Source organism: Geodermatophilus sp. CPCC 205506 (assembly GCF_051383635.1).
GTDB lineage: Bacteria > Actinomycetota > Actinomycetes > Mycobacteriales > Geodermatophilaceae > Geodermatophilus.
Map to the genome: position 1 here is coordinate 1 of NZ_JALPKP010000047.1, position 43,638 is coordinate 43,638.

The following is a 43,638-nucleotide window of genomic DNA, read 5'->3' on the forward strand; positions in this document are numbered from 1 at the left end:
CCCCGACCAGCCCCTGTTCCCCGGCCACAGCAGCGACGACCCCGCCGGCATCGGCGCGACCGCCGCCGCCTGAGCCGGACGGTGGACCCGGGCCGGGCCGGGGTCCACCTGGTCAGCGACGCCGGTCGTAGGGCAGGAAGTCCGGCCCGTACCGCTCCCGGGCGATGATGATCTTCTGGATCTGCGCGGTGCCGTCGGCGATCTCCACCGCCATCACGTCACGCAGCCGCTGCTCGAGCGAGTACTCCTCGGAGTAGCCATAGTTCCCGTGCAGCAGGAGGCAGTCCTTGACCGCACGGCTGGCCATCGCGGGGCCGTACCACTTGGTCATCGCGGCCTCGGCGGTGTGCCGCTCCCCCACGGTGCGCCTCCAGAGCGCCGAGTAGCACAGCAGCCGGGCGGCCTCGAGCGTGGTCAGGTGCTCGGCGAGGGGGAACGACACGCCCTCGAAGCGGGACAGCGGTGACCCGAACGCCTCGCGCTGCCGCACGTAGTCGGCGGTGAGGTCGAGGGTCGCCTGCGCGCACCCGATGCCGGTGAGGGCCAGCAGCGGCCGGGTGAAGTCGAAGCCGCCGAGCACGTTGCGGAACGCCGACCCCTCCGGCCCGAGCCGCGCGTCGGCCGGGAGCCGGACGCCGTCCAGGTGCAGCACTCCGCGGCCCATCGGCTTCCACCCGGTGTCGGGGATGTCGGACTTCCCCAGACCGGCGGCGTCGAGGGGCAGGAGGAAGGTGGACACCCCGACCGGGGCGCCGTCCCGCACCGTCCGTGCAGCGATGATCATCGCCTGCGCGTGTGCGAGCATCGTGACCGACGTCTTCTCGCCGGTCAGCACGTAGCCGTCGCCGTCGGCGACCGCCGTGGTGGTGACGGCCGTCGCGTCGGACCCGGTGGCCGGCTCGGTGAGCCCGAACGCGACGTACACCTCCCCTCGCACCAGGGGGTCCAGCCACTCGCCGCGAACCCGCGGCGAACCGTGGGCCGCGATGAGCGAGCTCATGAGCATCACCGGGATCGCCGCGTTGCCGAGGTTGAAGTCGGCGTAGGCGAGCTCCTCCACCGCCAGTCCGGCGGCGACGAAGTCCTCGCGGTCGAGCGGGTTGTGCCCGGGGCCGGCGAGCAGGCCGAAGACGCCGAGGTCGGCGATCCGCCGGTGCTCCTCCCACGGGAAGGCGTTCTGCTTGGCGCGCGCCAGGTAGCCGTCCGCCAGCTCGGCTCGGGCGAACCTCCGGACGGTGTCCCGGATCGCCCGCTGGTCCTCGTCGAGGCCGAAGTCCATCTCTCGTCTCCGTCCCGCTCAGGCGGCCGGCCGGTGGACGACCTGGAGCTGGGTGAACTCCTCCAGCCCCCACGGGCCGTTCTCCACACCCAGGCCGCTGTCCTTCGAGCCACCGAAGGGCAGCGCGGGGTCCAGGGCGAGGTGGTCGTTCACGAAGGCCGTGCCGCAGTCGAGCCGCGCCGCGACGTCCGTCGCCCGGTCGAGGTCGGTGCCCCACACCGAACCGGACAGACCGAAGCGGGTGGCGTTGGCCCGCTCGACCGCCTCGTCCACCGTCCGGTAGGTCAGCACCGGCAGCACCGGGCCGAACTGCTCCTCGTCGACCACGCGCATGCCCTCGCGCACGCCGGTGAGGATGGTGGGGGCGAAGAAGTAGCCGGGCCCCTCCAGTGGAGCTCCGCCGGTCGCCGCGGAGGCGCCGTCGGCCAGCGCGTCGGCGACGAGCCCGCGGACCCGGTCGTACTGCACGCGGTTCTGGATCGGCCCGAGGTGCACGCCCGGCAGCGTCCCGGGGCCGACCCGCACCCGGCGGGCGCGCTCGGCGAGGACGTCGACGACGGCGTCGCGCAGCGACTCGGGCACGAAGACCCGCTTCACCCCGGCGCAGATCTGCCCGTTGTTGATGAAGGCCCCCCAGAAGAGACCCTTGCCGATCGCCGCCGGGTCGGCGTCGTCGAGCACGATCGCCGCGTCGTTGCCGCCCAGTTCGAGGGTGACGCGCTTGAGGTCCGGCGCGGCGGCGGCCATGACGGCCTTGCCGGTGGCCACGGACCCGGTGAAGCTGATCTTGCCGACCGCCGGGTGGCCGGTCATCCACGCGCCGAGGGCGTCCCCGCCGCTGACCACGCTCACCACGCCCGGGGGCAGCACCTCGTTGACGACCTCGCCGAGTCGCAAGGTGGCCAGCGGCGTGTAGGGCGAGGGCTTGAGCACGACGGTGTTGCCCGCCCGGAGCGCCGGGCCGAGCTTCCAGCCGGCCAGCAGCAGCGGGTAGTTCCACGGCGTGATGGCCGCGACGACGCCGATCGCCCGGCGGCGCAGCCGCGCCGTCCTCCGGCCGTCGTCGAGGATCGTCTCCTCGCCCAGCTCGAGGGCGGCCGCCGCGCGCAGCCAGCGGGACGTCTCGCTGACCTCGATGCCCGCCGCGGAGAGGGGTTTCCCCTGCTCGGCGGTGAGCAGCGCGGCCAGCTCGCCGGCGTGCGCGTCGATCGCCTCGGCCATCGCGTAGAGGGCGGAGACCAGGGCGGCCTCGTCGGCCCGCCAGGCGCGGCCGGCGGCCGTCGCCGCTGCGAGCGCGGTGTCGAGCTGCTCGCGGGTGCAGTCGGGGGCGTCGGCGAAGACCGCGCCCGTGGCGGGATCGACCACCCCGAACGTGGCGGGCGCCTCCGTGGCCCGACCGCCGATCGTCGTGCTCGGACCACTCATCGATTCCTCCTGCAGGCCACCGGTTCGCAAAATCACTCGACAGACTATGGCATTCAGTTTCCTTCGTTGTATAGAGTGAGGACACCACGACCGGAGGCGTCACAGCGGGTGACGCGCGGTCGGCGAGGAGGTGCGGTGGACCTCAAGGTCACCCGGTACGAGGTCGACCCCCACGGCGTCGCCACGCTCACGCTGGACCGGCCCGGGCGGGGCAACTCGTGGACCGGGCGGATGCACGACGAGTACCGCTGGATCTGCCAGCGGCTGGACGACGACCCCGCCGTCCGGGTCATCGTGCTGACCGGTGCCGGCGACGTGTTCTGCGCCGGGGCTGACTTCAAGGCGCTGGACTCCTACGTCGGCGCGACGGAGTACGACCCTGCGCTCTCCGCCGACGCGGCGCGCCCCGGGTACGGCGTCCGTCGGGAGTTCGACGCCGACATGGTCTGGCAGCTCGGTCTGCGCACGCCCCTGATCGCGGCGGTCAACGGCGCCTGCGCCGGGATCGCTGTCGCCCTGGCCGCGTTCTGCGACCTGCGCTTCGCCGTCGAGGACGCCAAGGTCACCACCGTGGCACCGCGCATCGGTCTGCCCGCCGAGTACGGACTGGCCTGGATCCTCCCCCGCCTGATCGGCGTCACCCACGCCGCCGACGTCCTCTACACCGGCCGGGTCATCCGCGCCGCGGAGATGCGGGACTGGGGGTTCTTCAACCGGGTGCTCCCCCGAGGGGAGTTCGCGGCAGTCGTCACCGAGTACGCCCGCACCCTCGCCGCGGCCTCTCCCGCCGCGGTGACCACGACCAAGCGCCAGCTGTGGGGCGACCTGCTGCACGCCGACCCGGCGGCCGCCATCGAGACCAGCAAGCGGCTGATCGGCGAGCACATGCGCACCCCCGACTACGCCGAGGGCGTCGCCGCCCTGAAGGAGAAGCGCCCCGCGCGTTTCGCGCCGCCGTCCACCGAACCCGAGGAGACGTCGTGAAGGTCCGCGTCGACCCGGCCCTGTGCCAGGGCCACAACCGGTGCTACGCGCTGGCACCGGACCTCTTCCAGCTCGACGACTCCGGCTTCGCCAGCGCGGTCGGCGACGGCACCGTGCCGCCCGGCCGGGAGGAGGCCGCCGAACTGGCCGCCGAGAACTGTCCCGAGACGGCGGTGCTCCTCGATGACTGAGTCCCCCGTCCGGACCGCCCCGCCGTGGGGCCGGGAGGTCGTCGACGGCGAGGTCGACGGCCACCCGGTCCGCGTGTACGCCCGGCGCCCACGCTCCATGGCGGAGTTCCTGCTCACCGCTCGACGCTGGGCCGACCGCGAGCTGCTGGTGCAGGGCGAGCGCCGGCTGACCTCGGCTCGGACGGAGCAGGCGGTGGCCCGGGTGGCCGCGCTGCTCCGCGAGCGCGGCGTGCGGCCCGGCGACCGGGTGGCCGTCGTCGGGTTCAACTCCATCGAGTGGATGGTCGGGTTCTGGGCGCTGCAGACCCTCGGGGCCACCGCCGTCCTCGGCAACGCCTGGTGGAGCGACGAGGAGCTCGCCGGCGCCCTGGAGCTGGCCGACCCGGTGCTCGTGCTCACCGATCGGGCGGTACGGCAGCAGGCGCTGACCTTCCCGGAGCTGCGGGCCGTCGTCGACCGGGTGGACGAACCCGCCGAGCTGGTCCTCGCGCCGGCCGACGAGGACGCGCCGGCGCTCATCATGTTCAGCTCCGGAACGACCGGTGCACCCAAGGGCGTGCTGATGTCGCACCGCGCCGTCGTCGCGAACATCCAGAACCTGCTGCTGCTCACCGGCCGACTGCCCGACGAGCTGCCGGACGCCCACCCCGGCACGGTGAGCATGCTGTCGGTCCCGCTGTTCCACCTTGCCGGGATCCAGGTCAGCTGCACCACGCTGCTCTCCGGCGGTTCTCTGGTCTTCCTGGAGGGGAGGTACGACCCGGCCGAGGTGCTCCGGCTGATCGAGGCTGAGCGGGTTCGGGTGTGGGGGTCGATCCCGACCATGGTCAGCCGGGTGCTGGACCACCCCGACCTCGCCGTCCGCGACGTCTCCAGCGTCACTTCGGTGCCCATGGGCGGCTCCGCCGTCTCCCCCGAGCTGCGCGAGCGCGTCGCCGCGGCCTTCCCCGGCATGCGGGCGAGGAACCGGGTGGGCAGCCTCTACGGGCTCACCGAGGCCGGGGGCGTGCTCGCCGCCGGCTCGGGCCGGGACGTCGCCGACCGCCCGGGGTGCGTCGGCCGCGCCCTGCCCGTGGTCGAGCTGCGGATCGCCGACCCCGACGCCGAGGGAGTCGGGGAGATCCAGGCCCGGACGCCGACGTCCACCGGCGGCTATCTCGGCGAACCGGGCGGCATCGCCGACGCGGACGGCTGGATCCCCACCGGCGACCGGGGCCGGCTCGACGACGAGGGCTGGCTCTACGTCACGGGCCGGTCCAAGGACATCGTCATCCGGGGCGGGGAGAACGTCGCCTGCGTGCACGTCGAGGAAGTCCTGCTCACCCACCCCGACGTGCTCGAGGTGGCAGTCGTCGCGCTGCCGCACGCCGACCTCGGCGAGGACGTCGGCGCCGCGGTCGTCCTCCGCCCGGGTTCCGCCGTGAGCACCGACGAACTGGCCACCCACGCCCGTACCCGGCTGGCCCGCTTCGAGGTGCCCGGCGCCTGGTGGGTCCGCCGCGATCCGCTGCCGCTCAACGCCAGCGGCAAGGTGCTGCGCCGGGAGGTCCGCCGGGAGTGGCTGGACCGCGGCGGGGCGACCACCGACGAGCGCGCGACCACTCCGGCCGGGTGAGCCCGCCCCGGACCTCGGGAGGCTCCCGCCGGGTCCGGGTTAGGGTGCCGCGGGGTACGCGGGAGCCGGACGCGGCCGGACCAGGAACGGGGTGGGGCGTGAGCGCCGTCGAGACGGATGTCCCGGCCGGTGCCGGCGGCGAGCTGGGCCTCGGCAGCGCCCGATCGGTGCTGCTGACCGTGCTGGGCGAGCTCGTGTGGCCCGAGGACCGGCCGGTGTGGACCTCGGCCCTGCTCTACGTGCTCAAGGGCCTGGGCATCGAGGAGCAGACCGCCCGCCAGGCGATCGCCCGGGGGGCGGCCGCCGGCTGGATCAGCGGCGAGCGGCACGGCCGCGAGGTGCGCTGGTCGCTGACCGACCAGGGCAAGCAGCTGATCGCCGAGGGCGCCACCCGGGTGACGGGCATGAGCGCCCGCGACTCCGGCTGGGACGGGCGCTGGCTGGTCCTCCTCGTGACCATCCCGCACACCCACCGGACGGCGCGCAAGCGGCTCTACGCCGGCCTGACGTGGGCCGGCTTCGGCAACCCGACACCGGGCGTCTGGGTCAGTCCGCACCCGGAGCGCCAGGAGGAGGCGGCCCGGCTGATCGACGAGCTGGACCTCGCCGGGCAGACCCTGTCCTTCGTCGGCCCGTCGGGGTCGATCGGCCTCGACGACGCCGACATCGTGGCGCGCGCCTGGGACCTCGACGAGCTCGCGGCCCGGTACGAGGGGGTGCTCGAGGCGGTGGACGCCCTCGACCCCGAACCGGGTGACCCGATGCTCTTCACGCACATCCGCGTGGTCGGCGAGTGGCAGCGGGCGCCGTTCAGCGACCCCCAGCTCCCCGCCGAGCTGCTCCCGGACTGGATCGGCCGCCGCGTCGCCGACCGGCTCGCGGCCCTGCGCGCACAGTGGTCGGAGGCCGTGCACGCACGGTGGCAGGAGATCAACACCGCGGACGGTGTCATCGCCGGCTGACCCGGGTCAGCTCTCCGCGGCCGTCAGCTCGGCGATGGCCGCCTCGTCGAGACCGAGCTCGGCGAGCACCTCGGCCGTGTGCTGGCCCGCGCGCGGCGGTCCCGGGACCACGTCGCGGCTCGTGCTCCCGAAGCGCACGGGCGCGTCGACGCTCTCCACCGGGCGGCCCTCGATCTCGGCGCCTTCGATGCGGATCCAGGCGCCCATCGCGCGGGCCTGCGGGTCCACCACCACCTCGGCGGGGGTCTGCACCGGCGCCCACCACACGTCGTGCTCGTCGAAGACCTCGGCCCAGTGCGCGAGCGGGTGCCCGGCGAAGGCCGCGTCGAGGACGGGGATGAACTCCCGCCGGTTCTTCGAGATCGCCCGCGCCGTGGCGAACCGCTCGTCCTCCAGCAGGTCGGTGCGACCGATCGCCGCGAGGACGCGGGGCAGGTGGCGTCCGGCCTGGACGCCGACCAGGTAGAACCACCGGTCGTCCGCCGTCCGGTAGGAGTTGTACAGCGGCGTCGGGCAGACCTCGCGCGGGTAGGGCGGCCGGGGCCGTCCGCCCATCGCCTGCACCCCGAGCTCCCCGGCCAGGGCCCACATTCCGGTGCGCAGCAGCGAGGCCTCGACGAACCGGCCGCGGCCGGTCCGCTCCCGCTCGTGCAACGCGGCGAGGACGCCGGCCACCGACGTCATGGCGGCGAAGGTGTCCCCCAGCCCCTGCATGAGCGGGGCCGGCGGCTGACCCTGGGTGGTGATCTCGTGCGCGATGCCGGTGCGACCGAAGAACGAGGCGAGGTCGTAGCCGGCCCGCTCCTCGTCGGGACCGCCCCAGCCGTAGGCGGTGAGCGAGCAGTACACGAGGCGCGGGAAGCGCTCGGCGACGACGTCGGGCGCCAGCCCGAGCCGGCGCAGCGCGGCCGGACGGAGGTTGGTGACCAGGACGTCGGCCTTCTCCAGGAGGGCTTCGAGCGCGGCCCGGCCGGCGTCGGAGCGGACGTCCAGTTCGATCGAGCGCTTGCCCCGGTTGGCCGAGGTGAAGGCGCCGTTCGGTGCGTCGGGGTTGGCCCCCATGGCCCCCCAGATGTGCCGCATGGGCTCACCGCCGCGCGGCTCGACCTTGACCACGTCGGCACCCCAGTCGGCGAGCACTCCGCAGGCGGCGGGCCCCGCCATCCAGTGCGCGAGCTCGACCACCCGGAGGCCGGCCAGCGGCGTGGGCGCCTCGCTCATCGGGCCGCCGTCGCCACGGCCCCGGCCGGCTGCTGCGCGCGCTCGACCACGACGGGCACGTGCTCGGGCCCGCGGGTCTGTCCACCACTCCAGGTCACCTCGGCACCCTCGGCCAGCCGGAAGGCGGGCATGACGCGCAGCCACTCCTCGAGGGTGACCTTGACCTCCAGCCGGGCCAGGTTGGAGCCCAGGCAGCGGTGCGGGCCGGAACCGAACGTCAGGTGCCGGTTGCGGCGCCGGTCGACCTGCACCTCGTCGGGCTCGGTGAAGACGGCGGGGTCGCGGTTGGCCGCGGCGAAGGGCAGCACCACCCGCTCACCGGCGTGGATGCAGCGGCCGTGCAGCTCGACGTCCTCCGTGGCCAGCCGGCCCACGGTCACCGGCGCGTAGTAGCGGAGGAACTCCTCGACCGCGGTGTCGATCAGCGACGGGTCGGCGACCAGCCGCTCGCGGTCGGCCGGGTTGCCCGCGAGGTGCCACAGCGTCGAGCCGATGGCACTCCAGGTGGTGTCGGCGCCGGCGATGAGGACGAGGAACGCCGCCCCGATGCGGTGCTTGCGGCTGAGCGGCTCGCCGTCCATCTCCGCCGTCGTCAGGTAGCTGAGCAGATCGGTGCCGCCGGTCGGGGCGGCCGCGCGCTGCTCGAGCAGGCCGGCGAGGTAGTCGATGATCTCGCGGACCGCCTGGGCGCGGACGGCCTGGTCTGTGGGGCCCACCCGGATCATCCGGATCATCCAGTCGTGGAACTGTCCCCCCGGGGGTACGCCCAGGATGGAGGTCAGCACCGTGAGGGTGAGCGGCTGCGCGTAGTCCTCGATCACGTCGCCGGAGCCGCGCTCGGCCAGCGCCGCCACCAGCCGGCGCGCCTCGGCGCGGATCATCGGCTCCATCTCGGCGACCCGCGCGGGCATGAAGTAGGGCATGAGCACGTCGCGGTGCGCCTTGTGCTCCGGCGGGTCGGAGGTCAGCGGCGGGAGGTACAGACCGCCCGCCGACTCCAACGGCCCGGCCACCTCGATGGCCCGGGAGGTGAAGCGCTCGGCGTCGCGCGCGGTGTCCCGGACGTCGTCGTAGCCCGCCAGCATGTAGGAGCCGCCCCACTTGTCGGTGTGGGCGACCGGGCAGCCGGCACGCATGGCCGCGTACTGGGTCTCCGGATCGGCGCGGAACTCCTCGGAGTAGAGGTCGTAGCCGTCGGCCGGGTACACCACCTCGTTGGTCATACGGGAGAATCTACGCCCTAGGTAACTGACTGTCGATAGCTGTAAAGTGTCCTCGTCTGCTCGTCCGATCCCCTGAGAGGTGCCCGGTGCCGGAGAACGTCCGCCTGGAGAAACACGGCCCCGTGGCCCACCTGGTCCTCGACCGTCCGGAGAAGCACAACGCGCTGCGGTTCGACGACCTCGACGACCTGGTCGACCTGCTACACGCCGCCGAGGACGACGACGACGTCCGGGTCGTCGTCCTGCGCGGCGAGGGGCCGAGCTTCTGCGCCGGTCACGACTACGACGACGCCGTCCGCTCCTACGGGCTGGAGCCCGGCCCCGAGGGCGAGAAGCCGCGCCGCCCCAGTCAGCGCAGCCGGCTGCTCCGCGACCGCCGGCTCGGCGCCGGCTACATGGCCTTCCACTACGCGCTGAAGCCGGTCATCGCACAGGTACAGGGCGCGTGCACCGGCGCGGGCCTGTACCTGGTGGAGCTGGTCGACCTCGCGATCGCCACCGAGACCGCCCGGTTCAGCCACGCCGAGCAGCGGCTGGGGTTGGCCGGCAACACCTGGCACCTCAACACCCAGATCCTCAAGTACGGGCCGAAGCGGGCCCGCGAGCTGCTGCTGCTCGGGGACACGTTCGACGGCGTCCAGGCCGCGGAGTGGGGGCTGGTGAACCGGGCCGTGCCCGAGGAGGCCCTCGCCGCGACCGTCGAGGAGTGGGCCGGGCGGATCGCCGCGCACCCGCGCGACGCCCTGGTCACGGGCAAGGCGATGTGGCAGATGGCGCTGGACAGCCTGGGGGGCTCCCAGCAGTTCGCCCGCGGCTACGTCGGCCACACCCTCGGCACGAACCTGCGCCTGGAGCCCGACGAGTTCAACTTCCTCAAGGAGCGCGCGCGCCGCGGCACCCGGGAGTCCTTCGGCGACCGCGACGAGCACTACTCGGGCTGACCGCCGGCTGACGCCCAGGGGGCCCGGGAGCCACTCGGCTCCCGGGCCCCGGAGGTCGACCGCTCGGGTCGATCAGGCGTGCTCCACGGCGGACAGCGGGGTCAGCACACCGGCGTTCACCTGGTCCCGGAGGACGAACTTCTGCACCTTGCCCGACGGGGTCATCGGGTAGGCCTGGGTGACGAACCAGTGCACCGGGACCTTGTGTGCGGCGATCCGCTCCCGGCACCAGGCGCGCAGGTCCTCGGCGAGCAACGGGGAGGACGGGTCGGCCGGGCGCACCACCGCGGCGATCTGCTCACCCCACCGCTCGTCCGGGACCCCGATGACGGCGACCTCCGCGACCTGCGGGTGGGTGAACAGCAGGTCCTCGATCTCCCGCGGGTAGATGTTGATGCCACCCCGGATGATCATGTCCTTCAGCCGGCCGGTGACCCGGAGGAACCCCCGGGCGTCCATCGTGCCGAGGTCCCCCATGTGCAGCCAGCCGTCGGCGTCGATCGTCGCGGCAGTCTCCTCGGGGAGCTCGTAGTAGGCCAGCATGGTCTGGTAGCCGCGGCAGCAGATCTCCCCCTGCTCGCCGATGGGCAGTGTCTCCCCCGTCGCCGGGTCGACGATGCGCACCTCGAGCTCGGGCAGCGGCTGCCCGACCGTGCCGGCCTGGTCGGCCGGGGAGTCCGTGAGCCGGGTCTGGCTGATCACGCCGTGCATCTCGGTCTGCCCGAACAGGATGCTGAACCGGCAGCCCAGCCGCTCCATGACGCGGTGCACGAGCGTCTCGGGGACCGCGGACGCGCCGGACATCATGGTCTGGATGCTCGACAGGTCGCGGGTGGCGCAGTCGGGGTGCTCGAGGACCGCGATGAGCATCGTCGGGACCATGAGCGAGTGCGTCCCCCGGTAGGTCTCGAACAGCTCGAGGGTCAGGCCCGGGTCGAAGCCGGGCATCACCACATAGGTGCCGTGCACGGCCAGCGTGCCGAACTCCGTCACCGCTCCGCCCCCGATGTGGTACATCGGCATGGCGTTGACGCAGACGCCGCCGTCCTCCATCCCGGCGCGGAGCGCGACGAAGTGCGCCTCGTTCACCAGGCCCTTGTGGTGCAGCAGCGCACCCTTGGGGAACCCGGTCGTTCCGGACGTGTACTGGATCTGCACCGGGTCCAGCGGTGCCACGGCCGGCAGTTCCCGCCCCGGGTCGCCGGAGTCCAGGAACGTCGACCAGTCGGTGAAGGAGACGGTCTCGCGCAGCGCGGGGGTGTGCGGACGGACCTCGGCGGTGATCGCCCCCAGGTCGGCACCGCGGTACTCGTCCACATGGAACATCCCCACGGCCCCGGACTGGGCGAGCACGTACTGCAGCTCGTGTGACCGGTAGGCCGGGTTGATGGCCACCAGGACCATCCCGGCCATGGCGATCCCCTGCTGCAACACCACCCACTCGGCCGCGTTCGGCGCCCAGATCGCGATCCGGTCCCCGGGCTCGAAGCGGGCGAGCAGGGCGCGTGCCACGCGCTCGACGTCGGTCAGCAGCCCGGAGTAGGTCCACTCGCGGCGGGCAGCGGGATCGGGGACGGCGTCGACCAGGGCCAGCCGGTCGGGGGCGGCCGCCGCCGCCTCGCGGAGGAGGTCCCCCACGGTGATGTCGCGGACACCCGAGCTGGGCTCCGCCGGCCAGTAGGACTGCTCGAGGTGTACGGGGATGGCGGTCATCTGCTTCTCCTGCTCGCACCGGGGCCGTCAGGGCGCGGCGTTCGGGACTGGCCGCATGACGTCGAGCGAGGCGCCGTCCCCGCATGGTGAACGGGTGTTGCGGCCATCACATCGACGGGTAACGTTATACACGTCGGGAGACCGATTGCATATAGTCGTCAAATGAGGAGGCGGTCCCACTGACCGGACCCGAGGGCGGCCCGCTGGCCGGGACGCGCGTGCTCGAACTGCCCGCACTGGGCCCCGTCCCCTTCGCCGCCATGCTCCTGGCCGATCTGGGCGCCGACGTCGTCCGGGTCGACCGGTGCGAGACGGTCGACGTCCCGACGGACAGCGCGCTCGACGCCGTCCTCACCGGTCGCGACGACCTCGGTCGCAGCCGCCGCCGGATCGCCGTGGACCTGCGCCGGCCCGAGGGCGCCGAGGTCGTCCTCGCCCTGGCGGAGCGCAGCGACGTGCTGCTCGAGGGCTTCCGGCCGGGGGTCGCCGAGCGGCTCGGAGTCGGGCCGACGACGGTCGGCGAGCGCAACGCCAGGCTGGTCTACGCGCGACTCACCGGGTGGGGGCAGGACGGACCGCTCGCCGGAGAGGTGGGCCACGACATCGGCTACCTCGCCGTGTCGGGCGCCCTGGACGGCATCGGCACGCAGGACACCGGGCCGGTCGCCCCGCTCGGCACGGTCGGCGACTACCCCGGCGGCGCGATGCTCGCCGTCATCGGGGTGCTGGCCGCTCTCGCCGAACGGTCCCGCTCCGGCCGCGGCCAGGTCGTCGACGCCGCGATCGTCGACGGCGTGCTGCTCACCGCGAGCGTCGACCGGTTCCTGCGCCTGCGCGACGGATGGGGTCCGCGCGGCACCAACGCCCTCGACGGCGGCAGCCACTTCTACCGCTGCTACCGGACCGCCGACGACCGCTGGGTCGCCTTCGGCGCCGTCGAGCCACGCTTCCACGACGAGATGCTGCGCTGCCTCGGGATCGACCCCGAACCGGTCGACCAGTACGACCGCGGCCGGTGGCCGGAGATGGCGTCGCGCGTGCAGGCCGTGGTGGGCACCGCGACCCGGGACGAGTGGGTGGACCGGCTCGCCGGCCGCGACGTCTGCTTCGCACCGGTGCTGACGCACGAGGAGGCCGCCGTCCACCCGCACCTGGTGGCCCGCGGGTCACTGCCGGCCGCCAGCGGGTCGCCGCAGGCGGCACCGGCACCGCGGCTGAGCCGCACCCCCGCACCTGCGCCGAGGCCGACACCTCCACCGGGGGCCCACACACGGGCTCTGCTGACCGAACTGGGGATGACCGCCGACCGGATCGCCGAGCTCGCCGGCGCCGGCGTGGTCCGCCAGGCGGCGGTGGCGGCGTGACGGCGCTCGCGACGCGGGGCAACTGGTCCGAGCCCCTGGTGGAGGAGGTGGCGGAGGGGGTCCACCGCATCCCGCTCCCCCTGCCCCTGGACGGGCTGCACGCGGTCAACGTGTACGCACTGGTGCAGGACGACGGGCTCACGCTCGTCGACGGAGGCTGGGCGCTGGAGGCGTCCCGCTCGCGGCTGGATCGGGCACTGGCCGCGCTCGGGGCCGGCGTCGGGGACGTCCGGCGGATGCTGGTCACCCACGCCCACCGCGACCACTACACGCAGGCGGTGGCCCTGCGCCGGGAGACCGGCGCACCGATCTCCCTGGGTGCCGGCGAGCGGGCCGTGCTCGACCTGCTGGCCGACCCGACACGACCCAACACGGGTCGCTGGCAGGTCCAGCTCGACGGGAACGGCGCCCCGGACCTCGCCGCGCGAGTGGCCGACCTGCTCGAGGAGACCGCCACCCAGGCCCAGTGGTGGGAGCAGCCCGACGTCTGGCTGGACGGCGAGGAGCTGCACGGGGTGGGCGACCGGACGCTGCGCGCGGTGGCCACGCCGGGACACGACCGGACACATGGTCTTCGTCGACGACGCCGCGGGGCTGCTGTTCGCCGGGGACCACGTGCTGCCGCACATCACGCCGTCCATCGGCTTCGAGGCCGCCGGCGGATCCCTGCCGCTCGGCGCCTACCTGCAGAGCCTCGCCGCGGTGCGGGCGATGCCGGACGCGCGGCTGCTACCGGCCCACGGTCCGGTGAGCGACAGCGTGCACGCGCGGGTGGACGAGCTCCTCGACCACCACCGCACCCGGCTGGACGACGTCGCGGCCGCGGTCTCGGCCGGCGCGTCGACGGGGGCGGAGGTCGCCGCCCGGCTGCGCTGGACCGGCCGGGGCCGGGCCCTGGACACGCTGGACCCGGTCAACCAGGTCCTCGCCGTCCTGGAGACGATCGCCCACCTCGACCTGCTCGAGGTCCGCGGCCGGCTGCGCGCCGAGACCGTCGACGGGGTGCGCCGCTTCAGCTGCGGCTGACGCGGCGCGTCCCGCCCGGGGGCTCAGCGGTTGGTGTTGCCGGCGTCGACCTTGAGTTCGGTGCCGGTGACGTAACGGGACTCGTCGGAAGCGAGGTACACGACCGCGTTGCTGACGTCGTCCGGCTCGACCCACTGCGTGGGCAGCGCGTTCATGAACACCGGACCCAGGCTCGGGTCGGTGCCGATCAGTTCGTCCAGCCGCTTGAGCCCGCCGGTCAGCGCCGTCCTCACCCCCGCCGGGTGGACCGTGTTCACCCGGATCGAGTGGCGCGCCAGTTCGTTGGCCATCGCCTTGGCGAGGCCGACGACGCCGTGCTTGGCCGCCGTGTAGGGCGCGAAGAACGGCGTGCCCTTGAGTGCCGACGTCGAGCCGACGGCGACGATCGACCCACCGCCCACGGCGATGAGGTGCGGAGCGGTCGCGGCGATCGTGTTCCAGGTGCCGGTCAGGGTCGTGTCGACGACCTCGGACCACACCTGCGGGGTGACCTCGTGCCAGGCGTGCAGCTTGCACACCGCGGCGTTGGCGACGACGACGTCGAGCCGGCCGAACTGCCCCACGGCCTCGTCGACGGCGGCGCGCAGCGCGTCCGCGTTCCGGATGTCGGCGGTCACCGGGAGCACCCGCCGGTCCTCGGCCTCGACCAGCCGGGCGGTCTCGGCCAGGTCCTCGACCGTCGCCATCGGGTAGTCGATCTCGGCATAGGCCCCCGGGACGTCGACGGCGATGACGTCGGCGCCCTCGCGGGCCAGGCGCACGGCGTGGTTGCGGCCCTGGCCGCGGCCGGCGCCGGTGATGAGCGCGACCTTGCCGGCCACTCGTCCACTCACGCTGGGGTCCTCTCTCCGATCGTCAGGTCGGCTGCGTCGCGAGCTCGCGCCGCTCGGAGACCACCGACCGGGCAGCCGCGGCGTCCCGGGGGCGGTCGACGGTCAGGACGGCGGTGACCGCACCGGCCGGGTCCAGCCACGTGACGGTGCGCCCGGGGCGACCGTCCTCGGGAGCCTCGACGGGCCGGTCGGCGGCACCGTGCGCGCCGACGTACTGCAGCTTGGCGCCGAACTGGTCGCTCCAGAAGTACGGCACGGGGTCGTGCACGGGCAGCGGGTCGCCCGGCGCGCCCAGCAGCGTGCCGGCGGCAGTCGTCCCCGCACTCCCGGCGTCCTCCCAGTGCTCCACGCGGACCCGCGCCCGAGCTCTCGGCGACCAGCGCGCGGCGACGTCGCCGGCCGCGACGACGCCGGGGACGACGACGCCCCCGGACGACGCCCGCAGGTGCTCGTCGACGGCCACCCCGCGGTCGAGGTCGAGCCCGCTGCCGGTCATCCACCCGGTGTCCGGGCGCACCCCAGTCGCGGTGACCACCACGTCGGCGGCGACGGCGCTGCCGTCGGTCAGCAGCACCCCACCGTCCTGGACCGCGGCGACGGAGACGCCGAGCCGGAGGTCGACGCCCGACCACCAGGGCAGGAAGGACGCGCCGACGTCGGCTCCCAGCGCACCGGCCAGCGGCGCCGGCCCGGCCTCCAGGCAGGTCACCGCACAGCCCCGGGCGAGCGCGGCCGTGGCCACCTCGGCGCCGATCCAGCTGGCGCCGACGACGAGCACACGGGCACCGGGCCGGAGGCGGTCGCGGAGCGCGAGCGCGTCGTCGGCGGTGCGCAGGGTCAGCTGCTCGCCGTCCCCCGGCAGGCGCACGGGGGCGGCGCCGGTGGCGACGAGGAGCCCGTCGAAGCCGATCTCACCGCGGAGCGTCCGGACGACCCGGCGACCGAGGTCCAGTCCGGTGACCTGCTCGCCCAGGTGCAGGTCCACGTCGAGCGCGCGCGGGTCGAAGCGCAGGGCGGTGTCGTCCCGCCGGCCGGCCAGCACGGCCTTGCTCAGCGGCGGCCGGTCGTAGGGCGCCCGCGCCTCGGCCCCGAGGACGACGAGCGACCCGGCGTACCCGCGGCGGCGCAACTGCCCGGCCGCCCGGACGGCTGCCAGGCCGGCGCCGGCCACGACGATCCGCGTCAGTTCGTCCAACACGTGGCACTCCTCTGCGTCGGCCAGGCCCTCACTCTACAGTACGGGCGTTCGAGTTGCCATGGTTGTACAGAGTTCTGCGACCCTCCCGGCGCCCGGGGCGAGAGCCGGGCGCCGGGGCAACGGTCAGGCGTCGGCGGCGACGAAGGCCCCCTCGCGCACCACCGTGAACGTCAGCGCGTCGGGCATGGGCATCCCGTCGTGGTCGTCGCCGGAGAAGGAGTAAGGCGCCAGCGCGGCACCCTCCACCTCGATGCCCGCGGTGAGCGCGTCGTTGATGGCCGGGCCGTCGGACTCGCCGGCCTGCTCGATCGCCGCGGCCAGCACACGCGCTGCGTCCCCGCCCGCCAGGTCGGCGAACCCGTAGGTCGGCGTGCCACCGGCAGCCTCCACGAGGGAGTAGAGCTCCTCCTGGCCCGCGGTGAGGCTGCTCGGGTTCAGCACGTTGACGGTGATCAGCCCGTCGGCCGCGGCCCCCGCGGCGTCGACGAGTGCCTGCTGGGACATCCCGATGCCGCCGTACATCGTCGTCTCGAGTCCGACGTCGGCCGCCGCGCGCAGGAAGCTGCTGGCCAGGCCGACCGACTGCAGCTGCAGGATGACGACATCGGGATCGGCGTCCCGCAGCCGGGTCGCCTGCGGCGTCACGTCCGTCGCGTCGATCGCGGCCGAGGCGATCTCGACGATCTCGACGCCGCCGCCCTCCTCCTCGGCCAGTTCCTGCAGCACGTTGGTGCCGTACTCGCCGTAGGCGTCGTCCTGGGTGAAGATCGCGATCCGCTGGTGGCCCTCCGCGACGACCCGGTCGAAGAGGGCGGGGATGGTCTCGCCGTCGTTGTTGGTGATCCGCCACGTCCAGTCGAGACCCTCGGCGTCGTCGGCGGTCACCGCGACCGCGGCGGCGATCGCCATGATCGGCATCTCCTGCGACGCCGCGACCGGGGCCAGCGCCAGAGTCGTGCTGCTGGTGACGGCACCGATGATCGCGACCACGCCCTCATCCGCGAGCTCCGTGGCGCCCTGGGCCGCCCGGGTCGGGTTCGTCTCGTCGTCGTAGACCACGAGTTCGACGTCCCTGCCGAGGACGCCGCCGTCGGCGTTGATGTCGTCGAACACAGCCTGCGCCGCGTCGCGCATGGGGATGCCGAACGCGGCGGCGGGACCGGTGAGCGAGGAGACCATGCCGATCCTGATCGGCTCGTCGCTGCCGCCGCCGGAGCCATCGTCGTCCCCTCCCCCGCAGGCGCTGAGGAGCAGGACCGGCACCGCAACCAGCAGTGCCGACGAGCGTCGGACCCTGAACATCCCGTACCTCCAGTAGACGGTGGTGCTCCCTCCGGGACGGCGTCCCGGCGTGGTCTGGTGCCGCACCCGCGTCCGGCAGCGGCCGGAGTGGAGGCGTGCGGCATCGCCCCGCGGCGAGCTGCTGCGCCGCGGGTGGTGTGGGTGCGGCGGTCAGCCGGCCATGAAGAGCTCGAACAGCGCGTCGGCGTCGCCGCGCAGCCGGCTGCCCGGGCCGATGTCGACCATCCGGCCGGCCGACATCACGCAGTAGCGGTCGGCGATCTCGGCGGCGAAGCCGACGTTCTGCTCGACGAGCAGGACCGCCAGGCCACGGTCCCGGAGCACCTCGAGGGCTGCCACGATGACGTCGTAGATGCGCGGCGCGAGGCCCTGCGTGGGCTCGTCCAGGACCAGCACCGTGGGGGCGGCGACGATCGCCCGGGCGATGGCCAGCATCTGCTGCTCCCCGCCGCTGAGCGTGCCGGCCGGCTGCGTCCAGCGGTTCCGCAGCACCGGGAAGAGCTCGAGCGCCGCATCGATCGACGACGCCCCCGACCGGTCCAGCATGCCGCCGAGCCGCAGGTTGTCGGCGACGGAGAGATCCGGGAACAGCCCCCGGTTCTCCGGCACCAGGGCGAGGCCTGCCCGGGCTCGCCGGAACGCCGGGAGGCGGTCGACCCGACGCCCGCCGACCGTGACCTCCCCACGTCCGGCGACCCGACCGGCGAGGCACTCGACGACGCTGGACTTCCCCGCCCCGTTCGGGCCGAGCAGCGCCAGCACCTCCCCCGGGGCGAGCTCCAGGTCGACGTCCCGGGCGACGGTGATCGAGCCGTACCGGGGCGACACCCCCCGGCACGACAGCGCGGCCTCAGTCATGTGCCCCGACCTTCCCGAGGTAGGTGTCGATGATCGTCTGGTCGGCGGCGACCTCCGCGGCGCTCCCCTGCATGAGCAGCCGGCCCTGGGCGAGCACGGTGACGCTGTCGCTCACCTCGCGGACGAAGCCGAAGTGGTGCTCGATCAGCAGCACCCCGATGCCGTCGTCGGCGAGCGAGCGGACCGTCCGCGCCAGGAGCTCCTGCGCGGCGTCGTCCACCCCGGCGGCCGGCTCGTCGAGCAGGACGTACCGCGGCCCCATGGCGACGGCACGGCCCACCTCGAGCAGCCGCAGCATCCACACCGGGACGTCGGCCGCCCGCCGGTGCCGCGCGTCCTCCAGCCCGAACTGTCGCAGGACCTGCTCGGTGCGCTCGCGGGCCTGCACCTCCCGCCGGCGCATCGCCGGCGTCCGGAGCAGGGTGGCGAGCAGGCCGGAGCCCGTGGTGGACCAGGCGCCGACGAGCACGTTCTCCCCGAGGGTGCGGTCCAGCTCGACCCGCGGAGTCTGGAACGTCCGGGCGATCCCACCCGCGGCCCGCCGGTGCGCCGGCACGCGCTCCTCCGCGGTCCCGTCGACGGTGATGCGCCCGGTCGTCGGCTGCACGTGCCCGGTGATGCAGTTGACCAGGGTGCTCTTCCCGGCGCCGTTGGGCCCGATCAGCGCGGTGACCTGGCCCTCGGGGACGCTCATCGTGACGTCGGTCAGCGCGTGGAGCCCGCCGAACCGGACGCTGACACCCTGGACCTCGATGCTCATGCCGGGCTCCCCGTGCGCGCGGCCGCGGCCTCGGACCGCTCCTGCACGACGGCCGGTCGCGCATCGTCCCCCGCCGCGCCCGACCGTCGGAGCCGCCGCCCGGCCGACCGCCAGTCCGAGCCGAGCACTCCGTTCGGGAAGAGCATCAGCGCGACGACGAGCAACGCGCCGTAGAAGACGCCGCGCAGCTCCGAAGCGGGCACCAGATCCAGGACCACCACGAGGACGGCGGTGCCGAGTACCGGCCCGAGGACCGTGCGCTTGCCCCCGATGATCACCATCATGACCACCTCGAGCGACAGCAGGACGGGGAAGGAGTCCGGCGCGAGGAAGCTGCGCGTGGAGGCGTAGAGCCAGCCGGCAGACCCGGCGATCGCGCCACCCAGCGCGAAGACCACCGACAGCCGGGTGGTGACGTCGATCCCGAGGCTCCGGGCGAGCGTCGTGTCCGTGGCCACCACGCGCAACGCCCGGCCCTGCTGCGAGTGCACCAGGTGCGACACGACCAGGACGGCCAGCACGAGCAGGACGGCGCCCGTGACGGCGGCGCCGGCCCGGTCGCTCATGAACTCCCAGGAGTCGATGCCCGCGATACCGATGAAGCCACCGGTCAGCTCACCGCCGGCCGCGATCGCGTGGCCGATCACCTCGGCGAGCAGCAGCGTCGCGACGGCGAGGGCCATGGTGGACAGCCGGACGATCACCCGGGCGAGCACGAAGGCGAGCACCGCCGGGACGACCAGCGCGGCCACCAGGCCGAGCCACAGCGGCAGCTCCCACTGCGTGGTCACGATCGCCGTCGCGTAGGCGCCGACGGCCGCGAAGGCGCCCTGTGCCACGGAGAGGATCCCCGCCTGCCCGTAGACGAGGCCGAGCGAGACCGCGACGAGACCGGTGGTGCAGACGACGAGCACCAGATCGAGGTCCGGGCGGCTCTGCCAGGTGAGGGCGAGGACGACCGCCAGCGCGAGGGCCAGCACCGCCACGGGACGGTGGGTACGGAATCGGGTCACGGCCGCTGCACCCCCACCCGCACGTCGAACCGGCCGCTGGCCAGGACGGCGACGATGAACAGGAGCGGGACGATCGGCACGACCGTCGCGGGCAGGTACCCCGCGCCGAGCGACTCGACGACCCCCAGGACCAGCCCACCGACGATCGCGGTGACCGGACCCCGCATCCCGAAGATGATCAGCGCGCCGAGGCCCAACAGCGCCAGCGGCAGACCGGCGTCGTAGGCGAGGCCCCGGCTGGCCACCAGGAGGAGCCCACCGAGGGCCCCCAGCAGGCCGGAGAGGACGAAGGCCGACAGCTGGACGAGGCGGACGGGGATGCCCATCAGCTCCGCGTCCCGCGGACTCGATGCGCAGGCACGCATCCACCGCCCGAGGGGCGTGCGCCGCAGGCCGAGGACGAGCAGGCCCCCGACGAGCAGGACGACCGCGAGGATGAGGACGCTGACCGGGCGGATCCGGAGGGGCCCGATCTCCCAGACGCCCTCGAGGAAGGGTACGAAGACGGGATCGAGACCGAACGCTGCCTGGCTGAGGGCGACGAGTGCGAAGAGGAGGCCCACGCTGGCCAGCACGGGCCCCATGTGGTCGCCCGACGGGCGACTGCGGAGGACCAGGAACACCACGCCCATGAGCCCGCCGGCGGCGGCCCCCAGAGCCAGCCCGGCCAGTGCTCCCCCGAGCCCGCCGACGGTCGCGCCGGTCAGCCCGCCGGCCACCGCGTAGCCGCCGATGGCCAGGTCCATGGTCCCGGTCGTGCTGAAGACCAGGCTCAGCGGCACGGCCATGAGTCCGTAGATCGCGCCGAGGGACAGCCCGATGACGAGGTACTCGACGAGGGTGGTCATCGGCGGCGTCGCCCCGTCGGGGCACTCGCGAGGGGTGGAGGGACACGGCGCATGGTCAGGGTCCTCTGCAGTGTGCTGTGCGTCACGCGGATGCGTGGCGACACACTACGATCAGAGATACTCAGGACACAAGAGTGTAGAGCTACATTGACAGCGACTCGACACTCGCTTCTGTAGAGCTTCAGGTCCACGGTCGCGTGCAGAGTCCGGTCGGAGCTCGGTGACGGAGCGGTGACGCGCTCTGGCCGAGGATGCCGACGCGCCGTGATCGGGGGTGGCTTGGGATGGACGTCAAGGTCGGCACCTTCAACGTGCTCAACCTGGCCCGGCCCGGCGAGCGCTACTACCCCGACGAGGCGCCGTACTCGGCCGCCGAGTACGAGAAGAAGGCGACGTGGATCGCGGGCCAGTTGGCGCTCATGAGGGCAGACGTGGTCGGCTTCCAGGAGGTGTTCCACGAGGAGGCCCTGCGCGACGTCTGCTCCCGGTCAGGTCAGTTCCCCGACGGCACCGTCGTGGCGCCGGGCGCCGACGGGGCCAGCGGTCCACGGCTCGGCCTGGCCAGCCGGCTGCCCACCGAGCCGGTCACGGCGATCACCGACTTCCCCGCCGGGATGGACGTGGCCGTGGACGGTCTCGCCCTGCCGGTCGGGACGTTCAGCCGTCCGGTCCTGCGCACCCGCGTGGTCCTCGACCCCGCGGAGGGCACGACGGCGACGTTCTTCGTCGTCCACCTGAAGTCCAAGCGCCCGATCCGCGACCCGCAGGCGCCCGAACACGACCCGCGCGAGGAGGCGCTGGGCAAGGCCCGGGCGCTGATCCGTCGCGCCGCCGAAGCGGCGGCCCTGCGCTTCCTCGTGCTCGAGGAGGTCACCGGGAACGCGCAACCCGCGATCGTCCTCGGCGATCTCAACGACGGCGCCCGCGCGGTCACGACGGACATCATCATGGGCGACTCGCCCTCACGGTTCTGGCCGCGCGATCCCGACGACCGGAAGGCCTACTGGGACCGGCTGCTCTACTCCGCCTACGAACTCACCGTTCGCCGGACCGGCCGCGATGTCAGCTACACGCACATCTTCAACGGGCACTACGACAATCTCGACCACATCCTCGTGACCCAGGAGTTCTACGAGCGCAATCCGCAACGCATCGCGGATGTGGTGGACCTGCGGTACTTCAACGACCACCTGTTCGACAGTCAGCTCAGCAACGACCGCCGCGATCGGATCGCCTCCGATCACGCGCAGATCGTCGCCGAGATCCGCCTGCGTTGAGCCCCGACCGGCGTCGACGGAGGCCTCACCCCACGCGCCATCCCTGCACCGACCCGTCGAGAGACGGCAGGTTCCGGGACCACGCCCGCGTGAGATGGCTCTCGATCGTGTACGGCCCGCTGAACGTGTCCGACTCGGCGTCGTGTTCGACCGCACCGGTGAGGACGAGGGTGGCCACGGAGTTGCCCTCGGCATCCCGGATCAGCGCGCCGCACGTCACCGCCGCGGTCCGTTCCCCCGTGGACGTCCAGGTGCCGAAGCCCGTGCCGACCAGCAGGTGCTCGGTCGAGACCGCCTGATCGGGTACCGGGTAGACCGGCGAGACCGACACGCTGGCGGTGCCGTCCGCGGCGAAGGCGGCGACCGCGTCGGCGAACAGGATGTTGATCAGCTCCCGCTCCAGCGCCGACGGCGGCTCACCGACCCGGACGTGGAGGAACCACGCGCCGACCAGGAAGGCCGCGCCGCCCTGTGGTCCGTTCATCCCGCACCTCCACCAGGACCGGATCTCCGGATCGCACCGCAGAGGCTGATCCTGCGGTCACGGCCGTCACCCGAACGTCACTGCCCCACTCCGTCAACGCCGACGTGCTGCCGGCGTGAGCTCATGGGCGCCGTAGCTGTTGTCGTCGGGGTTCACCGTGACGCCAGGGGCGACGAGCTCGTCGATGCGGTCGAGGACCTCCGTCGACAGCTCGATCCCGGCCGCCGGGAGGTAGGACTCGAGCTGTGCCATCGTCCGCGGGCCGACGATCGCCGACGTGACGCCCGGGTGGCGCAGGACGAACGCGATCGACATCTCGATGAGACTCATGCCCGCCAGCTCGGCGAGCCGCGCGAGTTCCTCGACGACGTCCAGCTTGCGTTGGTTCGCGGGGCTGGTCATGTCGAACCGGGCGCCGGGTCGAGCGCTGGACGCCGGCGTCGGGGCCGCGTCCTTCCGCCACCGGCCCGACAGCCAGCCGCCGGAGAGCGGGCTGTAGGTGAGCGTGCCCATGCCGTACCGCTGCGCGGTCGGCAGGACGTCCTCCTCGATGCCGCGGACGAGGATCGAGTACGGCGGCTGCTCGGTGACGAACCGCTCCAGCCGTCGCTCCCGGGACGCCCACTGCGCCTCCACGATCTGCGAGCCGGAGCAGGAGGACGACCCGAGGTAGCGGATCTTCCCCTGCCGGACCAGGTCGGTCAGCGCTCCGAGGGTCTCCTCGACGTCGGTGTCCGGGCTCGGCCGGTGCACCTGGTACAGGTCGATGTGGTCGGTGCGCAGCCGCCGCAGCGAGTCCTCGACCTCGCGGATGATCCACCGGCGGGAGGCTCCGCGGGAGTTCGGGTCCTCGCCCATCGGCATGAAGAACTTGGTGGCCAGGACGACGTCGTCGCGGCGGCCCTCCAGCGCCTCCCCGACGATCTCCTCGGAGACGCCGCCCGAGTACACGTCGGCGGTGTCCACGACGTTGATCCCGGCGTCGAGGGCGCGGTGGATGATCCGGACCGAGTCGGCACGGTCGTCGTTGCCCCACGGGCCGAACATCATCGCCCCCAGGCACAGGGGACTGACCTGCACGCCGGTGCGGCCGAGTGGACGGAGCTGCATGGCGGTACTTCCTTCTCGTCGTGGAGGCTACCCGCGCCCGGGCTCCTCGGTCTCCGGTCAGGGGCGGACGAGGACCTTGAGCGCGGTCCGCTCGTCCATGGCCCGGTAGCCCTCGGGGGTGTCGTCCAGACCGACCGTCCGGTCGAAGACGCGGCCGGGCTCGATGCGGCCGTCGAGCACCTCGGGCAGCAACTCCTCGATGTAGGAGCGCTGGGCGCCGGGCCCGCCGGTGAGCGTGAGGTTGCGGCCGAACAGACTGAAGCCGGCCGGCGCCTCGTCGTACTGCGGCACGCCCACCCGGCTGATCACGCCGCCGGCGCGGACCGCGCCGAGGGCCATCTCGTACGCCGAGCGGTGGCCGACGCACTCCAGGACGGCGGAGGTGCCCAGCCCCCCGGTCAGCTCGAGCACCTTCGCGATGCCCTCGTCTCCGCGCTCGGCGACGACGTCGGTGGCGCCGAACTCCCGGCCCAGGTCGGTACGGACCCGGTGGCGGCCCATGAGGACGATCTGCTCGGCGCCCAGCCGCTTGGCCGACAGCACCGCGAGGAGGCCGACCGCGCCGTCCCCGATGACCGTCACCGACGACCCCGGGCGGACCTGTCCCCGCACAGCCGCGTGGTGGCCGGTGATGAGGACGTCGGACAGCGTCAGCAGCGAGGGCAGCAGCGCCGCGTCCTCCCCCACCGGCACCGGGACCAGGGTGCCGTCGGCCAGCGGGACGCGGACCGCCTCGGCCTGCGCCGTCCGGAAGAAGCCGCCGTGCACGCAGGACGTGGTCAGGCCCTCGCGGCAGAACTCGCAGGTGTTGTCGAAGTACGCGAACGGCGCGATGACGAAGTCGCCGCGGCGGACCGTGGCGACGTCGGAACCGACCTCCTCGACGACGCCGATGAACTCGTGGCCCATCGTCGTGCCCTCGGGCGAGGCCGGCATGGAGTGGTAGGGGTGCAGGTCGCTGCCACAGACGCAGGTGCGGACCACGCGGACCACCGCGTCGGTCGGGGACTGCAGCGTCGCGTCGGCCAGGTTCTCCACCCGGACGTCGACGGCGCCGTACATGACTGTTGCTCGCACGTTCCCGTGCCTTCCTGTTGCGGTCGGTGGTCGACGGGATCCGCCGCGGGAGCGGCACCCGGTCCCGTCTCCGGTCCAGGGAAGCCCGGATGCCGTCAGCCAGGGAGAGCCTGTCGTTCCGGGTACTCGCAGTGCCTCCCTCGCGCCCGGATGAGCTGCCTACCGTGGGGGCGTGAGCAGGACCGACCTGAGCGCGGAGATCCGCGACTTCCTCAGCACCCGACGGGCGCGCATCACCCCCGAGCAGGCCGGGCTGCCGGTCTACGGCGGCAACCGCCGGGTGAAGAGACTGCGCCGCGAGGAGGTGGCGATGCTCGCCGGCGTCTCGGTCGACTACTACGTCCGCATGGAGCGGGGCGGCCTCGCCGGCGCGTCGGAGAGCGTGCTCGGCGCCCCGGCCGACGCCCTCCGTCTCGACGAGGCCGAGCGCACCCACCTGTACGCCCTCGCCCGGGAGAGCGGCGCCCGCGGCACCTCCCGCAGGCGCCCCGCCCAGTCCGCCGTCCAGCCGCAGATCCAGCAGCTGCTGGACGCGATGACCGACGCGCCGGCGTGGGTGCGCAACGGCCGGCACGACATCGTGGCGATGAACCAGCTGGCCCGCGCGCTGTACTCCCCCGTGCTCGCCGATCCGCGCCGTCCGGCCAACACGACGCGGTTCGTCTACCTGCAGGCCGAGGCGGCTCAGGATTTCTTCGTCGACTACGACCGGGTCGCCAACGACGCCGCCGCGATGCTGCGCCTGGAGGCGGGCCGCAACCCGCACGACAAGGCCCTCATCGAGCTGGTCGGCGAGCTCTCCACCCGCTCCGAGCTGTTCCGCCGCCGATGGGCCTCGCACGACGTGACGTTCCACCGCAGCGGCCAGAAGCGGCTCCGCCACCCTGTCGTCGGCCAGCTCGACCTCGACTTCGAGGGCATGGAGCTGGCCTCGTCGCCGGGTCTGCACCTCAACGTCTACACCGCCGCGGCCGGCACCCCGGCCGCCGACGCGCTCAAGCTCCTCGCCTCCTGGGCGGCCTCGCAGGAGCAGCTGCCCGCCGAGACCGCCTCTGCCGTGGCGGACTGATCGCCGCGGCCCCGACGACTCGCGGGGACCGGCCTCAGCCGCGGAGGTGGGGGCGGAGGGCATCGCGCTGTGGGGTGCCGTCCCCCGGTGTTTCGATGTCGGCATGACCAGCGACGAGGACGTTCCGCGCATCGCCACCGCAAGCCGGGAGATCGCGGCCGGCGCGGGGCGCATCTTCGAGCTCATCGCCGACCCGGCTCAACAGCCGCGCTGGGACGGCAACGAGAACCTGGCCGAGGCTGCCGACGGGCAGCGGGTCCGGGCCGTCGGTGCGGTCTTCACCATGACCCTCACGGGGGGCAGCGTCCGGGAGAACCACGTGGTCGAGTTCGACGAGGGCCGGCGCATCGCGTGGAGACCCGCAGAGCCGGGTCAGGAGCCGCCCGGGCACCTCTGGCGGTGGCAGCTCGAGCCGATCGACTCGTCGCGGACGCGCGTCACCCACACCTACGACTGGACCCGGTTGACCGACGAGAAGCGCATGTCCCGTGCCCGGGCGACCACGGCCGACAAGCTGGCGGCCTCGCTGGCCCGGCTCGCCGCCGTCGCCGAGCGGGGGTGACACGCACACCTGCCCGCCAGGTCCCACCGAACGGCTGAGGAAGCGGGGGCCGAAGGCCGTACCGGTGCGTGGGCTGCAGTGCCACGCTCGCACGGGTGGACACCACCGACGCCGGGCGTCTGGAGATCCACGGCCGGCTCGCCGAGGAGGCGGCGATCGCGGCGGTCATCGAGGGTGCCCGGGCCGGTCGGAGTGCACTGCTCGTCGTGCGGGGACCTCCGGGGATCGGGAAGTCGACGCTCCTCGAGCACGCCGTGCAGGGCTCGTCCGATCTGTCCGTCCTCAGGGCGCGCGGTGTGGAGTCCGAGACCGAGCTGGCGTTCGCCGCCCTGCACCAGTTGCTCCTCCCCGTGCTCGGACACGCCGACCACCTGCCCCGGCACCAACGCGCGGTCCTGCGGTCGGCACTGGGGATGGAGGACTCCCTGGAGGGGCCCGTCGTCGACCGGTTCCTCATCGCCGTGGCCGTGCTCGGCCTGCTGGCGACCGCCGCCGAGGAGCAACCCGTCATCTGCCTGGTCGACGACGCCCACTGGTTGGATCACGCGTCGGCGGCGACCCTGCTGTTCGTCGCCCGCCGACTGGGTGCCGAGCGCATCGGGTTCGTCTTCGCTGCCCGCGACCCGGACCGCCACTCGTTCCCGACCGCCGATCTGCCCGAGCTCCGGCTCGAGGGCCTGGACGTGGACGCAGCCGTCGCACTGCTGGGTGAGCGGACCGGTCGACCCGTCCACCACGGCGTCGCCCGACGCCTCGTCGAGTGGACCGCGGGGAACCCGCTGGCCCTGATCGAGCTGCCCTCCGTCCTCACCGTGCAGCAGCTGGCCGGGGAGACGCCCCTGCCGAGCCCGCTCCCTCTGCCGCTCAACGTGGAGCGGCTCTTCAGCGAGCGGGTGCGGCGGCTGCCCGACGACGCCCGTGCACTCCTCGTCGTGGCCGCGGCCGAGGACACGGGGCGGCTGGGCCCGATCCTCGCGGCCGCCCGGTCCTCGGGGCTGCCGGCAACCGCGCTCGACGCGGCCGAGCGCGACGGACTGGTCGCGGTCCGGGAAGACGAACTCCGGTTCCCGCACCCTCTCGTCCGATCGGCCGTCTACCAGTCCGCCACGACGTCGGAACGCCGTGGTGCACACCTCGCCCTGAGTCGGGCCTACCGGGACGTCGGCGACGCCGACCGGCGCGCTTGGCATGCCGCCGCCGCCGCGTGGGAGCCCGACGAGAACGTCGTGCGTGAGCTGGAGCTCGTCGCGGCGCGTGCGGCCGGACGGGGAGGCTTCGGGGCAGCCGGTACCGCCCTCGCGCGCGCCGCCGAACTCAGCGCGGACGGGGGCGCCCGCTGCCGACGACTCGTCGCGGCCGCCGAGAACGCGTGGATGGCCGGTCAGCTCGGCCACGCTGCCGAGCTGTTGGAGTCGGCGAGGAGATGGGGGTCCGATCCACTCCTCCGGGCCGACATCGGCCGCCTGCGCGGCTGGTTGCAGTACAGCGTCGGCTCCCCTGCGGCGGCTCGACGCATCCACATCGAGGCCGCCGGGCAGGTGGGAGGGGCCGACGGCCGCCGAGCCCGGGAACTGCTGACGGCCGCGGCCGAATCGGCCTGGCTGTCACGCGACCGCGACTCGGGGATCGAGATCCGGACGGTCATGTCGACCCTCGGTCCGCTCGAGGAGGCGCGAGACGGCCCGGCCCAGGACCTGCTGTCCGGCTTCCTGCACCTGCTCGAGGGCAACACGCGCGCCGGCGTCAGACTGATCGCCGAGAGCATCCGGTCCGCCGAGCGGCTCGGCGACGGGCAGCTCATGGCGGCCGCTGCCCAGCACGCCCTCTATGTCGGTGACGACGACGCCGCCCTGCGGTTGAGCAGAGGGGCGGTCGCGCGGGCGCGCGCGAACGGCGCTGTGGCGGAGCTCCTCTTCGCGCTACCCCGGCTCGCGCACGCGGAGTTCCTCGCGGGCCACTGGACCGCAGCCGCCGCCGGCGCCGCCGAGACCGTGCGGCTGGCTCGCGGGGCAGGCCACGAGGAGCTGTCGGCTCTACCGCTGGCCTGGCTGAGCCTCGTGTCGTCCCTGCGAGGCGACGACGAGGACGCCGACACCCACGGGACGGAACTGGAGTCGCTGGCCGACGGCCACGAGCTCGGGGTCTTCCGAGCACCGTCGTTGGAGATCGTGCGCTGGGGTCGCTCGACCCGCAGGCTGCTCTCACCCCGGCCGGCCTCCGCCCTCGTCGATCTGGAGGGGCTCGCCCACCCCGTGGTCACGGCCATGGCGACCGTCGACCGGGTCGAGGCGGCAGTCCTCGCCGGGGACCTGACCGCGGCCCATCTCTGGTCGACGCGGATGGAGGACCTCGCCGAGGCCACCGGGGCTCCGTGGGCACTGGCCTCAGCGGCGCACTGCCGGGGCGTGGCCGCGGACGGCCCGGCGGCATGGGAGCACTTCACCGAGGCGCTTCGGCACCACGACGCGGCGCGTAGGCCGTTCGCACGCGGTCGCACACTCCTGGCCTACGGGGAGGCGCTGCGCCGGGCCCGCAAGCGCGTCGCTGCCCGCCCGTACCTGGGCGCCGCCATGGATCAGTTCCAGAGCCTCACGGCGACGGACTGGGCTCAGCGGGCGCGCCTGGAGCTGCGCGCGTGCGGCGAGACGACCGCCCGGCGGGGCGATCCCTCGGCGCTGCTCCGGCTGACCTCTCAGGAACTCCAGGTCGCGCGGTTCGTGGCCAGCGGCCTGCCGACCCGAACCGTCGCCGCGCAGTTGTTCCTCAGCCCCAGGACCGTCGACTTCCACCTGCGCAACGTGTTCGCGAAGCTGGGGATCAGTTCCCGGTCCGAACTGGCTGCCCAGTCGTTCGACTGACGGCGCCGGATCCCGGCATTTTCGCCGGTACCTGCGTCTGCGGAGCCCCCTAGCGTCGGCCCGTCTAGCCACTTCTCAGGGGGGCCGCCGTGACCACCGGACTCGAACCCGATCTCCGACCCAGCTACCTGGAACACCGGGCGATGCGCATCGACGCCGGTCGCCTCACCGCGCTGGTCTCCGCGGCGCAGCCGGACGACGCGGACCGGCTGTCGGCGCTGGGCTCGTGGTACGCCGGCTACGAGGGCGCGATCCACGACCACCACACCGCGGAGGAGGCCGTCATCTATCCCGCTCTGCTCGAGCGGGATCCCTCCTTCGCCGAGGCCGACGCGGAACTCGAGGGAGAGCACCGCGTCCTCGCCGACCGCCTCGAGGTGGCCCGCCAGAGCCTCGAGCGACTTCCGTCAGCGGCCGGCGGAGGCAGGTGGGAGCGCGAGCGGGATGAGGGCGTGCGAGCCACGCAGGCACTGGAGGCCATCCTGGCGACCCACCTCCCCCACGAGGAGGAGGTCGCGTTCTCCCGGTATCGGCAGGCATTCACCTCGGACGAGTTCGCCGACCTGGGCAAGGCGGCCTGGAAGGTCGTCGGCACGCGGGCGATCGTCTTCGCCGGCCCGTGGGTTCTCGACCACGCGACCGAGCAGGAGCGAGCGGAGACCCTCGCCGCCCAGCCCTGGCTGGTCCGCGTGGTCTACCGGCTCGCGCTCCGACCGCGTTACGAACGCCTGGCCCGGCCACTGCGCAGCACTCCACCACTGCGAGCCCGCCGCACGGAGGCATGACATGCCCACGATCCCCTGGCGCACCGTGACCACGCCCGCAGAACGGGCGAGCTACCTCGTGATGGCCAGCCGGCTGCCGCTCCGGTCCATCGCGAGAGTCCCCTGGTTCATGGGGCTGACCGTGTCCGTCGTCCGGCAGCTCGAGCGGACGGACGGGCTCGTGGGCTACAGCCTGCGCGCGCAACCACTGGCCAAGACGTTCTGGACCCTGTCGGCGTGGTCCGATGAGCAGTCGCTGGCGGCGTTCGTCAGGGAGATGCCGCACCGGGCGGTCATGGCCAAGCTCCGCCCGCACATGGGCGCCACGTCGTTCACCACGTGGACCGCTCCGGGAGCGTCCCTCCCCGTGTCGTGGGCCGACGCGACCGCCCGGCTGCTGGGCACCGTCGTCCCGCCTGCCCGTCCTCGTTGAACCTCCGGACACACCGTGGGGGTGCCCCGTGATGGTGTTGGCCTTCCTCGCCGGAACGTACGTCCTCGCTCGGCTGGTCCCCTCCCGCCGGGGCCGCCGGTCCTCGCCGGACGCCGCGCGGGCTGCCATGGCGACGGCCATGGCGGCCGCGGGCGCCAGCCACCTGGCCGATCCGCAGCCCTTCGTCCAGCATCTCCCCGAGTTCGTGCCCGCCCGGGAACGGGTCATCCTGGGCACCGGGCTGCTGGAGATGCTCCTGGGAGCCGGCCTCGCGGCCCCCACCCGCCGCCGCCGGGAGATCGCCCTCGCCCTTGCCGCCTACCTGCTCGCCGTGTTCCCCGCGAACGTCTACGTCGCGGTGGCCGGTGTCCGCATCGAGGGCCTGCCCGGTGCCTCGCACCCCTGGCTGAGGTTGCCGCTCCAGGCGGTCTACGTCGCCTGGACGTTCTGGGCCGTGCCCGGCGCCTGGGAGCTGATGCTCGATCGCGCACGGCGGTTGCGGAACGTCCTGTCGGACCGACAGCACGCGGGACGCGCGGCGATGGCCCGCTGAGGAACGTCGCCGGCTGCCGCCGGTCCGCACGGCTCCCCGATACGACGCATCACGCCGGCGGCCCCCCGGTGCCGGGGAACAGCCACGTCAGGCTGCGCCGGGCGGCGCGGAGGTACTCCTCGCGGCCGCTCTCGCGGCCGTAGGCGAGGTCTTCGAGAGCGGCGCAGCGGGCGAAGAACGTGATCCGGTCGCGAAACGCCGGGGTCTCGTGGCCGTACGCGCGCAGCACGTCGTCGAGGAACGCGGGGCCGAAGTCGCGGTACGGCCGGGCGAGGTCCAGCGCGGGGTCGGTGACCGCGGCGTCGGCCCAGTCGATGATCCCGGTCAGCCGACCGCCGAGCTCGAGGACGTGCTCCGCTCCGAGGTCGGCGTGAGCGAGCACCAGAGCACGTGCCGGGCGGGGCCGGGAGGCGTGCAGGATCCGCAGCAGCGGCGCGGGTCCGCCGAGGTCCTCCAGCCACGCCGCCGGCTCGGCGGGGTCGACCGCGGCGCGGTTGCCGACGTCGGCCGGGTCGATGGCGTGCAGCTCGCGGAGGACCGTTCCGAGGCGCGCCGCGGCGCCCTCGGGTGGTGTCCGTCCGAGCAGGGGCCGGCCGGGCAGGAGCGGGTAGGCGATCACCCCCTCGTCCGGATCGGCGAACAGGGGCGCGGGTACGGCGATGGACACGTGCCCGGCGACCAGCCTCAGCAACGCGGCCTCGCGGGCCACCTCAGCGGCCCCGTCGGGGTCGGCGACGCGCACGACCAGGTCCCGCGCCAGGAACGCGCGGTGGTCCAGCCCGCCGCCGAGCTCCTGCAGGTCGGCACCGCGGTACCCCGGGGCGTGGACGGCGACCGCACGCGCCGCGCGGGTCCGGAGGGCGTCGCCCACCTCCGGACCGCCGGTCCGATCCGTGGTGCTCATCGTCGGGACCCCGTCGGGTACGCGGATCCGGTCCCCCCTCGCCCCGTCGCGGACGGGAGGACACGGCACAGCACCACCGCGACGGCTCCGGTCAGCACGCCCACGAGGGTGCCGGTGACCAGGCTGGAGAGGACGACGCTCGTGCGCAGGACCGCCTCCTGAGTGCCCGGGTCGACGGGCACGAACACGAAGAGCGCGTTGACGACGCTGCCCTCCTCGATCACCCCGAGATCGTGCAGCACCACCCGTGGTGCGGCGAGCGCGGCGAGCGTTTGCTGGTGCCCTCCCTCATCGCGCGCCTGTGGATCGGCTGGGTCGGCTTCTCCCGGGCTCCGGGGCTGCGCGGGCTCCGAGGTTCTTGCCAGGTTCGGGCCAGGCGGCTGCCAGGTGGCTGCGCGAGGTTGCGACGCGTCGGCGGGGGGTTCCGGCTCAGAGAGGGGCCGGGCCACACATGAACCTGACAACGCAGGACCTGGTGATCGTCGCGATCCTCGCCGCCCTGATCCTGGCGATCGGACTCGCCCTCTGGAACGCCGGCCGGGAGAAGTAGCCCTTGGGGGCGGTCAGCCGAGGCTGCCGGGTGCTCCCGTGTGGAGGCAGCGCAGCCACGCGCAGTGGCTGCTCTCGTCCTGGTCGGGGTCGCTCCGGGCGACCGTGGCGACGCAGTGCAGGCCGGTCCAGATGCCCCCGCCGAGCAGGCCGAGCAGGACCAGCGTGGTGACCGGGAGCGCGGAGGCGGCCACCAGCCGGACCGCCACCCCGCCGAGCGCCAGCGCCGCCGCCGCGGTGGCGACCCACGCCACGCGAGCTCCGGTCACGGCCACAGCGTGGCCCGCCGCGGGTTAAGGCCACCCCAAGGAGGGGCCAAGATCGCCGCGCCCGCACGGCACCACGGGGGCCGTGCTGCCGCCAGGATGCCGGGTCATGAAGTACGTGATGACCTACCGCGCGGTCGAGGACTTCCTGCCGTTGGCGCAGCAGCACGGCCCGGCGCACGTCGCCCGGCTGCACGAGTTCCGCGACCGCGGCGTCCTGCTGATGGTCGGCACCTTCGACGAGCCGATGAACGGCGATGCGATGGGTGTGTTCACCAGCCGCGAGGCCGCCGAGGAGTTCATCGCCGGTGACCCGTTCGTGCAGAACGGCGTGGTCGCCGGCTGGACGGTGCGGCCCTGGAACGAGGTGCTGGCGCCCTGACCGCTCACCCGGACGGGTGACCGGACACCCCGCGGACGACGGCCGCCCTCCGGACCTGCCGTTGGAGGGAGGACCGGTCAGCGACGGAGGTGCACGGTGCGGGTCTCGTTCTCGGTGTACGGCGTGCTCTACGTCGTCGTCGAGATCGTCGGCGCGCAGCTCGAGTCGATCGGGTGGCCCCGGCTGACGCCCCTGGACGTCGCCACCGCGGTGACCAACGCCTGCCTGACGGTGGCCGTCGGCGTGGCCGTCCTGGTCGGGCTGGACGTCGGCGGACGCCGCTGGCGCCGCGCGGTCCAGGCCTGGCGGCAGGAACGGACCCGCCTGGCCGACCACCACTGGGAGGAACTGCCGCCGATCGGCGTCCCCTCGTGGCGGTCGGAGCCCCTGGCGCTGCCCGCGGGCCCGTCCTGGACCCCGTCCCCCATCCCGGGCGGCGACTACGCCGCGCCGATCTCCGGTCGCGCGTTCCCGGAGGAGCCCGGCCGGCTGCTCTGACTGTGAGTCTGGTCGGCGGACCCGCGCCTGCGGACCGTGCTCAGTCGACGAGCAGCGCGGCCCGCAGCCCGAGGTCGTGGACGGCCAGCGCGGCTCCCCGTCCGCGCCGGATCGACCACGCCAGCGCAACGGCGTCGGCCCGGCCGGACCGCGCACCCGGACGGTCGATGAGCCGCCCGATGTCGTCGCCGTCGGCACCGCCGCCGTCGGAACGCAGCAGCACCCAGCCGGCCTCCTCGAGGCGCTCGGACAGGTCGGCCTCGAGGTCGGCGTCGGCGAGGTCGTCGAAGTCGCACAGCGCGAAGGGGGCGGCGGGCAGCAGGGCGGCGGTCATGTCGGGAATCCGTTCCTCGGTGTGCCGGGTCCGTCCCGGCACAGAGGACTCTCCGGGCCCAGCCGCAGGTCACCGACGAGACAACCGCACGATCGCCGCAAGAAACCGATTCGCGCCGCGCCGACGATCGAGTGGCCCCCGGCACCCCGCAGGGGCGGTCGGACGACTATGGTCATCCCGTCGGGAAGGCCCTGCGCTATGGCAGGACCCCGATGCACCACCTCAGCTAGGAGCGAGCAATGCCCGAAGGAACTGTCAAGTGGTTCAACGCGGAGAAGGGGTTCGGCTTCGCCACCCCTGATGGCGGCGGACCGGACGTGTTCGTCCACTACTCGGCCATCCAGACCAGCGGGTATCGCTCGCTCGACGAAGGCCAGCGGATCTCGTTCGACATCGAGCAGGGCCAGAAGGGCCCGCAGGCTGCGAACGTCAACCCGCTCTGATCTCCTGATCAGCCGCTGACCACCCGGTCGGCACACAGCGCCCCCGCCCGGTCCTCCGGGCGGGGGCGCTGTCGTTCACGGGGACGAGCTACCGCGCCCGCGGCACGTACCCCCCGATCAGCGCCGACATGAGCAGCGCCCCGTCGTCGGCCCCCACGGCGGTGGCCGCGTCGGCGAAGGCCCGCCAGCGGGCCCGCTCGACGTCGGTCGGCGCGTGCTCCGCACGGGCCGTCAGCTGCTCCAGGAGCCGCTCCCACTCCCCCTGCGGCGTCGGCCAGAGCCCGGCCAGCCGGCGGGCCTCCGGGGAGATGCCGGTGATCCGGACGATGTCCCCGGCGTGGTTGGTCAACGCCTCGGCGTACCCGGCCGACACCAGCGCCTTCGCCGCCGCGATCACCTCCGCCTTGGGCAGACCGCTGGCCGGCACGACCGAGCCGAGCAGATAGGGCGCGCCCCCGTGCTTGGGCTCGTCGACCAGGCGGGCGATGGCCCGCAGGACCGGCAGGTCGCGGGTGAACCAGACGTCGGGCAGCGGCGTGTCGGGCGGACTCACCGATCCAGTCTCCGCCGGACGCGACGGCGCCCCGCCACCCGGGTCACGGGGTGGCAGGGCGCCTGGTGAGGTGCTGGACGGGGGTCCTCGTTCAGTCGCGGGCCCCGGTCAGCTCCGGCCGCAGGGCCAGCAGGACGCCGAGCGCGGCGTACCCGACCAGCAGGTGGCCGGCGGCGGCGTACGGCGAGAGGGCCGGCAGCGCCTGGGCGATCGGGATGTTGACCGGCGCCCAGCTCTCGGCGCCCAGGGGCCACCAGCGCGCGGCACCGGTCCACCGGCCGGCGATCGCGATGCGGATGCCGATGGCGAACATGCCGATCATCGACAGCGGCCAGAAGGCGTCCAGCGCCAGGAACCAGGCCTCCTCGCCGGACTGGGGGGCGATGATCCACGTCAACGTGGAGACGATGGCCAGGCCGAGGAGCACGTGCTCCGCGTGCAGGAAGAAGCGGGCCAGCCGGCCGGTGCCGGTCGCCCCGGTGCGCAGCTGCGCGCTGACGAGGGCGACCAGGCCGAGCTGGAACAGCAGCGAGGACACGTTGTAGGCCGTGCCCTCCCAGCCCGGAGCGGGGTTGAGGCCGAAGGCCAGGATGCCGGCCGCCCAGGCCGACGAGCCGACGGCCACGGCCACGCCGGCGCGGCGGACCGACCGCGTGGTCGCGGGCGGGCGGGCGGGCGTGGTGCTGGGGCCCGCCGGCGCGGCGTCGGTGCGGGCCGGAGCGGGGGTGGTGCTGAGGGACATCTCGTCTCCCTGGTCGTGGTCGCGGTGCCCGGTGCACCGCCTGGGAGAACCGTCTCGGGGCGGCGTCCCGGGCGCCCAGGGCGGACCGCCCTCGATCCCGTCCTCGATCCCGTCCCGGGCGACACGGGACACCTGCCTCGTGACGACCGGGACGGCGGCAGGCGAAGATCCTGCGCGTGCAGGCAGGTGTCCCGGTGGCCGGGCGGGTTCCGACGGCGCCGGAGGCCCCTCCCGCGCCGTTCCCGGTGCTGCCTCGGGCGGGCGACGTGCCCGGATGGGTCCGGTTCGTGGCCTGGGCGTCGGTCGTCGTCACCGTCGCCGCCGCCCTCGGCGCCGCCGTCCTCGACGTGGTGACGCCGGCCGCCGCCCGGGAGGCCGCGGGCGCCACGCCCGGCTGGGTGTTCGGGCTGCCGGGGGCGACGCTGGCGATCCCCGCCGCCCTGCTCCTGCACCGGGCCCCGCGCAACGCGGTCTCCTGGGTGGTGGGCGGCACCGCGGTGCTGTGGGCGGTCGACGGCCTCGCGCAGTCGTACCTGACCTTCGCGCTGCAGTACGACCCGCCGCTGCCGGGCGGGTCCCTGGCCTTCTGGCTGGTCCAGCGGTTCGGCGCCTGGCTGCTGCTCGGGCTGCCCCTGCTGCTCCTGCTCTACCCCGACGGGCGGCTGCCGGCCGGGCGGTGGCGTCCGGCGGCGCTGCTGAGCCTGGCGTCCACGGCGCTGCTGCCGACGCTGCTGATGATCGTGCCCTCGGAGATCGCCGACGCGCGGGCGGGTTCGCAGACGCGGGAGATCTACCGCTCCCTGGACCTGGACCCGACCAGCCTGCCGCTGCCCGAGGCGGTGGTCCTGCCGCTGCTGCGGTTCGCCTTCCCGGCCGCCGTCCTCGGGGTGCTCGTGCCGGTCGCCGTCGTCGTCAGCCGGTACCGGCGCGACACCGGCGAGGACCGCCGGCGGATGCGCTGGCTGCTGTGGGCCGCCGTCACCGACGCGCTGGTCATGGTCGGCACGCTGCTGGCCCCCGGCGACATCAGCTCGTTCACGCTCTCCCTGGCGGTGACCCTCACCGGAGCGGCCGTCGCCGTCGGCGTCCTGCGCCCGCAGGCGGTCGACATCGACCGGCTGCTCGGCGGCACGCTGGTCTACGGCGGGCTCGCGGTCGCCGTGGTCCTCCTCGACCTCGCGGTGATCGCCGCGGCCGGGGCGCTGCTCGGTGACCGGCTGGGTGACCGCGACGCCACCCTGCTGGCCCTCCTGGTGGTCACCGGGCTGTACGTGCCGCTACGGGCGCAGGCCTGGCGGCTGGTCCGCCGGTGGGTGCTCGGCGAGCGGGAGGACCCCTACCGCGTGGTGTCCGGCCTCGCCGAGCGGCTGGAGCGCTCCGACGGCCCCGACGAGCAGCTCATGGCGGTCGCCGCCGGCATCGCGGAGGCCTTCCGCTCGCCCTACGTCGGCGTGGAGGTCGACCAGCCCGGCGGCCGGCAGCTGCTCGCCGAGCACGGCCCGCGACCGGTCGCGGTGCAGTCGCTGCCGATCGCCTACCGCGGCGAGGAGGTCGGCCGGCTGCTGCTCCCGCGCAACGGCGTCCGCGCCCACCTGGTCACCCGCGACGAGGGCCTGCTCGCCGACGTCGTCCGGCAGGCCGCCGCGGCCGCCCGCGCCAGCTCCCTGGCCGCCGAGCTCCAGCACAGCCGCGAGCAGCTGGTCGCCGCCCGCGAGGAGGAGCGCCGGCGGCTGCGGCGGGACCTGCACGACGGGCTGGGCCCCTCGCTGGGCGCCGTCGTGCTCCGCATCGACACCGCGCGCAACCTCGCCGCGGCCCGCCCCGAGGACGCCGACCGCCTGCTCCGGCAGGCCCGCGACGACGTCTCCGCAGCACTGGCCGACGTCCGCCGGCTGGTGCACGACCTGCGCCCGCCGGCCCTCGACGACCTCGGCCTGGCCGGTGCGGTGCGCCAGCAGGCCGAGCGGCTGCTGGCGCCGCGGGTCGAGGTCACGGTGGACGCCGGCGACCTGGCCGAGCTGCCGGCCGCGGTCGAGGTGGCCGCGTACCGGATCGCCTCGGAGGCGCTGGCCAACGTCGCCAGGCACGCCTCGGCGAGCCGGGTGCGGGCGTCGCTGTCCTGCGACGCGGACGGTGCGCTGGTGGTCGACGTGGCCGACGACGGCGTCGGCATCGACCCGGCCGCGCCCGCCGGTGTGGGGCTGGTGTCGCTGCGCGAGCGGGCCGCGGAGCTGGGCGGCCGCAGCGCGGTCAGCTGCCCGCCGGAGGGTGGCACGGTGGTGCGGGCGGTCCTGCCCGCCGACGGAGGAGGGTCCGGTGTCCGAGCCTGAGGAACCGCTGCGGATCGCGGTGGTGGACGACCACCCGGTCTACCGGGACGGGCTGGCCCTGCTGCTCGGCTCGGTGCCGGGGCTGACCGTCGTCGGCACGGCCGCCGACGGGGCCGCCGCGGTGGAGCTGGCCCGCGAGGAGCAGCCCGACGTCGTGGTCATGGACGTGCAGATGCCGGTGCTCGACGGGATCGAGGCCACCCGGCGGATCACCGCCGAGTCGCCGTCGGTCGGGGTCGTCGTGCTGACCATGAGCGAGGACGACGGCACGGTGTTCGCCGCCGTCCGCGCCGGCGCCCGCGGCTACCTGCTCAAGGGCGCCGACCAGGAGGAGGTGGTCCGGGCGATCACCACGGTGGCCGGCGGGGGCGCGGTGTTCGGCGCCGCGCTGGCCCGCCGGATCGCCGAGTTCTTCGCCGCCGGGCCGACCGGGCCGGAGACCGCGTTCCCGCAGCTGACCGCGCGCGAGCGGGAGGTGCTCGACCTGGTCGCCGCGGGCCGCTCGAACGCGCAGATCGCCGCCACGCTCTACCTGTCGCCGAAGACGGTGCGGAACAACGTGTCGAACGTGCTGACCAAGCTGCAGGTCACCGACCGGGCACAGGCGATCGTGCGGGCGCGGGAGGCCGGGTTGGGCCGCTGACCGGCCGGTCCGGAGTCGTACCGTGGAGCGCATGACGACGTCCGCGGAGAACCAGCCGAAGGTCACCAAGAGCGACGAGGAGTGGCGGGAGCAGCTGTCGCCGGAGGAGTTCGCCGTCCTCCGCCAGGCCGGCACGGAGCGGCCCTGGACCGGTGAGTACGTCGACACCAAGACGCAGGGCGTCTACACCTGCCGGGCGTGCGGGGCGGAGCTGTTCCGCTCGGAGACGAAGTTCGACTCGCACTGCGGCTGGCCGTCGTTCTACCAGCCGTCGTCCGCCGACAACGTGGTCCTCCGCGCGGACCGCAGCCACGGGATGGTCCGCACCGAGGTGCTGTGCGGCACCTGCCACAGCCACCTGGGCCACGTCTTCGAGGACGCCCCCCAGACGCCGACCGGCGACCGCTACTGCATCAACAGCGTGAGCATCCGGCTCCAGCCGCTGGACGCCTGACCACCGGACGGCCCCGTCCCGGGCCCCGCCCCGAGCCTGCGAGGGGTGGGCTGGACGGGGTCCGTTCTCACGGCAGGTCGGCGACGAGCTCGGCGACCGGCTTGCGGACGCCGGTGTAGAACGGCAACTCCTCGCGCACGTGGCGGCGCGCCGTCGAGGCCCGCAGCTCGCGCATGAGGTCGACGATGCGGTGCAGCTCGTCGGCCTCGAAGGCCAGCATCCACTCGTAGTCGCCGAGGGCGAACGAGGCGACGGTGTTGGCCCGGACGTCGGGGAAGCCGCGGGCCATCTGGCCGTGCTCGGCGAGCATCGCCCGGCGCTCCTCGTCCGGCAGCAGGTACCACTCGTAGGACCGCACGAACGGGTAGACGCAGACGTAGCGGCGCGGCTCCTCGTCGGCGAGGAACGCCGGGATGTGGCTGCGGTTGAACTCCGCGGGGCGGTGCAGCGCCATCTGCGACCAGACCGGCTCCAGGTGCCGGCCGAGCGAGGTGCGGCGCAGCCGGGTGTAGGCCTCCTGCAGCGCCTCCGGCGTCGAGGCGTGCCACCAGACCATGAGGTCGGCGTCGGCCCGCAGCCCGGCGACGTCGTAGACCCCGCGGACGACGACGTCCTTGCCGGCCAGCTCGTCGAGCAGGCCCTGCACCTCGTCGGCGGCCGCGGCCCGCTGCTCGTCGCCCAGGGGGCGGGCCAGCCGGAACACCGACCACATCGTGTAGCGGATGGTCGCGTTCAGGTCGTTGGCCCGCTTGCCGATGCTGCGCTGGTCCTCGCTCATGGCCCCAGTGTCCCAGCGCCGGGGACCGCCTCCGCGGCCCGGTCCCCGGCGCGGGACGTCACGGGGAGGGCGCCCGCAGCCAGGCGTCGACCGCCACGCGGACCGTGCGGCCCACGAGCAGCGCGGGCACCCGGATGCCGACCGTCGTCCGGTCGAGGGTGCCGGCCGCGCGGACCCGGAGCCACCCGCCCTCGACCGGCTCGGGGCGGCCGACCAGGGTCAGCGGCGCGGTGGTGCCCCGCACCGAGAGCACGCCCTCGGCGATCCACGCGCCGTCCGGGGACGGGCGGAACCGGTCGGCGGACCACGTCATCGTCGGGTGCCGCGCGACGTCGAGGAACCGCGGCGTGCGCAGGTCCGCGTCCCGGCGGGCGATGCCGGTGGCCAGGCTCTCCAGGTCGACCTCGCCCCGGACCCGCACCGGACGGCCCCCCTCGTCGAGCCGCACCTCGCCCGAGGAGCAGGACACCGACCCGTGCACCAGCCGCCCACCCAGACCGCGGGCGGCGAAGGTCACCCGCGTGCGGCTGTCGCTGACCGTCCAGGTGCCGGCGACCGGGGTGCGGGAGCCCAGCTGCGCCGTCACGACCGCGCCTCCGCCGGCACCCGCGCCACCAGCACGCGGCCGATCTCGGTGCGCTCGGGCTCCGGCAGCAGGGCCGGGTCCTCACCGGGCAGCAGCTCGGTGCGCGCCATGCGGGCGTGCACCTCGTCGTGCGTCTCGCGCCCGGTGGCCGTGCCGACGACGACGATGCGGTCGTCGTCGGACCGGAGCACGAGCACGCCGACCAGCCCGTCGACGTCCCGGATCGCCGGGCCGATGCGCTCCCGCCCGCCACGCTCGGCGGCGCGCGCCACGGCCGGGTCCCCGCGGACGTCGAGCCAGGTCACCTCCGCGAACAGCGGGGTCCGGCCCGCGGCCGGGCCGTCGATCCGGTCGATCACGCGGTAGGTGCGGGCGCCGGCGGGCGCCGCCGCCCCGTCGGGCCACAGCGCGACGACGGCGGTGTCGCCGGGGAACTCGACGACGAGCACCCCGGCGGGCTCGGCGTCGCCGGGCAGCACGGCACGGACGGCGTCGGCGGTGTGTGGGGTGGTGTGGACGGTGGCGAACACGGGATCCTCCTGCCGCTCGGGGACCGGCGGCTCCGGTCCCGGCACGGAGCACGATCCGGGGGCGGCGGGGCGGGGACATCCGTGGGAACACGGGACCGCGGTACCGAGAGGCGGTACGCAGGGCGCGCACCGGCGTGGATACTCCGCGCCGTGCGGACGGCGCCCCCGGCCGCCGACGGCTTCGTCGGACGCGACGCCGAGCTCACCGAGCTGACGGCGGGCGTCGCCGCGGCCGCCGCCGGCGCGGGCGGGCTGCTGCTCGTCTCCGGCCCCGCGGGCATCGGCAAGACGCGCACCGTCGAGGTGGCCGCGGCGCGGGCGCCGGCCGTCGCGTGGGGGCGCTGCGTGGACGACCCCGGGGCGCCGCCGCTGTGGCCGTGGCGGCGCGCCATGCGGTCCCTCCCCGCCGTCCGCGCCGCCGTCGACGGGGCGCTGACCGGCGGCGACCGGCCGGCCGACCCCGAGGCCGCCCGCTTCGCGCTGGTCGCGGCGGCCACCGAGGCGCTGGTGGAGGCGGCCGGGCCGCACGGGCTGGTCGTCGTCCTCGAGGACCTGCACTGGGCCGACGAGACGTCGCTGCGGCTGCTGCGCCACCTGGCCGCCGAGCTGCACCGCTCGCACCTGCTGGTGGTGGCCACCTACCGGGAGCCGTCCGGCGCGCCGGACGGGAGCCCGCTGGACCGCGCGCTGCCGGAGCTGCTGCGCTGCCCGGGGACCCGGCCGGTGCCGCTGCCCCCGCTGACGGAGGACGACGTCCGGGCCCTGCTGCCGGGAGCCGGCCTCGAGACGGTCCGGGCCGCGCACCGGCGCAGCGGCGGCAACCCGCTCTACCTGCGGGCGGTGGCCCGGGCCGGCCCCGGGACCGCCGACGGCGCCGACCCCGGCACCGAGCTGCGGCGCCTGGTCCGGACGACGCTGACCGGCCTGCCCCCGGCCGTGCTGGACCTGGTCGACACGGCGGCCGTCCTCGGCGAGGAGGTCGACGCCGCCCGGCTGGCCGCGGTGACCGCCCGGCCGCCCGGCGAGGTGGCCGCCGGCCTGGACGCCGCGGTGCGGGCCGGCGTGCTCACCGCGGTCCCGGACGCACCGGGCCGGCGGCGGTTCGCGCACGCCGTCGTCCGGGACGCCGTGTACGCCGACCTGGCGCCGAGCACCCGGGAGGAGTTGCACCGGCGCGCGGCCGAGGCGCTGGAGCGGCTCGGCGGGGACGACGACACCGGCGCCGGCGTGGTGGCCGGGCACTGGCTGCGGGCCGCCTCGGAACCGGGGACGCTGCGCCGCGCGTCGTCGTGGGCGCGCCGGGCGGCGGCCGCCGCGACCCGGTCGCTGGCCTTCGACGAGGCCGCCCGGTTCCTCGGGACGGCGCTGGCGGCCGCCGACCGCGCCGGACCGGACGCCGGCGAGCGCGCCGGACTGCTGCTCGAGCTGGCCACCGCCGAGTACCGGGCCGGCCGGTTCGGGGAGAGCCTGCAGCACGCGACCGCCGCCTCCGACGCGGCCGCGGCCTGCGGGCGGCCCGACCTGCTGGCCGCCGCCGCCCTCACCGTGCACGACGTGGCGGCCCCCGGCTCCGCGCCCGCGGTGGTCCGGCTGTGCGAGCGGGCCCTCGCCTCCCCGGCCCTCGTCGACCCCGCCGTCCGCGCCCGGCTGCTGGCCCAGACGGCGTCCGTGCTGGCCGACGCCGGGCGGCTGGGGACCGCGGCCGCGCACGCGGAGGAGGCCCTCGCGCTGGCCGAGGCGACGGGCGACCCCGAGGCGGTCCTCGACGCGGTCCGGGCCCGGGTGAAGGCCGGCCCGGGCGCCCTCGCCCCGGGCGAACGCCTGCGGCTGGGCCTGCTCGCGATCGAGCACGCCGCCGCGACCGGCCAGCCGCTCGCCGAGCTGTGGGGCGCCAAGTGGCGGATCGACGCCGCGCTCGGGACGGGGGACCTGCCGACCGTGCACGACGAGCTGGCCCGGGTCACGGCGCTGGCGCAGCGCACCCGGCTGCCCCTGGTCCGCTGGCACGACCTGCGGCTGCGGGCCTCGGTCGAGGCCCTGTACGGCCGGTTCGCCGACGCGCTGGTCCTCAACGAGGAGGCCCGCGAGGTCGGCAGCCGGGAGCTGGCCCAGGACGCCTCGACGGCCGGCCTGTCGGATGCCTTCCTCCTGGAGCACGCCCTGGTCACCGGGAGCACGTCGCCCTGGCACGGGGACGGGCCGAGCCGGCTGGCGCGGGCCGACGACGTGCCGGTCGTGCTGGTCACCCGGGTGCTGATCGCGCTGCACCGCGACGGCCGGGAGGCGGCGGCGCCGCAGTACGAGCGGCTGCGCCCGCACGTGCGCGAGCCGGGCTTCGTCTCCGCGGAGGGCGTCGCGAGCAACCTGACGCGGCTGGTCGTCGCGTTCGGCGACGCGGACGTCGCCGGGGAGCTGCACGACCGGATCGCGGCGCACCCCGTGGTCGCGGGCGGCGCAGGCGTCTACTGCTGCGGGTCGCTGGCGGTCGAGCTGGGCCGGCTCGACGTCGTCCGGGGGCGCGGCGAGGAGGCGATCGGCCACTTCGAGGAGGCGCTGGCCCTCGACTCCCGGACGGGGGCGCGCCCGGCCGTGGTGCACGACCGGGTCGAGCTGGCCGCGGCGCTGCTGGCGCGGGGCCGGCCCGCGGACCTGGCGCGGGCCGGCGAGCTGGCGCGCACGGCCTGCGCCGACGCCCGCCGGCTG

At 74.5% G+C, this 43,638-nt stretch carries 45 protein-coding genes and 1 pseudogene; 22 read left to right on the plus strand and 24 right to left on the minus strand.

All coding sequences use genetic code 11. The features are described from left to right. Positions 1-112 precede the first annotated feature (112 nt). Positions 113-1,279 carry an acyl-CoA dehydrogenase family protein gene (locus tag MY520_RS21950; RefSeq protein WP_436694696.1) on the minus strand — a complete coding sequence of 389 codons (1,167 nt, stop codon included), beginning with the start codon at positions 1,277-1,279 and terminating at the stop codon, positions 113-115. 18 nt (positions 1,280-1,297) lie between these two features. After that, complete coding sequence (locus MY520_RS21955) at positions 1,298-2,704, minus strand: aldehyde dehydrogenase family protein (protein WP_436694697.1); 1,407 nt, start codon at positions 2,702-2,704, stop codon at positions 1,298-1,300. A gap of 135 nt (positions 2,705-2,839) precedes the next feature. On the opposite strand from MY520_RS21955, the gene MY520_RS21960 reads away from it, so the two are divergent. The 4 genes from MY520_RS21960 to MY520_RS21975 all read left to right on the plus strand — a co-directional run bounded on the left by MY520_RS21960 (position 2,840) and on the right by MY520_RS21975 (position 6,456). Beyond that, on the plus strand, positions 2,840-3,688 hold the full coding sequence (locus MY520_RS21960; protein WP_436694698.1) for an enoyl-CoA hydratase-related protein: 849 nt from the start codon (positions 2,840-2,842) through the stop codon (positions 3,686-3,688). Further along, a complete protein-coding gene (locus MY520_RS21965; RefSeq protein WP_436694699.1) occupies positions 3,685-3,879 on the plus strand; it encodes a ferredoxin in 195 nt (64 codons plus the stop codon). The genes MY520_RS21960 and MY520_RS21965 overlap by 4 nt, the downstream gene beginning before the upstream one ends. Beyond that, positions 3,872-5,494 carry a class I adenylate-forming enzyme family protein gene (locus MY520_RS21970; protein WP_436694700.1) on the plus strand — a complete coding sequence of 541 codons (1,623 nt, stop codon included), beginning with the start codon at positions 3,872-3,874 and terminating at the stop codon, positions 5,492-5,494. Before MY520_RS21965 ends, MY520_RS21970 begins: the two co-directional genes overlap by 8 nt. Positions 5,495-5,592: 98 nt before the next feature. After that, positions 5,593-6,456: a PaaX family transcriptional regulator gene (locus MY520_RS21975; RefSeq protein ID WP_436694701.1), complete on the plus strand. Its 864-nt coding sequence runs from the start codon at positions 5,593-5,595 to the stop codon at positions 6,454-6,456. A gap of 6 nt (positions 6,457-6,462) precedes the next feature. On the opposite strand, the gene MY520_RS21980 is transcribed toward MY520_RS21975, so the two are convergent. Further along, on the minus strand, positions 6,463-7,677 hold the full coding sequence (locus MY520_RS21980; protein WP_436694702.1) for a CaiB/BaiF CoA transferase family protein: 1,215 nt from the start codon (positions 7,675-7,677) through the stop codon (positions 6,463-6,465). After that, positions 7,674-8,900: a cytochrome P450 gene (locus MY520_RS21985; RefSeq protein ID WP_436694703.1), complete on the minus strand. Its 1,227-nt coding sequence runs from the start codon at positions 8,898-8,900 to the stop codon at positions 7,674-7,676. Before MY520_RS21985 ends, MY520_RS21980 begins: the two co-directional genes overlap by 4 nt. A gap of 86 nt (positions 8,901-8,986) precedes the next feature. Here MY520_RS21985 and MY520_RS21990 point away from each other — a divergent pair, with 86 nt between their 5' ends. Beyond that, positions 8,987-9,841, plus strand: coding sequence for an enoyl-CoA hydratase/isomerase family protein (locus tag MY520_RS21990; protein WP_436694704.1), 855 nt, complete (start codon positions 8,987-8,989; stop codon positions 9,839-9,841). 72 nt (positions 9,842-9,913) lie between these two features. Here MY520_RS21990 and MY520_RS21995 read toward each other — a convergent pair whose 3' ends face one another. After that, complete coding sequence (locus tag MY520_RS21995) at positions 9,914-11,554, minus strand: AMP-binding protein (protein ID WP_436694705.1); 1,641 nt, start codon at positions 11,552-11,554, stop codon at positions 9,914-9,916. Positions 11,555-11,757: 203 nt separating this feature from the next. On the opposite strand from MY520_RS21995, the gene MY520_RS22000 reads away from it, so the two are divergent. The 3 genes and pseudogenes from MY520_RS22000 (at position 11,758) to MY520_RS22010 (ending at position 13,944) form a co-directional block, all read left to right on the plus strand. Further along, complete coding sequence (locus MY520_RS22000; RefSeq protein WP_436694739.1) at positions 11,758-12,918, plus strand: CaiB/BaiF CoA transferase family protein; 1,161 nt, start codon at positions 11,758-11,760, stop codon at positions 12,916-12,918. 122 nt (positions 12,919-13,040) lie between these two features. After that, positions 13,041-13,430, plus strand: a pseudogene (locus MY520_RS22005) (MBL fold metallo-hydrolase); the annotation flags it as partial. 55 nt (positions 13,431-13,485) lie between these two features. Continuing rightward, on the plus strand, positions 13,486-13,944 hold the full coding sequence (locus MY520_RS22010; protein ID WP_436694706.1) for a hypothetical protein: 459 nt from the start codon (positions 13,486-13,488) through the stop codon (positions 13,942-13,944). A 23-nt stretch (positions 13,945-13,967) separates the two neighbouring features. Here MY520_RS22010 and MY520_RS22015 read toward each other — a convergent pair whose 3' ends face one another. From MY520_RS22015 to MY520_RS22045, 7 genes are all read right to left on the minus strand, one after another. After that, the gene (locus MY520_RS22015) at positions 13,968-14,777 is read right to left on the minus strand and encodes a mycofactocin-coupled SDR family oxidoreductase (protein ID WP_436694707.1); all 810 of its coding nucleotides are present in this window, start codon (positions 14,775-14,777) and stop codon (positions 13,968-13,970) included. A 22-nt stretch (positions 14,778-14,799) separates the two neighbouring features. Continuing rightward, complete coding sequence (locus MY520_RS22020) at positions 14,800-15,975, minus strand: NAD(P)/FAD-dependent oxidoreductase (protein ID WP_436694708.1); 1,176 nt, start codon at positions 15,973-15,975, stop codon at positions 14,800-14,802. Positions 15,976-16,098: 123 nt separating this feature from the next. Next, complete coding sequence (locus MY520_RS22025) at positions 16,099-17,277, minus strand: ABC transporter substrate-binding protein (RefSeq protein ID WP_436694709.1); 1,179 nt, start codon at positions 17,275-17,277, stop codon at positions 16,099-16,101. Between the two features lie 150 nt (positions 17,278-17,427). Next, a complete protein-coding gene (locus tag MY520_RS22030) occupies positions 17,428-18,135 on the minus strand; it encodes an ABC transporter ATP-binding protein (protein WP_436694710.1) in 708 nt (235 codons plus the stop codon). Continuing rightward, complete coding sequence (locus MY520_RS22035; RefSeq protein ID WP_436694711.1) at positions 18,128-18,895, minus strand: ABC transporter ATP-binding protein; 768 nt, start codon at positions 18,893-18,895, stop codon at positions 18,128-18,130. The genes MY520_RS22030 and MY520_RS22035 overlap by 8 nt, the downstream gene beginning before the upstream one ends. Continuing rightward, complete coding sequence (locus MY520_RS22040; protein WP_436694712.1) at positions 18,892-19,881, minus strand: branched-chain amino acid ABC transporter permease; 990 nt, start codon at positions 19,879-19,881, stop codon at positions 18,892-18,894. Before MY520_RS22040 ends, MY520_RS22035 begins: the two co-directional genes overlap by 4 nt. A 23-nt stretch (positions 19,882-19,904) precedes the next feature. Further along, the gene (locus MY520_RS22045) at positions 19,905-20,756 is read right to left on the minus strand and encodes a branched-chain amino acid ABC transporter permease (protein WP_436694713.1); all 852 of its coding nucleotides are present in this window, start codon (positions 20,754-20,756) and stop codon (positions 19,905-19,907) included. Between the two features lie 284 nt (positions 20,757-21,040). Here MY520_RS22045 and MY520_RS22050 point away from each other — a divergent pair, with 284 nt between their 5' ends. Further along, the gene (locus MY520_RS22050; RefSeq protein WP_436694714.1) at positions 21,041-22,033 is read left to right on the plus strand and encodes an endonuclease/exonuclease/phosphatase family protein; all 993 of its coding nucleotides are present in this window, start codon (positions 21,041-21,043) and stop codon (positions 22,031-22,033) included. A gap of 25 nt (positions 22,034-22,058) precedes the next feature. On the opposite strand, the gene MY520_RS22055 is transcribed toward MY520_RS22050, so the two are convergent. The 3 genes from MY520_RS22055 to MY520_RS22065 all read right to left on the minus strand — a co-directional run bounded on the left by MY520_RS22055 (position 22,059) and on the right by MY520_RS22065 (position 24,704). Then, a complete protein-coding gene (locus MY520_RS22055) occupies positions 22,059-22,517 on the minus strand; it encodes a hypothetical protein (RefSeq protein WP_436694715.1) in 459 nt (152 codons plus the stop codon). A 93-nt stretch (positions 22,518-22,610) separates the two neighbouring features. Then, complete coding sequence (locus MY520_RS22060) at positions 22,611-23,627, minus strand: aldo/keto reductase (RefSeq protein ID WP_436694716.1); 1,017 nt, start codon at positions 23,625-23,627, stop codon at positions 22,611-22,613. Between the two features lie 57 nt (positions 23,628-23,684). Beyond that, the gene (locus MY520_RS22065) at positions 23,685-24,704 is read right to left on the minus strand and encodes a zinc-binding dehydrogenase (protein WP_436694717.1); all 1,020 of its coding nucleotides are present in this window, start codon (positions 24,702-24,704) and stop codon (positions 23,685-23,687) included. Between the two features lie 172 nt (positions 24,705-24,876). Here MY520_RS22065 and MY520_RS22070 point away from each other — a divergent pair, with 172 nt between their 5' ends. The 6 genes from MY520_RS22070 to MY520_RS22095 all read left to right on the plus strand — a co-directional run bounded on the left by MY520_RS22070 (position 24,877) and on the right by MY520_RS22095 (position 30,943). Then, positions 24,877-25,773 (plus strand): helix-turn-helix transcriptional regulator, encoded by an 897-nt coding sequence (locus MY520_RS22070; RefSeq protein WP_436694718.1) that lies wholly within the window; start codon positions 24,877-24,879, stop codon positions 25,771-25,773. A gap of 103 nt (positions 25,774-25,876) precedes the next feature. Then, entirely contained in the window at positions 25,877-26,335 is a 459-nt protein-coding gene (locus MY520_RS22075; protein ID WP_436694719.1) for an SRPBCC family protein, read from the plus strand. A 95-nt stretch (positions 26,336-26,430) separates the two neighbouring features. Further along, positions 26,431-29,193: an ATP-binding protein gene (locus tag MY520_RS22080; protein WP_436694720.1), complete on the plus strand. Its 2,763-nt coding sequence runs from the start codon at positions 26,431-26,433 to the stop codon at positions 29,191-29,193. A gap of 89 nt (positions 29,194-29,282) precedes the next feature. Further along, positions 29,283-29,978 (plus strand): hemerythrin domain-containing protein, encoded by a 696-nt coding sequence (locus MY520_RS22085; protein ID WP_436694721.1) that lies wholly within the window; start codon positions 29,283-29,285, stop codon positions 29,976-29,978. A gap of 1 nt (position 29,979) precedes the next feature. Beyond that, on the plus strand, positions 29,980-30,390 hold the full coding sequence (locus MY520_RS22090; protein WP_436694722.1) for a hypothetical protein: 411 nt from the start codon (positions 29,980-29,982) through the stop codon (positions 30,388-30,390). Positions 30,391-30,421: 31 nt separating this feature from the next. Continuing rightward, entirely contained in the window at positions 30,422-30,943 is a 522-nt protein-coding gene (locus MY520_RS22095) for a DoxX family protein (RefSeq protein ID WP_436694723.1), read from the plus strand. Positions 30,944-30,992: 49 nt separating this feature from the next. Here the strand turns inward: MY520_RS22095 and MY520_RS22100 are convergent, their stop codons facing one another. The 3 genes from MY520_RS22100 to MY520_RS22110 form a co-directional block, all read right to left on the minus strand. Beyond that, positions 30,993-31,847, minus strand: a complete 855-nt coding sequence (locus MY520_RS22100) for a phosphotransferase (protein WP_436694724.1) — start codon at positions 31,845-31,847, stop codon at positions 30,993-30,995. Continuing rightward, the gene (locus tag MY520_RS22105; protein WP_436694725.1) at positions 31,844-32,071 is read right to left on the minus strand and encodes a hypothetical protein; all 228 of its coding nucleotides are present in this window, start codon (positions 32,069-32,071) and stop codon (positions 31,844-31,846) included. The genes MY520_RS22100 and MY520_RS22105 overlap by 4 nt, the downstream gene beginning before the upstream one ends. A gap of 339 nt (positions 32,072-32,410) precedes the next feature. Next, positions 32,411-32,665 (minus strand): hypothetical protein, encoded by a 255-nt coding sequence (locus MY520_RS22110; RefSeq protein WP_436694726.1) that lies wholly within the window; start codon positions 32,663-32,665, stop codon positions 32,411-32,413. Positions 32,666-32,771: 106 nt separating this feature from the next. On the opposite strand from MY520_RS22110, the gene MY520_RS22115 reads away from it, so the two are divergent. Further along, the gene (locus MY520_RS22115; RefSeq protein ID WP_436694727.1) at positions 32,772-33,044 is read left to right on the plus strand and encodes a YciI family protein; all 273 of its coding nucleotides are present in this window, start codon (positions 32,772-32,774) and stop codon (positions 33,042-33,044) included. A 96-nt stretch (positions 33,045-33,140) separates the two neighbouring features. Further along, a complete protein-coding gene (locus tag MY520_RS22120) occupies positions 33,141-33,542 on the plus strand; it encodes a hypothetical protein (RefSeq protein WP_436694728.1) in 402 nt (133 codons plus the stop codon). A 40-nt stretch (positions 33,543-33,582) separates the two neighbouring features. Here MY520_RS22120 and MY520_RS22125 read toward each other — a convergent pair whose 3' ends face one another. Further along, the gene (locus MY520_RS22125; RefSeq protein WP_436694729.1) at positions 33,583-33,876 is read right to left on the minus strand and encodes a hypothetical protein; all 294 of its coding nucleotides are present in this window, start codon (positions 33,874-33,876) and stop codon (positions 33,583-33,585) included. A 239-nt stretch (positions 33,877-34,115) separates the two neighbouring features. Here MY520_RS22125 and MY520_RS22130 point away from each other — a divergent pair, with 239 nt between their 5' ends. Next, positions 34,116-34,319 carry a cold-shock protein gene (locus MY520_RS22130; RefSeq protein WP_012948038.1) on the plus strand — a complete coding sequence of 68 codons (204 nt, stop codon included), beginning with the start codon at positions 34,116-34,118 and terminating at the stop codon, positions 34,317-34,319. 88 nt (positions 34,320-34,407) lie between these two features. Here the strand turns inward: MY520_RS22130 and MY520_RS22135 are convergent, their stop codons facing one another. Both MY520_RS22135 and MY520_RS22140 read right to left on the minus strand, forming a co-directional pair. Beyond that, entirely contained in the window at positions 34,408-34,872 is a 465-nt protein-coding gene (locus MY520_RS22135) for a hypothetical protein (RefSeq protein ID WP_436694730.1), read from the minus strand. 91 nt (positions 34,873-34,963) lie between these two features. Then, positions 34,964-35,614 carry a hypothetical protein gene (locus MY520_RS22140; RefSeq protein ID WP_436694731.1) on the minus strand — a complete coding sequence of 217 codons (651 nt, stop codon included), beginning with the start codon at positions 35,612-35,614 and terminating at the stop codon, positions 34,964-34,966. Between the two features lie 266 nt (positions 35,615-35,880). Here MY520_RS22140 and MY520_RS22145 point away from each other — a divergent pair, with 266 nt between their 5' ends. From MY520_RS22145 to msrB, 3 genes are read left to right on the plus strand one after another with little or no spacing between them, the layout of a single operon-like run. Continuing rightward, on the plus strand, positions 35,881-37,944 hold the full coding sequence (locus tag MY520_RS22145; protein WP_436694732.1) for a histidine kinase: 2,064 nt from the start codon (positions 35,881-35,883) through the stop codon (positions 37,942-37,944). Beyond that, positions 37,931-38,587 (plus strand): response regulator, encoded by a 657-nt coding sequence (locus tag MY520_RS22150; RefSeq protein ID WP_436694733.1) that lies wholly within the window; start codon positions 37,931-37,933, stop codon positions 38,585-38,587. The genes MY520_RS22145 and MY520_RS22150 overlap by 14 nt, the downstream gene beginning before the upstream one ends. A 31-nt stretch (positions 38,588-38,618) precedes the next feature. Next, positions 38,619-39,041, plus strand: coding sequence for a peptide-methionine (R)-S-oxide reductase MsrB (msrB, locus tag MY520_RS22155; protein WP_436694734.1), 423 nt, complete (start codon positions 38,619-38,621; stop codon positions 39,039-39,041). A 67-nt stretch (positions 39,042-39,108) separates the two neighbouring features. On the opposite strand, the gene hemQ is transcribed toward msrB, so the two are convergent. The 3 genes from hemQ to MY520_RS22170 are packed head-to-tail and all read right to left on the minus strand — an operon-like array spanning position 39,109 to position 40,935. Continuing rightward, positions 39,109-39,819 carry a hydrogen peroxide-dependent heme synthase gene (hemQ, locus tag MY520_RS22160; RefSeq protein ID WP_436694735.1) on the minus strand — a complete coding sequence of 237 codons (711 nt, stop codon included), beginning with the start codon at positions 39,817-39,819 and terminating at the stop codon, positions 39,109-39,111. Positions 39,820-39,877: 58 nt separating this feature from the next. Further along, a complete protein-coding gene (locus MY520_RS22165) occupies positions 39,878-40,405 on the minus strand; it encodes a YceI family protein (RefSeq protein ID WP_436694736.1) in 528 nt (175 codons plus the stop codon). Next, positions 40,402-40,935 carry a hypothetical protein gene (locus tag MY520_RS22170; protein ID WP_436694737.1) on the minus strand — a complete coding sequence of 178 codons (534 nt, stop codon included), beginning with the start codon at positions 40,933-40,935 and terminating at the stop codon, positions 40,402-40,404. Before MY520_RS22170 ends, MY520_RS22165 begins: the two co-directional genes overlap by 4 nt. Positions 40,936-41,085: 150 nt before the next feature. Between MY520_RS22170 and MY520_RS22175 the strand changes: the two genes are divergently transcribed. After that, a partial coding sequence (locus tag MY520_RS22175; RefSeq protein WP_436694738.1) for an ATP-binding protein occupies positions 41,086-43,638 on the plus strand: 2,553 nt, incomplete at its 3' end.

Bases quoted from the DNA above. Each gene is read 5' to 3' on its own strand.
- MY520_RS21950 (WP_436694696.1), bottom strand. From the start codon at position 1,279: ATGGACTTCGGCCTCGACGAGGACCAGCGGGCGATCCGGGACACCGTC.
- MY520_RS21955 (WP_436694697.1), bottom strand. From the start codon at position 2,704: ATGAGTGGTCCGAGCACGACGATCGGCGGTCGGGCCACGGAGGCGCCC.
- MY520_RS21970 (WP_436694700.1), top strand. From the start codon at position 3,872: ATGACTGAGTCCCCCGTCCGGACCGCCCCGCCGTGGGGCCGGGAGGTC.
- MY520_RS21980 (WP_436694702.1), bottom strand. From the start codon at position 7,677: ATGAGCGAGGCGCCCACGCCGCTGGCCGGCCTCCGGGTGGTCGAGCTC.
- MY520_RS21985 (WP_436694703.1), bottom strand. From the start codon at position 8,900: ATGACCAACGAGGTGGTGTACCCGGCCGACGGCTACGACCTCTACTCC.
- MY520_RS21995 (WP_436694705.1), bottom strand. From the start codon at position 11,554: ATGACCGCCATCCCCGTACACCTCGAGCAGTCCTACTGGCCGGCGGAG.
- MY520_RS22010 (WP_436694706.1), top strand. From the start codon at position 13,486: ATGGTCTTCGTCGACGACGCCGCGGGGCTGCTGTTCGCCGGGGACCAC.
- MY520_RS22025 (WP_436694709.1), bottom strand. From the start codon at position 17,277: ATGTTCAGGGTCCGACGCTCGTCGGCACTGCTGGTTGCGGTGCCGGTC.
- MY520_RS22030 (WP_436694710.1), bottom strand. From the start codon at position 18,135: ATGACTGAGGCCGCGCTGTCGTGCCGGGGGGTGTCGCCCCGGTACGGC.
- MY520_RS22035 (WP_436694711.1), bottom strand. From the start codon at position 18,895: ATGAGCATCGAGGTCCAGGGTGTCAGCGTCCGGTTCGGCGGGCTCCAC.
- MY520_RS22045 (WP_436694713.1), bottom strand. From the start codon at position 20,756: ATGACCACCCTCGTCGAGTACCTCGTCATCGGGCTGTCCCTCGGCGCG.
- MY520_RS22050 (WP_436694714.1), top strand. From the start codon at position 21,041: ATGGACGTCAAGGTCGGCACCTTCAACGTGCTCAACCTGGCCCGGCCC.
- MY520_RS22055 (WP_436694715.1), bottom strand. From the start codon at position 22,517: ATGAACGGACCACAGGGCGGCGCGGCCTTCCTGGTCGGCGCGTGGTTC.
- MY520_RS22060 (WP_436694716.1), bottom strand. From the start codon at position 23,627: ATGCAGCTCCGTCCACTCGGCCGCACCGGCGTGCAGGTCAGTCCCCTG.
- MY520_RS22075 (WP_436694719.1), top strand. From the start codon at position 25,877: ATGACCAGCGACGAGGACGTTCCGCGCATCGCCACCGCAAGCCGGGAG.
- MY520_RS22090 (WP_436694722.1), top strand. From the start codon at position 29,980: ATGCCCACGATCCCCTGGCGCACCGTGACCACGCCCGCAGAACGGGCG.
- MY520_RS22095 (WP_436694723.1), top strand. From the start codon at position 30,422: ATGGTGTTGGCCTTCCTCGCCGGAACGTACGTCCTCGCTCGGCTGGTC.
- MY520_RS22100 (WP_436694724.1), bottom strand. From the start codon at position 31,847: ATGAGCACCACGGATCGGACCGGCGGTCCGGAGGTGGGCGACGCCCTC.
- MY520_RS22115 (WP_436694727.1), top strand. From the start codon at position 32,772: ATGAAGTACGTGATGACCTACCGCGCGGTCGAGGACTTCCTGCCGTTG.
- MY520_RS22125 (WP_436694729.1), bottom strand. From the start codon at position 33,876: ATGACCGCCGCCCTGCTGCCCGCCGCCCCCTTCGCGCTGTGCGACTTC.
- MY520_RS22130 (WP_012948038.1), top strand. From the start codon at position 34,116: ATGCCCGAAGGAACTGTCAAGTGGTTCAACGCGGAGAAGGGGTTCGGC.
- MY520_RS22140 (WP_436694731.1), bottom strand. From the start codon at position 35,614: ATGTCCCTCAGCACCACCCCCGCTCCGGCCCGCACCGACGCCGCGCCG.
- msrB (WP_436694734.1), top strand. From the start codon at position 38,619: ATGACGACGTCCGCGGAGAACCAGCCGAAGGTCACCAAGAGCGACGAG.
- hemQ (WP_436694735.1), bottom strand. From the start codon at position 39,819: ATGAGCGAGGACCAGCGCAGCATCGGCAAGCGGGCCAACGACCTGAAC.